Here is a 57,671-nt window from a genome sequence, read left to right on the forward strand (position 1 = left end):
ATAAAACACCAAATATGGTATATTTAAAAACAGCGTAAATCAATTTTTAACCTGTAGCCATATTTCAGGACTAGACATTTAAATCAAACATTAGTCAATGGCAAAAATCTTTAGAAAAATAAGACAGAATATGATTAAGGATAAAAAGGTCATTAATTATCTTCTTTATGCTATTGGAGAAATTATACTCGTCGTTATTGGAATTTTAATTGCGTTAAGTATCAATAATTCAAATGAATTAAGAAAAACACAAGAGGCAGAGAAAGTCTATCTAAAAGAAATAAAGAGTGATCTAATTCAAGATACCTTATTGTTGTCTCAAGTCATTCAAGATCACAAATGGCGAATTGCTCAATTAATGTCTCAAGACTCTACTATTGACTTCATTTTTGAAGAAATTATTGGTGAGCTTCCTAAAGTAGCAGGAGTATCTGAATTAGAATATATTTTTTTTACAGATAGAAAATTTCGACCAAAAATTGGAACTTATAATTCAATGATATCTGAAGGAAAATCAAACATTATAAGCAATCGGGAGCTATTTAATACTATTCAAAATATCTATGAATTAGAAGCCCAAAATATCATCAATATCGGAGAGGATGTATTGGATCGTTCTAATGAATTACGAAATAAATATGCGTATGAAATAAAATATGGTGATTTTGGCTCACCAATTACAATTACTGACAAACGGATATTAGCCGATATTTATATTTCATCGAGACAACTTAATTATTATACAAGGCAATCAGTTTTATTAAAAAAGAGCATAACAGAATTAATCGAGCTAATAGATATTGAATACCAATCTTTAGAAAAGAATAACCAAAGTTAACTTAAGACATATATATTTCTGTGCTTGTCATCACTTTTAGTAATTGTAACAAATTTGAAACTTCCACGTCCTATTGTTCTAAACAATATAAATGAAAAATCAAATTCTACTATTACTTGCATTAGTATTATTTAGTGCCTGTAACAACTCAACTAAATCGAACACAACTAATCAGCCAACTCTAAATGATTATCAGCTTGGCGAGAAATGGGTCTGGAAATATAAAGGAGTGACTACTGAAGGAGAAGTACGCTCTGATGGTAAAGATACAAGAGAAATAGTAAGTTTTGACGGAGTCCTAGGTATGACTATTGGAAAAGATACTATTCCCGTTACCGAAATCGTTAAACCAGATGTAAGCGAAACACCCAAGTACTACTGGCCTCTTGAAGTAGGCAAAAAATGGAAATATGAAAACAGTTGGACAAGTCAAGACGGAACTACTGGGAACCAAAGTCAGAATGCCGAAGTACTATCATACCAAGAAGAAACTGTAGAAGCAGGAACCTTTATGGCCTACACAATTAAATACACTGGAAAAACGACTAATTCCAGAGGATATAACGCAAATGAAACAGAAGTTTGGTTATATGCACCTGCTGTAAAAAACTTCATTAAACTTACTCAAAATCAAGGTGATTTTCACTACGTGGAGGAATTAATCGAATATTCAAAGCCACAATAAATAAACGAAAGCACAACAACGTGTATAGCTCATTGCGGCTGAATTCCTAATCGGAATTCATTGCAATTTGCTATCTTTCGGTTTCGGCGGAAAATCATAGCTGATTTTCCACAACGAGCCATACACAAAACCGTTGGCAACAATATTACGAAAAACTTGCATTTGATTCATATTTGGTGTAATTTTACATCAAATGTAATATTATGGTGAGACAAAGCATATCATTCACAAAACCCAATGATGAATGGCTGAAAAATCAAGTTGATAACAAAGAATATTCGAGTAAAAGTGAATTAGTCAACGATTTAATAAGACAAGCAAGACATCAACAAATTCAAATTGATTGGATTAGAACAAAACTTGAAAGAGCTGAAAAAAGCGGATTTACTTCTGATAACAAAGCTCAAATTCTAAAACAATCAAAGGATTTACTAAATGGCTAATTTTAGAATAAGTAATACTGCTAAAGAAGATTTAATAAGAATTCATCATTACGGAGTTAAAAAATTCGGAATTACTCAAGCGGATAAATATTTTGAATCTTTTTTTGAATATTTTGAGATCATTGCACAAAGACCATATTCATTTGAATCTGTTGATTTTATTAAAAAAGGATATCGACGTTGTGTTTGTGGATCTGATAGCATTTTCTTTAAAGTAAATGAAGACATTATAGATATTATGGCTATCGTCGGAAAACAAGACTTGAATAATATTCTTTAAAAAATACAGTTGCCAACAACGTGTATAATGCATTGCTTCTTCCCTAACCTTTCGGAATAATTTAGACAAACACTAAAGTTCACTTTTCTTTTACTAACTTTATCCTAACCAACGCAACGAAACCATAGCCAAACCCGTTGTAGCCAATTAGAAAACCAAGGTTTATATAATATGCTCTACATTTGTAGAAATAAAATAAAAACTCTAAATTTATGGAGATTATTATATTTTTATGAAAAAAATCTTACCTCTATTAATTATTCTAATTGGATTAACTTCTTGTAAAGAAAATACAGAAAAACAAACCACATCAGATGAAACATCAAATTCTATTGATTATTCTGTAGAAATGACAGAAGAGCAAAAGGATTTGAAAAAGAATGCGATACCCATTGAAAGCTTATCAAAATTGAGCAACAAGATATACGATGAAATTGCAAATTTTGAAATATTAATGATTGGCGAAATGCACGGAACAAGTGAACCTGCTGAATTTGCTTATGGACTATGTGAACTGATTGCTAAACACGAAGGCAGTGTCATAATGGCTATGGAAATTCGTGCTTCACTTATGAATAACTTGTCAAACGAGATGTCAATTTCCGAGTTAAAAGAATTGGATTTCTTTCGTAATAAAAATTTTGACGGTAGAAATGGCGTAGCATGGCTTGATTTAGTATACAAAAGCATTAAAAATGATGGAATTATTTTAAAATTCATTGATAATCCTTACCAATCTTCAACCAGAGACTCATCCATGTACAGGGAAATACGCAACATCCATAATAAACATCCAAACACTAAAATAGTTACTCTAACTGGCAATGCACATAATTCTTTTATACCGCTTTTCAACAAAGAGAGAATCGGAGGATACTTGTTAAAGGATACTGTTAATTTTGATTCTAAAAAAATCATATCCATTAATCATGCATTTAGTGAGGGAAATATGTTAAATAACGACCTTACCGGATTAAAAATGAGAACTATTGAAAGAAAGGAAAATATTTATAATACTACCTTATCTCATGAAATGTTTTTATATAGAAAATTGCCTCAAGAACTAAATCGATGTACACATATCTTATATACTGATAAAGTAACTGCTTCAGGAATAATTAAAAAAGATGATAGGTAATGATAGTATATATCTCTTTTACGGAAAAATCGACTTGGCAAAACGAACTCAAAAACATAGAACAACAAATAGAAAATCGAATAAAATAACTGGCTACAACAACGTGTATAATTAATTGCTAAGCTGTTTAAGTAAAGTAAAAATTCTTACTTTTATTACTAATCAAAAAATCTTGATTTAGATTGCAATAGCCTCGCTCCTGCCAACGCTGTTTTTGCCTACCTCCTTAAAGTCGGCTGATTCGGCAAAAGCTAAACCAAAGCAAGACTCTAAGATCGCAACTAAATCATACACAAACACGTTGGCAATAATTAAAAATCACAATATGAAGATAGTAAGTTTCAAATTATTAATGATTACTATCATTTTACCAATGTTCTTATTTTCTCAAAAGAACAGTTCAATGACTACAGAAGGCACTTTGCTTATCATGGGAGGCGACTGCACCAATGACTTCTTCATTTCGGAATTTGCAGGTTTGATTGGCAATATTGAAAGTAATATAGTTATAATTCCTACAGCTATAGAAGATAAATATATAGACTCTGACAATGACATTAACATGTTAAAAAAACCATTTACTGATATTGGTTTTAAAAACATTAGCATCGTTCACACTAGAGAAACCAAGGTTGCTAATAGTGATTCCTTAAATGATATATTGTTATCTGCAAATGGCGTTTGGATAACTGGTGGCAGACAATGGCGTTTGGCCAAAGCTTATAATGGCACAAAAATTCAAGGTTCACTTAAAACTCTATTAAATCAAGGAAAAGTAATTGCAGGCACTTCAGCTGGAGCTTCTATAATGGGAGATGTTCTTGTTCGTGGCGATTCTAAAACCCATACAATTATGCTTGGTGATTATCAAAATGGATTTGGTTTTATTAGCAATTTCGCAATAGATCAACATCACATTGCTAGAAATAGACAATTTGATATGTTTGAATTAAAAAATAAAAAACCAGATGTTCTAGGTATTGGAATTGATGAAAATACGGGAATTATTGTAAACAAAAATAAATTCCGAGTTATAGGAAAAAGTTATGTTACAATTTATGACAACACAAGATGGTCAGAAGAAAGAGACACCATCTATCAATTAGAAAAAAATGACAAGCAATTTTATACTCTCTCAAATGGTTATGAATACGACTTAACCAAAAGAAAAATAATTACTAAAAATGACAGGGAGATTTCGCCATATAACGAAGAGGTAATAAAAAAAATCACTGGCACGTATCAACAAATAGAAAGTTTAAAATATGGTCAGAATTTAAAAATAAAAGTAACTTTTGAAAACAATGATCTCTATTTTGAACAATCTTGGAATAATGCTAAATATAAGATTGAATATCACTATTTAACCACTTTTTTTAGACCTAATAGTATTTCAGCTTATCATTTTAATAGAGATAAATCAGGTGCTATCAATTCATTTGATTTTTTTCAATTTGGTACAACTACTTGGATTCGGCAATAAAAAAACTAACTACTCATTATGAAACAATCGCTTTATCTCATAATTTTCTTATTTATTTATACAAGTTGTAAATCTGATAAACTTGATTTAAAAAATTACGAATCTGAAATTTTAAAAATCGAAAAATTAAGTGATAATGTTTTCAAGCATATTTCATATTTAGATACCGAGGATTACGGAAAAGTACCTTGTAACGGAATGATATTTGTCAACAATAATGAAGCTGTCATTTTTGATACACCAACCAATAATAAAGCATCAGAAACATTAATTAATTGGCTTGGTAAAACAAATATAGAGGCAGTTGTTATTTCGCATTTTCATGTAGATTGTTTAGGAGGCTTGCAAGCATTCCATGCAAATAGTATCAAATCATATTCTAATAAACTTACTATTGAATTAGCAAAACAAGACAATCAAATTTTACCAAAAAATGGATTTGACAACAAAATTGAAATCAATGTTGGAGGTGTAAAAGTTTTTGCGGAATTTTTTGGAGAGGGACACACTAAAGATAACATTGTTGGTTATATTCCAACCGCTAAAACATTGTTTGGAGGTTGCTTAATAAAAGCATTTGATTCTAGCAAAGGAAATCTTAATGATGCTAATACTTTGGAATGGAGTAAAACAGTAAGTCGAATAAAAAAAGAAATGTCTGAACTAGAAACAGTAATACCAGGACATGGCAAAAGTGGCGGAATAGAACTTTTAGAATATACAATAGAACTGTTTAATGAAAAATAACTATTGCCAACAACGTGTATAGTTAATTATTGGTACAGCTTGCACTCGGAAAATCCTACGGATTTTCCTCTGGTTTGTTTTCTTTTGCTAACTTAGTTCTTGCCAACGCAACTAATCATACACAAACACGTTCTGTTTTATTATGACAAACCGCTAACCAATGATAAAATTATTTAGAAAAATCAGGCAAAATTTGCTTTCAGAAGGGAAAACTGGAAAGTATTTCAAATATGCAATTGGAGAAATTGTACTTGTTGTTATTGGAATTTTGATTGCACTACAGATCAATAATTGGAATCAAGATCTCCATGAACAAAAAATTGTAACTACATATTTGAAAGGAATCTATGAAGACCTCTCAACCCAAGCTTTATCCCTAGAAGAAACCATCCCTTTAAATGAGAATGTGATTTTTACCATCAATGCTATTATCGATGATTACCAAAGACATGATGGCTTTAAGGCAAATGATAGTTTACTGTCACAAATCAATCAAGTTTTGAACACACCTGGCCCAATTGAGATTAAAACATCTTTTACAGAACTCTTGAATAGTGGAGATTTGGGATTAATGAATAACAATGAATTAAGAAAGAATATTGTATTATTCTATCAAGATTTAGAGGATAGATTTCAAAGAAGCAAAATTAATATTATAAATATTTATCAGGCTCACTTGCTACCAGATTTAGCTGCAAGAACAATAATAAGAAGTCCTGGCCAATATGCTCATATCAAGGGCAGTCTTAATGAGTATTTTAAAAAAAGGGAATATTCAGAACGTTTAAAAAATATTGCGTTCAGAAGAATAGAAAAACGAAGATACAGAGCTCGATTTATTGAACTCCTTGAATTTAAGGCTAGTTATAGAATCACTTGAATTAAAACGTTCTCAAGACATCTTAGAAGAGTTATATGTGCTAAAGACAGAGATTGAAAAAGAAATTGAAAAGAATTAACGAAAGCACAACAACGTATATAGCTCATTTCGGCTGAATTCCTATTCGGAATTCATTGTAATTTTGCTATCTTTCGATTACGGTGGAAAATCATAGCTGATTTTCCGCAACAAGCCATACACAAACATGTTGCGTGTCATACTAAAAACAAAACTCAATATAAAATGGGATAGTCTAAACCCGACCAAGTAGTTACTAAACAAATAAAATTATGAAAAAAACAACCGACCGACTGACTTTTCTCACTGCGCTTTTTGTATTAACTTTTACTTTCCAAAGTTGTGAACAAAAACAAAAGAAAGAAACAAAAGAAGTTGAAAAAGAAGTAATAGTTAAATCCGAGAAACCTGAATATTTTCTCTTACGCCCAGAAGTGGAAAAAGCTTACGGATATTCTCATGCTGTAAAAATTGGAAATAATATTAAAATTTCTGGAGCAGTAAGTATGGATGACGCAGGAAATCCAACTGCCATTGGAGATATAGAACAACAAATGAAAAACTGTTATGCAGATTTGGAAAAAATATTAAATCACTTTGATTGTACATTTGATGATGTAGTAAAAGAGGACATTTTTACAACTGACATGGCGCAAATGCTCGAAAAATCAGCCTACCGAGCTGAAATTTATAAAAACGGATTCCCAACTGGTTCTTGGCTTGAAGTAAAAGGATTGGCATTACCTGAATTTATGGTTGAAATAGAACTTGAAGTACATAAATCCGAATAAAAACACAAACTCAAAATAGTAGTCATATGTAAATGTTGGTACTCACCTACTTCTGAGAACTTTCATGACTTTCTCTTTGGTAAGTACTTGCAAAAATTAGATACTAACCCTCATAACCAACCATCTACAAATACATTATACAGAGTAAAATCAAAAATCTAGTAGACCTTGGGTTGAGATATCTACTTGTGAAAAAAATAGAAGTAAAAAATATGATTAAGTTCTTTAGACACATTCGAAAGCAATTACTTTCAGAAGGAAAAACTGGAAAGTATCTAAAATATGCTATTGGTGAAATTATTCTTGTTGTAATCGGGATTTTGATTGCACTTCAAATTAATAATTGGAATGAAAATCGAAAGAACAAGAATACCGAAGCAGATTACTACTGTAGAATTTTAGACGACTTTGAATTCAATGAAAAGTTAATAGATGAAACTACTAAAATCACTACTAACAAAATAAAACTATGCAAAGAGCTAATATTAGATTTAAATAACTCTCCAAATGACAGGAGTAAAATACTGAATAAATTTGTAGTTGCTGTAAGACAAGATGTTTTTGTACCCAGTACTATTACTTTTGAAGATATAACATCTTCGGGACAGTTAAAGCTGTTAAATGATTTAGAACTAAAAAACAGACTTATTCAGCATAGTACATTTTTAAACAATATTTTAAATCTACTTAAAGAAAATCGGAATGTCATTATTAACAGAATGAGTGATTTTGAATTAATAAGTGAATTTGGATATCAAGATATTGATTATCTAAAGCAAGAGCTTAATAAAGAACATATTGCCCTTTTGCCAAAAAACAACTGGACAAATGACCCTACTCATCCAATATTCTTAAAGTTTCAGGACAATCTTTTGGTATACATAGCTATGCTGATTAGACAGAAACAGCATTTATCAAATTTAAAGCAAGAAATGCAAGAACCCTTAAAGCTATTAAAAGACAAAAAGTGTGAATAAACAAAGCTCAATGAGGTTTATAGCTCATTAAAACTGAATTGCTAATCGGAACTTAAAATTTGCTATTTTTTGTTAAAACGAAAAAAATACTTTGAACATAACCATATTAATCGTAATATTGCAATAAACAAATAAAGAATAGAAATGGGATTAGCTAAAACCGAAATGTTTACAGATGAGCAAAATGAAATTTCGCTTTTTGCAAAAGTATTTGGACATCCTGCGCGAATAGCAATTTTACAACATTTATTTAAGATTAACTCATGTGTTTGCGGAGATTTGGTAGACGAAATTGGATTGGCTCAACCAACAATCTCACAACATTTGAAAGAACTGAAACATTTAGGATTGATCAAAGGAAATGTAGAAGGAACAAGCGTTTGCTACTGTATTCATAAGGAAAATTGGACAGCAATGAAAACTGTAATGAACGAATTTCTTAACCAAGACTTAACAGAAAAACAAGATTGCTGTTAAAAAATTTGAATTATTTAATCGTATTATCGCAATAAACAAATAAAGTTATGCAATTATCACAAGTAAAATCAGTATTAAAAGAATTGGAAACTATTAATTTTCAATTACCAAACGGAGAATTAGTGCCAAGTCACTTTCACGTAACAGAAGTTGGTAAAATCACAAAACATTTCATCGATTGTGGCGGAACTGTGAGACATGAAGAAGTAGTAAACTTTCAACTTTGGAATGCAAATGATTATGACCACAGGTTACATCCGGAAAAGTTATTAAACATCATCGAACTTTCTGAAAAAGTTTTAAAAATAGAAGATTTAGAAATTGAAGTAGAATATCAAGCAGACACTATTGGAAAATTCGGTTTAGATTTCGACGGAAAAAACTTCTTGTTAACCAGCAAACAAACCGACTGTTTAGCAAAAGACAAATGTGGCATTCCAGTAGAAAAAAGTAAAGTAAACTTATTAGTCTTAAATGATGAACCTTGTTGTTCACCAGATGGCAACTGTTGCTAAAATCTAAATAAATTTCATAACAATGACATCAACAAAACCAACGCTCTTTTCAGAAATAGAAGATGTAATTAAGCAATTAAACCCTCAAACTATTTCAAGTGAACGCAAAGCCGTTTTACAACCGCTAATTGATTTTATTCAGTCAAAGGTTTCGAAGCATAAAGAAATTCGTATCAACTTCATCTGTACTCATAATTCAAGAAGAAGTCATTTATCACAAGTTTGGGCTCAAACAATAGCAAATTACTTCAATATTAAAAATGTGTCTTGCTATTCGGGCGGAACAGAACGCACCGCACTTTTTCCAATGGTTGCAGAAACTTTACAAAATTCAGGGTTTCAAATACATACCATTTCAAACAACGACAATCCTGTTTACAGTATAAAATACGCTGACAATGAGCATCCTATAATTGGTTTTTCAAAAACATTAGATGATAATTTTAATCCGAAATCTGAATTTGCAGCAATCATGACTTGTTCTCAAGCTGATGGTGGTTGTCCTTTTATTGCAGGTGCAGAAAAACGTATTCCTATAACTTTTGAAGACCCAAAAGTATTTGACAACACACCACAACAAGCAGAAAAATATCAAGAAAGAAGTCAGCAAATCGCAACTGAACTATTTTACGTTTTCTCTGAAATAAATTCATAAAACATGGCCGCAAAAAAATTAAGTTTTCTTGACAGAAATCTAACACTTTGGATTTTTGTTGCAATGGCTTTTGGAGTTGGTCTTGGTTATTTTATACCAACATTCCCCAATATTATAAACTCTTTTAGTAGTGGAACAACAAATATTCCTATTGCAATCGGTTTGATTTTAATGATGTATCCTCCTTTAGCAAAGGTCAATTATTCGTTATTACCAAAAGTTTTTAGAAACACAAAAATTCTTTCTATTTCACTCATTTTAAATTGGATCATTGGTCCTGTTTTAATGTTTGTTTTAGCCATTACATTTTTACGTGATTATCCAGAATATATGGTCGGACTGATTTTAATTGGTTTGGCACGTTGTATTGCAATGGTTTTGGTTTGGAACGACCTTGCAGAAGGCAGTAGCGAATACGGAGCTGGCTTGGTGGCCTTAAATAGTATATTTCAAGTGTTTGCATACAGTTTCTATGCTTGGATTTTTATAACTGTGCTTCCACCCTATTTTGGATTTGAAGGCGCAATTGTAGATATATCAATTGGTACCATTGCAGAAAGCGTTGCTATTTATTTAGGTATTCCTTTTGTAATGGGGATTTTAAGCAGATTGATATTAGTCAAACTAAAAGGCGAAGATTGGTACACAACCAAATTTATTCCTGCAATTTCGCCAATAACTTTAATTGCGCTTTTATTTACAATTGTGATAATGTTCTCTCTAAAAGGAGAATTAATTGTAGAGATACCAATGGACGTTGTAATGATTGCAATTCCATTGCTGATCTATTTTACACTAATGTTCATCATTGGATTTTTCTTTACTAAAGCAACAGGAGCTGAATATGATAAAACAGCTTCAGTTGCCTTTACAGCAGCAGGAAATAATTTTGAATTAGCGATTGCAGTTGCTATTGCCGTTTTCGGACTCAATTCTGGACAGGCATTTGCAGGAGTAATTGGTCCTTTAGTTGAAGTACCAGCATTGATTTTATTAGTTCGAGTTTCCTTTTGGTTACGAAATAAGTATTACAGAAAAGCCAAGCTGAATTAAAAAAGCGAGTTGATAACAATGTTTATAGTTTAGTGCAAGTGACTTTACTCTGGAAAGTCCTAGCACTTTTACTATATTTGATTAAAGCGTAAAATCTTCACCGATTTTACCACACCAAACTATACACAAACACGTTACCAGACACTTGAATTAAACACTGTAATGATATGAAAATAAAGTATTTAAACATCGTATTGATTCTCCTTTTTTTTAGTTGTAACGAAAAAAAAGAAATTAGTTCTATAAACCCAGAAAATTGGTCAAAACGAGCAATAAACTTATCGACAAAAGATTCACTAGAGTTTGGAAAATCGTATCTATCAGTTTACTCTCAAATCTATAGTAATACTGAACATAGAACTCATAACTTAACTGCAATGGTTAGCATGAGAAACACAAGTGAACTAGACTCAATTTATCTTTTGAAAGCAGAGTATTATGATACTCATGGAAAATCGGTTAGAAAATATTTTGATTCTCCAATCTTTTTGGCTCCTATGGAAACTACTGAGATTATAATTGACGAAATTGACATTTCGGGAGGAACTGGTTCAAATTTTATTATCGAGTGGGAAATTCCTAAAAACTGTCCAGAACCGATATTTGAGGGAATAATGACTTCAACAATGGGTCAGCAAGGATTATCTTTTACAACTCAGGCGAAACGAATAGAATAAATGGTTGAGATCTTAACAACAATATTTTTTGTTTTGCAGTTATTCATCCAAACGGAACGATACCTGTTATCTCGAGGCAACAAAAGAATTTGATTAACGTCATATAAAGAAAATTGCATAAAGAGCATCAATAATAGCGTTTCTGATCCTTTACTTTTTATTATAATTGGACAACTTATTTTAGTCGGTCTCACATGCCTTATCCTTCTGTTGGCTGTACGCAAAATCTTTTCTTGCAATTCACTATATTGTATTACGGAAAAACAATCGCTTACCTGTACGCAAATAACCGTACACGAGCACGTTAAGCAATATTTGAAAAACACCGATTAAATAAAAAATGTCATTTGATAATTTAGAATATATAACAATAGAAAACCAAACAACTAGTTTTCCAAAACATTTTCACGAGACGTTTTGTATATCACTGATTCATAAAGGAGTTGAACAAATTGATTTTGAGAACCAAAGTCTATTTACTGAAGCTGGGAGCATATCAATTACCAATCCATATGAAGTACATTCAAATCCGCTTATTGATCATGACTCATTTCTGAAATTTGATACCATTTACATTCCAAATGATATAATGAAATTTGCATTACATGGAAAAAACATCAAGTTTATTAACCGACAAATAAACAGTAAGAAAGTTAACAAGCTATTCTTAGAGCTAAAAGCAGCTATAAACACTAAAGATGATAGCAAAATTGAACAAAGCTTATCCAATTTCGGTAACGCTTTATATAAATATTCACAAGAAAACGAAAGCGAATATTCAGGATTAAACTTCAACAACTATCATCAGATTAAAAGTTATATTGAAAACCACATTTACGATAAATTTTCTCTTGAGGAATTATCAAAACTTGCTAACATCAACAAATTTGGGTTTTCTAAAAAATTTAAGCTTTTAACTGGCATGACACCAATGAACTATGTTTTAATGAGGAAAATATTTTCTAGTAAGGCATTAATCAAATCAAATTTAGAGCTTACAGAAGTAGCCTATCAATACAACTTTACAGATATTGCTCATTTTTCAAAAACCTTTAAGCGTTTTATTGGGATTTCACCAAAAAGATATCAAGAAAGCCTCCAATTAGAATGAAATAGTCAATATTTTACAAGTCATTACCATCTTACACAATTACATTTGACTAAAATAATAGTCATATGAACAAAGTAACTTATCTATCAATTTTCCTTTTAATAATATCTCAAATGATGTTTTCTCAATCAATTGATGATAATTTATCACGTGAAAAGATGCTGAAGGATTTAAAAATATTTAAAAATATCCGTTTAAAAGCTAATTCCGGACTTTATAAATACAGAACAAAACAACAAATAGACAGTATTTATAATTGGGCAGAAAAAGAAATTAATAAATCGTCAAGTTATCGCGATTTTTATAATATTATATCTCAATTGACTGATTTTGAAGGGAGTTTACACAATGACACCTATTTTCCCAAAAAACTAACCCAATCGTTTAAACATGAACAAGAAGGTTATTTTCCTTTACCATTGAAATGGGTAGATAAAAAATGGGTAATCAATTTTGAAGAGGGAGAAATCCCTTTGGGAGCTGAAATCGTTAGTATCAATAACCAAAAAATTGATGATGTTGTAAAAAACCTATATAAATATTATACTACAGATGGAGTAAACCTAACAGGAAAACGAATTGGCATAGAGCGAAGTTTCAGTAGATATTATCGCATTAATTATGGACGTATTGATCAATTTACTGTTACATATAAACTAAGAGATTCTAATGAAATTAAAAAGATAATACTAAATAGCATTTCTTATATAGATATCTACAAAAGGGTATTTAAGAGATATTCAAAACCTTTTGATGAAGTTAATTATAAAGATTGGAAAGAAAGTGACATCTATGATTATAAGGCTCTTGGCCACCATACTGGAATTTTAACCCTAAATGATTTTGGTTTAGGAAATGAAAAAGACCCAAGGCATTTAAGATATGTGTCTTTTTTGGATAGTGTTTTCACTAGTATTAAACAAAGCAATATCAAAAACTTAATTGTTGATGTTCGCTACAATGGTGGTGGAACTGATCCGAACGATTTAGTGACTTACTCATACTTGACACAGAGAAACTTTCAAGAGAACACTCAGGCTTGGATTAGCTTCAAAAAAATACCATACTTAAAATATGTTTATTCTAAAATCCCAAGATTTCTACGTCCTCTTGGTGTTGGAAAGTATAACAGAGAATTTCAAAAGGAATTTCCAGAAGAAAAAAATGGAAGGTTTTATCAAAACTCAACCAGCGCAGATCAAAACATATGGAAACCAAATGAAAATGCTTTTAACGGAACTGTGTATTTACTTGTTAGTCCAAGAGTTGCTTCTGCTGGTAGTTTATTTGCTGCAATGGTAGCAGGAAATGAAAACACCGTAGTTATTGGTGAAGAAACAATGGGTGGTTACTATGGACATAACGGACATACGCCTTTGGGTTATATATTACCCAAATCTAAAATTGAAATATTCTTTTCTGTTGTAAATTTAGAACAAGATGTTCCTGAAAAGTCAAATCAAGTCTATAATAGAGGTGTAATTCCTGATTATAATGTAACACAGACCTATGAGGATTATTTGAATCATAAAGACACACAAATGAATTTTGTGCTTGATTTGATAAAAAAGAATATGACGGAATAAAAAACGTTGCCTGACATCGTATGTAATTCATTGCTACTACTCACCTACTTACTAAAACCCTTCAGATTTACCTCTGGTTCGTTTTCATTAAGCAACTTAACGTCCAACAAGCGTAACTAACAGAATACAAACACTTTGTGTGTCATTATTATACGAATAACAAATCAGTAAAATATTCGTTAGATTAAAAACCTTTCTAATGAAACAACTAACAGTTTTACTTCTTTTCGTATCATTGAATCTAACTTTTGGACAAATTCCAAATACATTATCAAACGAAGAGAAGGTCTTTGGACTTTCTAAATTCTGGCAAGAAGTTAATTATAGCTTTATCTATTTCAATAAAATTAATCAAACTGAATGGAATGAATTATATAAAGAGTACATTGGTAAAGTTCAGAAAACAAAGAATGATTACGACTATTATCGTTTATTACAAAAATTTTGCGCCTATTTAAAAGATGGACATACAAATGTTTACTTTCCTAAAGAAATTCAAGATAGTATTTTCAATACGAATTTTGGAGTATACAGGTTATTCTTAAAGAATATTGATAGTAAGGCAATAATTATAAGAGTTAATGACAGTAAGAAAAAAGAAATTCCAATTGGAACAGAAATAGTTAGCGTTAATGGGACTGAAACCAAAAAGTATATTAACGAGTATGTGATGCCTTACATATCTTCATCAACTGATTATATACGTCAAGATTTAGCAGTTGCATATATGCTTGAAGGCTACGTTGGCACCAGATATGAGCTGGAGTTAAAACTTCCAAACGGAACCTTTAAATCGTTAACTGTTACACATTCAAAAACAATAGAAAAAAAAGTCTATCCCTCATTTGAAACGAATCAATTATTAGATCTAAAATGGCACGACGATATTGCGTATCTTTCCCTTAACTCATTTTCTGATTGGGAAATTTCTTCAATATTTAATGAGAAGTTACCAGAATTAAAAAAAGCTAAAGCCTTAATAGTTGATTTAAGAAAAAATGGTGGAGGAAATTCCAGAATTGGTAAAGTTATACTTCATCACTTAACAAATGACACAATATTTTATGGTCCAAAAACACAAAGTCGTTTATACATCCCAACTTTAAAAGCATGGAATCAAGATAAGTATTACCACGATTTTCAATATAAACCAGATACCTTAGGATTAGGAGACAGAAATTTGCTTAAAACAAGTAGAATTGTTGTTCCAACAGCTATATTAATTGGACACGGAACTGCTTCTGCAGCTGAGGATTTTTTAATCTATGCTGACAATCAAAAACACATGACCACAATTGGCGAATCCACTTATGGAAGTACTGGACAACCACTAATGTTTAATTTACCAAATGGTGGAATTGCAAGAGTTTGTACCAAAAAAGACACCTATCCTGATGGCAGAGAATTTGTTGGCATTGGAATTCAACCTGATATTAAGATTACAAAAAAACTTTCAGATTATATTGAAAATAAAGACCCTGTCTTAGAAAAAGCAATTAAATATTTGAATACTAAAAAGTAACTGCATACCACACCTTGTATGCAATCACGTTAAACACATAAAGAAATCTTTAACGACGCAAATTTTAGTTGCAATTTTGAACGAAGAAAAAGTCTTACTTTTATTACTAATTAAAATTCTTGATTTAGATGGTGATAGCCTTGCTCCTTTTGTAGTTTGATATGGTAAAAGACAAACTCAAACTATGCTCTAAGATTGCAACTACATCATACAAGAACACGCTGTACCTAATACAAAACGAAATATGAATAGAATATTATTAATAACCATCATCCTAATAAGTAGTCTAAGTCACAGTCAAAATGAATTTATAGAAATTGAAGTCAGAGATTCTATAAGACTCCAAACTCTTGAGTTTGAATATCATGTTGAAGTAACTGAATCTGTAGAAATCTTTGATATGGGATCTGACGGAATGACTTATGATCCATACATTAAAAAAGAAAATAGAAAAAGAAAACTATCACAACTAAAAGATTTTTTAAGTCGTAATAACTATGATTTTAAAGCTCTTAATGAAGAAAGTTATAGCATAAACAATAGTCCTTATGCTTATTCAAGCGGCTATGGGGTAACTTTAAAAAACATAAGTGAGGTTGAAACACTAGTCAATCAACTTAAAGAATTGGATTATGTAGATGGTAGAATTGGAGATATTAAATATGATGATAATCCAGATTATGAAAAAAGACTATTTGAAAAATTAATACTCAAAGCTAAACAAAAAGCTAAAATGATTGCAGAACTATCCGGACAGAAGCTTGGAAAGATTATTGAATTTACCGAAGTTAAAGAAGTTGATGACTTTACTTTTAACCTAATGGACATTTACTTTACATCTAAAAAATCTCAAAGTTGGAGTATGTTTGACAATCAATTTTTCGGAGAGAAATTTAAAACGATAATTGTCAAATTTAGAACAGAGTAAGCTGTTTAAGCGAAAAAAATTATTACTAATTTGAAAACTTGATTTAACTGTCAACTGCCTAGCTCTATTTATCGCTTGATCTGGTAAAAGTTGAACCTAAGAATTATATTTAAATCATTCACGAACACACAATAGAACATATCAAATAATTGATGAATCATCGGAATTTAAAAATTGTAAAACTTTATACAATTAGTCTACTGTGCACTGTCTTATATTTCTTATTGGATAATTCTACTATAATACCTGAACTCGTTCGGAAATCAGATACAGGTCGTTATGGTGACTTCCCTGTATTCATTATAACTGGATTATTCAAATATGGACTAATAGTAGTTGGAATAGGACTTTTTATAATTCTTACTTTCCTATTAATCCAAGAAAAATTTGTCCGATACTCAGATACAAAATCAACTAAAAAGACACTTGATCGTGGAAAAAAACAAACCGAAAATCGAGATTTTATATTGGTTGTCTTTCGTAATTTCGGTCAAGATGAACATATAATATCAAACAAAACAACACCTGAAATAATAAAGAGTACAATGAGATCAATCAATTGGAATGAATTTCATATTGTACAACTTGTAGATAAAAATGATAATGCATTAGATGTAAGCGGAAGTCTGAACGATGACGGTTTAGCTTCCGGATTTATGAAAAACGACAGCCTTATCCTGATGGTAAAACCAATTAAAACAGTCGAACAAATGACACAAATACTGCTTGATTTTTTAAAAGGTGAAGATTTTTGGAACAACAAATACAAGTATGAATAACTTAATAATTTTCAACAACTTATATAATACATTATTACTTCACTAACCTTTCAGAAAACATGGAGGCACACTTAAGTTCTGGTTTGTTTTACTAAATTTAGCAAAATACTAGATAAGCATATACAAACATCTTGGTATTAATTAAAAAACATCAAAACCAATACAATGATGACTATTCCTCAAAAATTAGAAAAGATAAGTGAATGGACTTTCAATAATTATATATTTCCAAGCGAGAAATTAAGCAAAACACTTAATAAGGAGCTGCTCTCTTCAATAGAAAACCTACTTGAAGAAGAAATTCCAGAAGAATTTATCGAGTTGTATTCACACTTTAATGGTGATGAAGAAGGAGAAGGTACTGGAAGTCTACTAGGACTCCAATTCATGGATTTAAAAAGAGTTATTTCAGACTTGGAGTTTTCAAGAACATTGATAAAACCGAAAGGCAAAAAACTCGAAGAGAGTCAAACAACTAAACATCTAATTTCTAAGATAGTTGAATACTTTTTATCTACAATACCTAAAGATAAAAATTGGATAAGGTTAGAATTAGAGTGTTCTCCACATTCTCTAGGTGGACCTTATTTATATTTAGAAGACAATGAGGAGAGAATTATATTAAAATTTTTAGAGGATAGTGACATCGTTTTCGAGCTCTGTAATAAACTTCATCAGTTGGAAAAGGATTTCATAAATTGGGATAAACTAGAATTTGTAATATATCCTTCAGGTCTTTACGATATGAAAAGAATAGAGACAAATTGGGATGAAATAATGGATTTAAAATCATTTCCTGATAAATCTGTCAAATTAAAATACTTTCACTATAAATGGTTGCCAATTTTCACTGATGGTGGTGGTAATTTTATTGGTATGGACTTAGACCCAGATGAAAATGGAAAAAAAGGACAAATCATAATATTTGGTAGAGATGAAAGGACACTCGCTGTAATTTCAAATGACTTAAATTCATTTCTTGATTTTGTGTTGCATACTATTGACAAAAAGCCTGAAATATTTTTAACTGAAAATCACATTCACGAAATTTTCAAACATCTAGTTGGAGCACCACATGAATTGCTTGAAGAAAACTAACGTCTACAACACGCATAATTAATTAGCATAATAGGTTAAACAAAGATAAAATACTTACTTTTATTACGAATTGAAACATTTAATTTAGATGGTAATTGTCTGGTTCCTGTCTTAGCAGTCTTTACCATTAGTACTAATCAAAACCAAATAAAAAAGAAAATGAAAGTTACAGCCGAAAAAAATGAAAAGGTTGCTAATATGATATTTGCAACCATTTATCCACTTTACCTGAATAGGCTAGAGAAAAATGGTAGAACAAAAGAAGAGCTCAACCAAGTAATCGAATGGTTTACTGGTTTTGATCATGATACGTTACAAGCACTTATTGATGAAAAAGTAACTTTTAGAACATTTTTTGAAAAAGCCAAAATAAATCCAAACGAACATTTGATTAAAGGAGTTGTTTGTGGATATCGAATTGAAGAAATAGAGGATGAATTTGAACTATATAAACAATGCAGGCAAATGGAGAAACTGATAGATGAATTGGCAAAAGGTCGTAAAATGGAGAAAATTTTACGTGAAGAAAAAAATAAAAACTGAAGCTAACAAGATGAATATTTAATTGCTGCTTCCCTAGCCTTTCAGAATAAATTAGAGACATAATACAATTCTGGTTTCTTTTGCTAACTTAAACCTAATTTGCACAACTAACCTATACAACTCGTTAGCAACTATATCTTTAAATAATCTAAATTACTGATTTACAATACAGTACTAAAACCAACTACAATATTAATTTCCTGAAAACTGTGGAATCAAATTATAAAATAAGAAACGTTGAAAAAGAAGATCTCACCCAAATTTTTCAACTTGAAGAGGAAGCTTTTAAACCATCCCATTATCCATTATTTGTTCTTAGACAATTCTATGACATCTTATCTGATCTCTTTTTCGTTGCGGTAAACGAACACAACCAAATAAAAGGCTATTGCTTTGGAGGAATTGATCATAATAGTAAAACGGGTTGGGTCTTCGCTTTAGCAGTTACAAAACCTGAACAAAAGAGAAAAATTGGTCAACGTATAACCATTAAGTTATTAGAGGCGTTAAAAAACAGAGATATCAATACAATCCAGTTAACGACAACTCCCGATAATAGTTCGGCAATCAATTTGTATGAAAAATTGGGATTTGAAAAAGTAACAGAAACTGCTGATTACTATTTTGACAATGTTCCGAGAATAATTATGAGGTTAAAAATCAAATAAAACCTTGCATCAACAACAGGGATAGCTAATTGCTGGTTCAATGTGGACTTAGAAACTCTACAGATGTCCCTCTATTTAGTTTTCTATTTACTAACTTAGTTCTAGACAATTCAACAAAATCAAACACATATACCTTACTACACCTTTAATATGAATATTTGTAAGCATACTTTAATTCTAGTCCTGATATTTAGTTTATCATCTTGCAGGAATGAGAAGAATGATATTAAAACTGATACTATTGCATCTGATTTACAAGTTGATCATTTTAATATTTGGGTAAAAAATCCAAAAAAAGTAAAAGAACGACTAACCGATATTGGTTTTACTGCAGTCCCAGATTCATTATCTAAAATTCATCACGGACAAGGAACTACAGGAAGATATTTTTATTTTTTAAATAGCTACCTCGAACTGATTTTTGTTTACGACAACAACGAATTTGATACAAACAATCAATTAAATAATACTTTGGATTTTGCAGAGAGAGCCAACTTTGAAAAAAATGGAGCTTCACCTTTTAGTATTGCCTTAAAACTAGAAGACTATGATATTAAAAAAATTCCTTTTGAGAAGATCAAATATCACCAAGATTGGATGGAAGAAAAATCAAGTATTTATTCTGCCAAAAACTCAAAAACACATCTTAAAGAGCCTTCTGTTTTTGTCGTTTATCCAGAAATTGAATCTAATACTTTTGAAACCCTTTCTGACCTAAATGATATAGAAGAAAAATATGCATTTGTAAGAGAATGGTATAAGCACAAAAACGGAGCAAAAAGAATCACAAATATCGTTATCACATCAACAAGTTTAGACTTAAAAACAAAAACAATTAAAGTATTAAACGGAATTGAAAACCTAACTATTAAAGGAGGAAAAGAACATTTAATGGAACTCTATTTTGATCATAATGTACAAGGAGAAGTATTTGATTTAAGACCTGAATTGCCACTAATTGTGTATTTGTAACGAAAAAATGTGTGGCAAAACACGTATGATAATGGTAAAAGCTAACTCCTGTTCTTTTAATGCATTCCGTTCTAGCCTATATAACAAAATCGCTACTAAATATTAAAGATAACGCTATGAAAAGATGGAACTTCAAAGTAGATGACAATCCTAATGAAATCAGTAAGAAATTAGAATCAGCTCTTGGAACAATTCAAGGAACTGTTTTTAATTTAAGTCGTGATAAAAATAGTGTAGTAACATTTAAAGTGCGTAAACGAGTTCTTTATGCTTGGTATATGGTATTCCAGAATTGGACAATTGTTAATGGTAAATTATTAAAAACAGATAATGATAACAAGACCAATGTGGAAATTAATTTCACCCAGCACTTTTTAATAGTATTGATAATTTTCACTCATATACTTTTAGGTTTAAGTTTTCTAATTGCAATTATATCAGGAAAAAGTAACGGAACTTCCACCTATGTAATAGGAGGAATATTATTAGTTATTGGTATTATATTATGGATTGCCATCCAGAAAAAATTTGAGAAGGATATTAAAAATTATAAGACATTAATTTCTGAAATATTAGAGACTTAGAAAAGATTAATATTGACTAATAAAGGGTAACCACATCATTCATAAAGCCATTACCTAAAATATGAAAAACACATTCCGAATAAAAAAGATTGAAATTCTAATACTAATTATTGGATTAGTGTTAAATGCATGTGATTCAAACAAAAAGAAAAACGAAAAGCAAACCCTTGCAAATGAAACAGAAAATAGTAAATTATTTCAACTTGAAATCAGACTGCCTTTTGAATCCTCAATTGATAACTACCGACTAAAATCTAATTTCAAATTACTCAGTAATCAAGATAAAATTATCAAATCTCAATTTGATACCGTAACTAAAACTGGTGGCTTTATAAAGTATTTGCTTAAAAAGGGTACTTATAAGTATTCAATTACTACACCATTTAACGAAACCATTACTAAAGACATAGTATTTGAAAAAGATACCTCTTATCATTTTTATGACTCTTGCTATGAAAAAGTTGAGGCGTTTTCAAAAGAAGATTTAAATAATGCTCAAAAAATTAATGTATCAGTTACTTATGAATTTAGCGAACCCAAAAACGATGAAATTCAAATTGTGAAAAAAAATGGTGTTTATGCAGTTAGATTTAAGAAGGATTATAATTGGTTAGATGAAGTGATTACTAATAATCCACAAATCATTGGCATGATAAACAAATTTGAAAATAATATCATTCGCTTAAGAAAAAATAAAATGATAGGAACCGAAGAATTTAGCTATCTAACAGCTTCACAGGTTTTTTTGAAATACGACAATAAACTAATTGAAATTCACAACCTAAAAAACGATTCACTTTATAAAATAACAAATGAATTAAAACAAAACTTAAATAAAATACTTTAGGCAATACATTTGTATAGTGCATTGCTGCTTCCCTAACCATTCGGAATAAATTAGAGATACACTAGAATTCTATTTTTTTACTTACAAATATCATAAAGCTACACTGAAAATACCCTCTATCAGGTATTTTGAAAAATACTGAGCATATTACATTTGAAATAGTTATTAACTAAATTCAAAAATCATGGAAAAATTAACTTTCAAATTAATCGTGCTAAATATTTTGTTAATGACTTCTTGTGCCGAAAACAGTAAAAAAGAAGTCATATCATCGTCTCTTGGAGAATATACAACATCTAAGAATTCTGAAGAAAACAATAGCATTACTTATGATGCCTCAGAAGACATGCAAAATTATACTTTGAACACACCTAAGGAAATTGTAGGTGATGACTTTGAAAACTCATTTACTTATAAAGATGAAATTGATGACGACATTGAAGATATTCAAAATGAATTATACTTGTTCAACACCAATGAATTAGAAGCAGATAAAAGTTCAAATGTTAAATTCAATATTCCTGAGAATTGTAATAGAATAAGTGGCAAATCTTGGAGGTGCTGCGGTAAAGTTATTGTTAATTGGGATGGTTCTATGTCATCACAAATTCACACTTCTTCAAACAGATGGCAAGGCTTTACTGGTGCAATTAGAATAATATTTTATGATTCTAATCAAAACGCAATTTATGAAGTCCATACACCATCCTATGGTGTAAACGGAGAAAGTAGCAGATGGGCTAGTTGGAATGCCCAAGTGGATGATTGGGTTATTCAAACAAGTCAATATGCATCTGCTGAAGGAATTCATAAGAGTTCAAATCGTACAGGATATTTTATTTATGATCTGGGAAAAAAGTACTTAGAGCAATATATTAGCAGTCAATAATAACTGGTTACAGCAGTTTACAACCAATAGTGTTAAAAAAGGGCTCAAGAATTTCTACCGAATTTCTGAGTCCTTTGTTCTTTTTACTAAATTGCTACGCTAACAATGCTGTCACGTTCAAATGTGTTAGTTTAATCTTTAACAATTACTATGCTTGGGTATTTAATGCGAGAAATATTTTTTAAAGAGCTGTCTAATAAGATAACTGATATTGAGCTGACTAAAAGTGGTTTTATCATAAACAAACCTTTTGGAGCGAAACCTCAAAATATTGAATGGAAACAACTAAGATCAATTCGGTTTTCAGATAATGACAAAGTTATAATCATAAAAACAGTTGAAAAAGATATTATTTTAAATGATAACCAGATTGGTTGGTATGAATTTATTCAAAGTATACCTAAAATATTTAAGCAATTTGACTTCAAAAAAGCTAATTCTATTATGGACTCTCTAAAATCCTGCGACGTATGTGGAATTATAGCAGTTAGAGATAATATTTGTAAAATTTGTGAATCAGAGCCTTGGCACCAAAAGTCAAAAAAGGATAAATCGGAATATCTAAAAGACAAACAGCTTGAACACTTTGAATATGAGTTAAAAAACAAAATAAAAATTAAAGCATTCGCTGAACCACAACATGGATTTAAAGCTGATGAAAATTGGAAATTACACCTCTGAAAATAAAACGACTTACTTTACCTAAGCAATAAAGTATTTAAAACTCTAATGTTTTGGTCGCTTTTACTAACTTAGTCAAAACCTTGATTATTTATTTAAAAATGAATAGACTTCAAATAAAAATACAAGAAGTTCAAGTAAATGAATTAAATCAATTTGTAACAAAGATTCTCATAGATGGAACTGACTTAATTGTATTACTATCTGAATTTGAAAAGCCATTTGCAAAAAAAGAAGGATGCCCTGATATTGCCGGACAATACGGAGGACTTAATCCAAGAACCTTATATAAAAATCTATTAAACCTAACTGATAACTCAAACTCTAATAACAATAAATCTGATATACTCGATTGCGATTGTGGAGTTTGGGGATGTTGGGCTTTTATGACTAAAATCGAAAACGTTAATAATAAAATTATTTGGACTGATTTTGAGCAACTTCATAGAGGAAAAGACAGTCATAATCATTGGAACTATTCCAAATTTGGTCCATTTGAATTCAACAAATCAGAATACAATTCTGAATTAGAAAAACTAAGAAACCAACTTTAAATGTTAAGATACTTCGATTGTTGTTACTAATTTTCTCTGGTTCTACTTCTATTTACTAACTTAGTCCTATGCAATTCAATAAACCAAAACTAACGTCTAGATAAATGTTTACGTTTTCATTCAATCATATAGCTCTTGCGGTAAAAGATGTCAACAAATCTATTGAGTTTTACAAAAAGACACTACAACTTGAAGACATTGAGAATACTGCCTCAAACTCAAAAACAAGATGGCTATCGCTAGGGCAAGGAAAACAACTTCATCTTATCCCTCGTCCCAATTCTGAAATAAAAATTAATAAGGCTGTCCATTTTGCATTAGCAACATCTGATTTGAATTCATTTGTAAAACATCTTGAAGAATTAAAAGTGGAATACTCAGATTGGAAGGATACACCTAATAAAAATTACATACGAAAAGACGGAATCAAACAGATTTACTTTCAAGATCCAAATGGCTATTGGATTGAAATAAATGATGATATTTAAAAACATTAGTAACAACTCATATAATCAACATTTTTGATTTATAACACAATTAAAAAAATGAAACTAACAACATTTCTAACCTTTGTAGGTGATCAGTGCGGAAAGGCTGAAGAGGCTATCAATTTCTATACGTCTATCTTTCCAAATTCAGAAATTAAAAGCTTAGTAAAATACGCAAAAGGAGAACCTGGTGGAACACCAGAACTTATCAAATATGGTGAATTTACACTAAATGGTGAAGCATATATGGTATCTGAAAGTAATTATAATCACGCATGGTCATTTACACCAGGTGTTTCATTGTTTGTTACTTGTAACTCTGAAAATGAAATAGACACTTTATTTGAAAAACTTTCTTCTGATGGAGGTCAGATAATGGTTCCTCTGGACAACTACGACTCTGGAGATTATGGCTTTGGTAAAAAATTTGGATGGTGTGCCGATAAATATGGCATTTCTTGGCAATTCAATCTTTCAGAATAACACCATTTTAATCTATACTATCCATCGTAAGGTACACACATAATTAGTCGAACAATAACTATGGGATTCTTCAAAAACATATTTGGGAATAAGAAAAAAGTAAACGGTACTCCTCAACATAATACAGAAAGAGGATTCGATGATATTGAAGACGAACCTTATGGGATTGATAAAGATTACGCTCACGAAAGAGCAATTGAATTAGTACCTGAAGAATTCTTCTGGTCGTGCATAGATGAATTAGGGCCATTTGGGTCAGATGAAGGCGATATGGCGTTATCAGAATTCAGAGATTGGAAAAAAGATAATCCAAACACGGAAAGTTATGAATGCCTAAAATGGACAATTGAAGGAGTGTCAGAGCAAAGTTTGGCTAATTACAACGAAAGTATACTCGACAAAACATTAGTTCAAACACAAATAGACGATGACAATTTTGACGATCATCAATATATTTTCACAGTAGATATTTCAGTAATTGCAACAGGATTTGGCCAATTAGTCGATGAAGGGAAAATTGACAAAAAAAATAAACCTTTGATACAATTGGCAATTGACCGTCAAAAAATCTGGGCAGAACTGGCAACACATTGGGAACATAGCTCAGAATATATTAGAAACTTGAACGTACTGGACAGAGTATTAAAATCAGCATAGAAAAGTACACTCCGTAATATAATGGTTATAGCATACAATACATTACTACTTCCCTAACCCTTAAGATTAATTTAGAGATACGCTTATATTCTAGTTTGTTTTACTAACTTTAACCTAAACAGCCTGTTTTCTGGTAGAATAATTTAATACGCTAGCTAAGCAAACAAACTCAGGCTAATCACAAACACCCAATACATAATTATAAAAAACATTTATGAAATTAATTGTAAGCTTATTTATTTTGATCTCAAGTATAGGATTTTCACAGTCTGATACCACAGAACTCCAATTTGAAACCAAATACTTTAATGCTGTTGACAAGTGGGTGGCTTTTCCTAAAAAAGAAGTGGATACATCTTATACTTTCGGATTTATTTATATTGACGAACAAGCTGGGTTTACTTTTGATTATCATTCTAACTTTATCAACACTGAAAACGGTCTTAAAATCATACCTAGAACCTTTGAAGCTGGACTTAAATCAAGACTCTCTCCTAATACCATGGATGTTGCTGTACTAACTGATAAGCAAGTTTCAGAACTTGAACTTGAAACTGAACCAGATTGGCTAGCTATTTACAAAAGAAACTCAGAAGAAACCGAATACTTAAAAAATATTGGCTTTCATTATAACGCAGTTGGAGCGAGTAATTTAGCACTCGAACCCTTAAAAAAAGCGTATAGTCAGGATCCGCATTTTATCGGACTCGAATTTGAACTTGCTTATGCTTATAATGCTCTGGGTAAATACAACGAAGCGATTGAAGTTTTAGATAAGGCTATTGAGAATGATCCGGAAATTTTCTGGTTTTACAGAGAATTAGGGTTTTCTTATAAAAATATTGGGCAAATCGAAAAAGCTGAAACCATATACAAGCAAGGAATAAAACTGACAGACGACAATGCTCAAAAAGCTGAAATGGCAATTAATATGGCTCAGGCTTACTACCTACAAAAAAACAAGGAAAAATTTGATGAATGGGCAAAATTAACAAGGAAATTTACTGATGAAAGCTCAATATTCAACCAGTATATAGACACCTGGGAAGAAAAACTCAACAATGAATAGCAATTATAAAGTTGGCGATTTAGTATATGATGCAGATATTTATGATGGTATGAATACCAATATGAATGATTTGCAATTTTACAAACGATGGCTACCTAAAAACAAAGATTCACATATACTCGAACTATGCTGTGGCACTGGGAGACTTACCCTTCCAATAGCTAAAGACGGCTATAACATAACTGGTGTTGATTACACGTCTTCAATGCTCAATCAAGCAAAAACAAGAGCTTCCGAAGAAGGCTTAGATATTGAATTTATTGAAGCCGATATGAGAACTTTAGATGTGTCAGAAAAATTTGATCTCATTTTTATTCCGTTTAATTCAATCCACCATCTATACAAAAATGAAGATTTATTTAGCACATTTAATGTTGTTAAAAATCATCTCAAAAAGGAAGGTATATTTATCTTAGATTGCTTTAATCCAAATATGCAATTTATTGTTAAAGGCGAAAAAGAACAAAAAGAAATAGCTAATTACACTACCAACGATGGAAGACATATACTGATTAAGGAAATCATGCGATATGAGGCTAAAACTCAAATAAACCGTGTAGAATGGCATTATTATATAAATGGTAAGTTTAATTCGATTCAAAATTTAGACATGAGACTGTTTTTCCCTCAAGAGTTAGATTCGTACCTAAAATGGAATGGTTTTAAAATCATTCATAAGTTTGGGAATTTTGAAGAAGATGCCTTTGATAACCAATCAGATAAGCAGATTTTTATTTGTCAATAAGACGTTTGTATTGGCTGAGGCATTGCATTAAATTACAGATTTTGAAGATATAATATTTCCGTATAAAACATAGCTATTGCAATAGTATGCTAAATGCATTGGTTGGTGCTCTCCTACTCTGAAAATTCGATAGATTTTTATAATGGTCCATTTTCTTTCACTATTTTTAACATAACTAACACAACTACCTATATGAAAAGCCACTTATTGATCTTTGCCTTAATTTTCACGATGTCATCCTGCAAAAAAAAAGAAAACAACACCAATACAGTACCTAGTAAAGATTCTGCTGAAAAAAGATTTGAAGGCGAGTTTTTTAGTTTTAATTATCCTGAAGATTGGGAAATCACTGATAACGAGGAAATAGAAAAAGGAGTGTATTATCTTTCTGTTGAAAAGACTGGTTTTGATTCTAGCGGATTAATGACTATAGTGTCATTTAATGAAATGATAGACTTAGATGATTTAGTATTGATGAATATTGAAGAACTTCAGAATAACCCAGTTATAATGAATCTTAAGTTTGAATCGATAAGCAATAATGTATTTAATAATATCGAATCCAGAGCTTCAAATTTTAAATTCAGCACACTCGGACTCAAGCATGAGGGTTTGATTTCTGCATTTCAAGGAACTAAAAATTCTTATGTGATTTTAAAACAAGAAGCCTTAGAGGATACAATTAAAAACGCTAATGGTTTTTCTACAATTGAGCGTAGTTTCGAAACAAAATAACACTACTTAGCAACTTAATACAACCTTAAACAAAACCGCTCCCCTCAATTATGAAAAAACTTCTTATACCCATATTCTGTGTAGTACTCACAGCATGTGCCCAGCAGAATAATACCATAGATTTGAAATGGAACATATCAGACACCTTAACTTATAAAACGGTTATGAAAGATATGATAGTTTCTAAAGAAGAAATTGAAAAAGATACTGATACGACCTTTGGTAGAAAAGCCAGTGATTTTTTAAAAAAAATGCAAGAGCAGACAGCCAATTTAGAGTATATCACAAAACTTTTTCCAGATAAGAAAAGCAATATTGATATAGCGATGATGGTCAAAGAAAACAAATCAGATACAACTGAAACTCTTTTCTCTGGAATGGCGAGAATGAACGGAAACGTTGTTTTAAGAGGTAAGCTAAGCCCTGAAGGAGAAATACTAAGCTTTTATTATAAAAGCGCTCAAACCAATCTGATTTCAATTTTATTTGAGCTTCCAAAAGCACCAGTTAAAGTTGGAGACCAATGGAGTATAAAAATGGATTTTATTGCAATGGACCAAAATTTTATAGCCGATACTTTGAATAAGAAAAACAACGTGCGATTAGAAGAAATAAAAGATCTAGGCAATGACAAAGTCGCAGTAATTAAGTACGACATTAAAGAATATGTTTCTGGTTATTTTGGAAACGGACTCCTGACGATGTTCAATGCAGACAGTGATGAAAGAACCTTTATGAAAATGACCTATGAGGCAACTGGTCTTTTCTCAATAAAAAAGGGAATATGGATTGACTATGAAGGATTTATGGAAGTTGATTCAAACTTTTCAATGTTTGGAATGGGTGGAACAAAAAGAACCCAGTTTAAACTTACACCTGAAGACAACTAAAGTTACCAATACCAAAACTTTATAACTGCTATCAACATTGGTAATGAATCATTCTCAAAACTGATGAAGCCAAAGAAAAATTCCTATCTTTATTAACTAACAAACTGCTAATACATTCAATCGTATCAATTATAGGCTAAACACTTATATTTCATTATGATAAATGATCAACCAATGATGTAATTCTGTTAAAAATCAACAAAATATGAAATATCTTATCATAGCAATGGCCTTTACAGGGTTATTGATGTCTTGTAATTCTACAGACAAAACGAAAAATGAAACACAGGAATCTTCCAAAACCGAAACTAAGGCAGATAGTTCGTCAATGTATGAAAAGAAAGAAATGAAAGCCATTGACTCCAATGAAGCTCTAATTGCAACTGCATTAATGGCTGCTCCTGAAAAAAGTAGAGCTAATTGTAAAGTTATTGGATACAATATGGCTGGTGAATTCGTAACGCTTAGAGAAGGTAATAATGAATTTATTGTGCTGGCAGACAATCCTAATCAAGATGGATTTAACGCGGCATGCTATCACAAAGATCTTGAACCTTTTATGGCCAGAGGAAGAGCTCTGAGAGCTGAAGGAAAAACTGGACAAGAAATTTTTGCCATTCGTGAAGCAGAAATGAAATCGGGTCAGATTAAAATAGCTCCAGGGTCAACCTTGCATATTTATTATGGTTCTAAAACAATGTACGACCCAGAAACCTCAAAAGTAGAAGGAGCTCAACTGCGTTATGTTGTCTACCTGCCATGGGCTACATCTGAATCTACTGGTTTGCCAGAAATTCCAATGGCTACAAATCATCCATGGATTATGAATCCTGGAACACATAGAGCACACATCATGATTTCACCCTTACCAGAAGGTACAGAGTAAAAGAAATGTGATATTAAATAACCATTTCAAATAAAAACTAAGGAATACAAAGAGACTATAAACAAGCCTGAAGCAGATGTTTAATCCAACTATCAGAACAATTTTAATCTTTATAAGTCTAATTGCTGGTATATTCTACTTTATGAAAGAGGACTATCTGAATATGACATTTATGCTTGCTGCCGCTGGACTATTCATTTATGGACATTATAAATATGGAACTGTTTACATTGCTTTTCAGGAATTGAAAAAAGGAAAGTATAAAAAAGCAGAAAAGTTAATTTCAAAAGTTAAAAATCCAGAAAAGCTGAGTAAAGGACAAAAAGGCTATTATCATTTTATACAAGGTGCAATAGCCTCTGATAACGAAGATTGGGAAAAAAGTTATTCCGAATGGAATGAAGCTTTAAAGATTGGACTAAGGACCGAAAACGATACCTCAATAGCATTTCTAAATTTAGCTAATATAGAACTCGAACGTAAGAACTTTGAAAAAGCTAATGAGTATATTAAAAAGACCAAAGCGCTTAATTTAAAGCCATTAATTGCATCGGAAGCTGATCGAATTCAAAATGAAATAAATACTGCTCAACAACTCAGTTAATACACAGTTTATCAATCACTTATATTAAATATCATAAGACCTACAAAAATCTGAAAACACAATTTAAAGACCATGAAACACATCCTGATACTAGCAACAATTATATTATGTACTTCGGTATCATCTCCGCTTTGTGCACAAGAGGATAATTTTATTAAAGACTATTTAGAGCGATTAGAAAATTCTCGTAAGTATTTAATCTTGGTTGCAGAAATGATGCCTGAAGACAAATATAATTTTAAAGCATCTCCAGAATCATTGAGTTTTGCCGAAAATTTAATGCACATAGGATATGCAATAGACTGGCATAGTCAGTCATTATTAGGTGATCGAGAGTCCAGAAATTGGAACACCGATACTATTTTTAAGGTGGCCAATAAATCTAAGGAAGACATGATTTCTACAATAAACAAGACATTTGATGAAACAGTAAAATCAATTGAGAAATTTGATACTAATACATTTAATGATAAACTAGACTATTTTGGATTGGTTAGAACCAAACGACAAATTTTCATGCTACTTGCTGATCACATAACACATCATAGAGGACAAATGCTTGTTTATATGAGACTCAACGGACTTATACCTCCTCGATATGTTTTGTTTCAATAAATTAAACACCTAACTGAAGTCGCAATACATGGAAGATAAATCTATCATTAAAAAAACAGCTGACACTATAACCAAAAGTACCAATCAAGAATGGAAAGGATCGTTTACATATCTGGAAGGATACGAAACTATTCAACAGTATATAGACGTAGAATTTACGTTGGAGATTGACATTACCAATAACTCGTTTATTGGAATATCATCAGACTCAGAATCAAAGGATTTATTTGATAAGCCTGCAACCGTTAAGGGTTTTATTGATGAGAATAAGATAAGTTTTGTCATGAATTATCCTTGCCTGTATTATAAAGATGAGACTGGAACTATGAGACTGGATCAATCATCAGAGCATCCAGATATACATTACCTTGGTTTCTTTAATGATGACAAAACACAGGTTAATGGCAATTGGGAAATGACACTACGTGAAGAAAAATATATGGATGGTTATCTTGAAAATATTGCGAATGGAGAATTTGAAATGAGAAGAATAAACTAAACATAATTGTTCATCCATTTTTATAACTTAGAGTATTCTTAAAATATGACATCAACTATAAAGTTTTTACCAATATTTTCGATTTTATTGCTAGTGTTAAGCTGCAATAAAGATGTAACAACAGATGCAGCACTGCTTGAAAAAGACAAAAAAGCCTTAGTTGAAAGCTTAGATTCCTATAAAGTGTCAAGCTATAAATTTGGTAAAATTCTCATCAGAGCATCTGTTGAAAAAGATACTATCTCTCCTGAATTTAAGGCGTTTAGAACTGATCTCAATAGAATTTTTAATACAGTCATGAAATATGACCTTAATACACCTGAAGAACTATCAGTGCTTGACTATATTTCCATATATCGTGATTATAAAAAAATGGAAGATTTCATCATGGAAACCGACGAAGACATCTTTCCAACACTTACTGATGCGATCAATATCCACTATGCAGATTCTTTACAAACCAATTACACATATTTAACTGGCGAAGATAAATTATACACTCAAAACATAGAACATGCTATCTTAAGTGCTATTGTTGTTCTCAGTAAAGATTTGGGAAAAGAAGTATCTCTGTACGAATGCTCCAAAACCAAACCAGAGTTACTTCCTGACTCTGAAATTAAAACATTATTACAGTTCTTTAGAGGGTTTTTATTTTTTGAGAAGCAGTTGTTCTATTTATCTGAAAATGAACTCTCAAGAAATATTATATGGCTAGAGAACAATAGAGATATTGACCTGCCTTACACTAGAGCAATGTTTCAATGGGGCGATTTAAACAATCAAAGTACTCATACCGCATTTCATGGTTTAAACCACTTATTTAGAGGTTTTGACAGGTTAATGATGGAAAGAGATATCGACCAGAAAAGAGCCTTAGAAGATTTTGAGCAATTCTTAAAAGATGCTGAAGATATAGGTATTGAAAATGAGATCATATGGTCTGTTGAAACATTTTTGTATTTAAAAAACGAAGAAAACAACAAAGCAATTGCGTCGCTAAAAAAACTAAAAACCAGCAACTTACTGTCATCAAAAGATAAAAAAAGCATTGACGAATCAATTGTTTACTTAAAGGATAGAAAAGCTGGAGAAGCACTAAACAGTTATTATGACAAGTACTTTTTGAGCAAAATAGCTACAAAATATATTTTCCGTTTATTGTCTGAAATAGACTGGAAAACAATACTTGAAGAACAAAATGTGCCTCACACTAATGAAATTTTTAAAACCATCGAAAAGTTTAAAGCGTTAATGGATAACTTAGAGACATATACAAACAGTGATGTATTAGAAGATGCTGGAGAGAATATCAAGAACAAAAGTAAAGAGTTTTGGAATAAAACAAAGGGTATATTAGAAGATGATGAAAATTGAATCCTCTTTGATCTCGTAACAATACAACCTCTGTCTCGTCCTAAGTGTAGGTAATGAATATATGCAAAAATTAGTTCTATTATTAATAAGCCTACTCCTCTTCTCTTCGTCTAAAAGCACATTGAGAGAAGAGCAAGAATCAATAATTTCTATCTTAAGCGGAAATACACCTCTACCTAATGGTGAAATCATAACAAATAGAAGCTCAAAACACAATAGAGAACTAACGAGAACCTACTTGTCAGACTTGATTAGTGATCTTAATTTAACTCCAGAAATTCAAAATTACAAAATGCCTAATCTCAATCCATTGATAGATTTATTATTTAATCCGTTTAGTGGTGCTAATGTATATACCATCTTACCTTCAACTACCAAAAGTGACGAATACATCATATTAGGTGCTCATTTTGATACTGAGCGTAATTGTCCTGGAGCCATTGACAATGCCACAGGTGTCGCGTTGATCTACAGCGTTTTACATCAATTGACTACATTAGAGAAACGTGATAAAAATGTGATTGTGATCTTTTTTGATCAAGAAGAAGAAGATTTAATAGGAAGTCAGGCTTTTGCTAAATACTGCAAAAAAGAAGCATTAAACATCCACTCTGTTCATACTTTTGATACCATGGGTTGGGATCGTGATAATGATAAAGCAGTCGAATTGGAGCTTCCCTCAGAATCTTTAGAATCATTATATTCCAGTCATGCTAACGCACTAGATATTCCTTTTCATATCACTAAAGTTAATTCAACAGATCATCAGTCGTTCAGAGCTCTAGGATATAATGCCATAGGACTAACAGATGAATATGCTAATGGTGATTATGCGCCTTATAAAGATACTGAAAATGATACTTATGACACCGTCAATTTTGAGTATCTGGAGTCTTGTACCAATTTAGTATACTCTGCTATTAAAGACCTTGTAACGCAATGATGACGAAACAACTTCTCATTACTAATAAACACTTTTTTATCGCACTCGCTTTGAGTTTGAGTTTATTTGTATTCAAAGGAATTCAATATGCAATTATTGGAAGTTTTGTGCCTATGATTTTTATCTTAAGTATTCTACTGTTGTTCTTTTTTACTTTTAAAAGATCAATTAAAAGTGCTTTAAAAGCTATCAAATTCTGGGCAATACTTTTGATATTTTGGGCAATTGCAAGACTAACAATTCAAATTCTTTTCTACGTTACTCCTAATATAACTGAAACGCATATCAGAGATCAATTTACCTTGATTCAAAATATCATTTCAATTTTTGTCATTTTACTTGGAATTTATTTGATCAAAAACCGTTCAAATTTAGTTAATAACTCTGCATAAATCCCTTTTAATAAACAACAACATTTTCCTATTTTGCAGTGCTAATTAGAACTCAAATTCCTATTAAAAAGTGAAAGTTTGTATTGCTGAAAAACCTAGTGTGGCTCGTGAAATCGCGCAAGTTCTTGGTGCCAACTCCAAGCGTGATGGTTACTACGAAGGTAATGGCTATGCAGTAACCTATACCTTTGGTCATCTATGCACACTTATGGAACCAAACGACTACAAACCGTATTGGAAAAGTTGGGACCTCAATAATTTACCAATGCTTCCCGAAAAGTTTAAAACCAAAGTGGTTAGTAATTCAGGAATCGAAAAACAATTCAATATTGTAAAATCGTTGTTCGATAAAGCCGAAGTAGTCATCAATTGTGGTGATGCTGGACAGGAAGGAGAACTCATCCAACGTTGGGTTTTAGACCAGGCAAATTACAAAGGAAAAGTACAACGTTTGTGGATATCATCTTTAACTACAGAAGCCATCAAAGAAGGTTTTGAAAATCTCAAAAACTCTGAGGCCTATGACAACCTTTACTATGCAGGATTTTCACGTGCTATTGGAGATTGGTTATTGGGTATGAATGCCACACGACTATATACTGTGAAACATGGTGGATATAAACAAGTGCTTTCTGTAGGCCGTGTACAAACACCAACATTAGCAATGGTTGTTAATCGTTTTGAAGAGATTGAGAATTTCAAGCCTCAGCCCTATTGGGAATTGCAAACACAGTATCGTAAGACACTCTTTGCTTATGAGGAAGGCCGTTTTCTAAATATGAAAGATGGAGAACTATTGGCAAAAAAAGTAAAAGAACATGAGTTTGAGATTGTATCTGTAGCAAAAAAGAAAGGTAAAGAATATGCTCCGAAATTGTTTGACCTTACTGGATTACAAGTGTATTGCAATACAAAATTTGGATTCTCTGCTGACGATACCCTAAAGATTGTTCAAAAATTATATGAGCAAAAAGTAGTGACCTATCCCAGAGTAGATACTACATTTTTACCTACAGATATATATCCCAAAGTTCACGGTATACTTCAAAAGTTGACTAATTATTCTAAATTGACACAACCGCTTTTAGATAAAAAGATCAAGAAATCAACAAAAGTATTCAACGATAAAAAAGTTACCGATCACCATGCTATAATTCCAACGGGAATTCAGATCAATTTACAGTACAACCAGCAACAGGTGTATGATATCATAGTTAAACGCTTTATAGCTGTGTTCTATCCAGATTGTGAGGTTTCAAATACTACTGTGATTGGAAAAGCCGCTGATGTAAATTTTAAAACCACAGGTAAAGAAATTCTTAAAGATGGATGGAAAATTGTATTTAAATTCGGAAAAGAGCCAACTTCAAGCGCTTCAGAAAAAGAAACTTTACCAACATTTATCGAAGGTGAGAAAGGACCTCACGAGCCTTCGTTTCTAGAAAAGCAAACCAAACCACCAAATCAATTCACCGAAGCCTCTCTCCTACGCGCTATGGAGACTGCAGGAAAACAAGTTGACGATGATGAACTTCGGGATTTAATGAAAGAAAATGGTATTGGAAGACCATCAACACGAGCTAATATCATTGAAACGCTATTCAAAAGACAATATATTAAACGAAATAAAAAGCAAATACTACCAACTGTTACTGGTATAGCTTTGATCAATATTATTCAGAATGAACTATTGAAATCTGCTGAACTCACTGGCCTTTGGGAAAAACAGCTTAAAGACATAGAAAAGGGTCAATACAGTGCAAGTCTCTTCATAAAGAACATGAAGCACATGGTTGATGAGTTGGTATATGAAGTAAGAAGTGAAACCAAACGTGCTAATATTTCGCAAGCAACAGTTATAGATCAAAGGCAAGCTAAAGCCAAACAGAAAAAAACAGCTGGAATCTCTTCAATTACTTGTCCGAAATGTAAAAAGGGTAACTTACTCAAAGGCAAATCTGCCTATGGCTGTAGTCAATTTAAATCTGGCTGTGATTTGGTACTTCCGTTTAAAGTCTTCGGTAAGAAGGTTTCAGAAAAACAATTCATTCGTTTATTGACAAAAGGCTCAACGGTCAACCTTAAAGGCTTTACATCTTCAGCTGGAAAAACAGAAGGTTTACTGCGGTTCGATGAGGGTTTCAAAATGGTTTTAGAGGCAAAAAAAGGAGATGCTAAAATATCGAAAGAAAAAAAATCTAACGATGTCAATTGTCCTAAATGTCAAACAGGCACTATCATTAAAGGCAAAACTGCTTATGGTTGTAGTAATTATAAGTCAGGTTGCGACTTTAGAATGTCCTTTGATGCCATTCGCACAAAAGCTAAAGATAAGGAACTCACAAAAGACCTTGTTTATTCAATATTAAAAGGAGATATTTAAAATGGAACATCACCACTTTAAACTCTTTAAGCCCTATGGTTATTTAAGTCAATTCCAAACCAATGCTAAACACGAACGCAACAAAAAATTCTTAGGTGAATTATTTGATTTTCCTGAAGGGACAATGGCTATTGGAAGACTTGATAAAGACTCAGAAGGCCTACTACTACTAACTACAGATGGAAAAGTAAGTTTTGAGATTACGAGCTCTAAAATCGATAAAGAATACTATGTGCAAGTAGATGGAGAGATTACCAATAAGGCCTTAGAGCAATTACAACAAGGTGTAGAAATTACACATAAAAATGAAACATACACAACCAAACCATGCAAAGCCTACCAATTAGAACTTATCCCAAATTTTCCTCAACGAGCTAAAAAAATTCGTGATGAAAGACATGGAAAAACATCATGGATATCACTTACTATAAACGAAGGCAAATTTAGACAAGTACGCAAAATGACAGCACAGGTCGGATTTCCCACACTGAGGTTGGTTAGAGTTCGTGTGGGACTTATTAATTTGGATGGTTTAAAAATGGGAGAAGCTAAAGAAGTATTTAGTCTTTTATCTTAATCATCTCTTGACGTTGGGTAAGTTGGCCGTTTACAACTTTCTGACAAACAATAGTATCACCTTTGATTTCAACGATTTTAATAGTGTATTTGGTTCCTAATAATGATTCATATTTTGGGTCATTGAACTTGTAATACTCAAATTCGTATGAACAATCAGATAACCATTTCACACGACTTGTTCCCTGAAAGTTCATAGGAGCTGGATAAGAATCTATTTGTGTAGAATCTGTTCTAATGGTCATTAAATCTTTATAATCCTTGTCAAGATACCTAAATTGTCCTGTTCTAAATTTAGAACAGTCTGTGTCTTGAGCATAACACCATACAGAACACAATAAGATGGTTATGATAATACTGTTTTTCAAAAATTTAAACTAGCTTTACACGAACCGCATTCATACCACGATTTCCTTTTTCTAATTCAAACTGCACTTTGTCATTTTCTTGAATTTCATCAATTAAACCACTCACGTGACAGAAATATTTCTCTTGGTCTTCGGTATCGATAATAAATCCAAAACCTTTAGAATGATCAAAGAAAGATACTTTTCCCTTTCTAATTGGATCGTATTCTTCTTCTTCCATATCCTCTTTTTTAGGCACACCTAATACGATGTTTTTTGCCTTTACTTTAATTTTATCAGCTGGATTAGGTGGTGTATCGGTAAGATTCCCAAACTGATCTACGTAAGCAAATGGAATACTCTCTGCTCCTCCATTTTCTTCTTTCTCAAGCTTACGCGCTTCCATTTTTTTGCGCTTTTCTTCGCGCTTTTTTAAACGTTTTTTTTCTTTTTCACTTTTGTTAAATGTCTGTTGCGACTTTGCCATTCTTTATTTTAAGATGTTTTAATTACTCCAATGCATATTGCATCAGTTATTGTAAATATAGCTGTAATATTTGAATTTACTCAGTAATATCACAATAAGTTAATCAAAAGTTAAAAATATTACATTTAATAGTATTACTATTATATTTGCGTGCAAATAAATTTAACATGAAATCATTACTTTCAAATTTAAGAATTGATATCAACGAAAAGATCTATTTAAAAGATCCGCAATCGTCAGATCTAGGTAAGCGTATTATTGAGCATAGTATCAAACTTATTGATGAAATTGGTTTCGATAGCTTTACCTTCAAAAAACTAGGAGCTATTATAGGATCTAATGAAAGTTCCATTTACAGATATTTTGATAGTAAACATAAACTCCTACTCTATTTAACTTCGTGGTATTGGGCTTGGTTGGAGTATCAACTGGTATTCTCAACAACTAATATATCTGACGCTAATGAAAAATTAGAAAAAGCAATTAATATTATGACTAGGACTATAGAGGCCGATTCTACTTTTGCTCATATAGACGAAATAGCATTAAGCCGAGTGGTGATCAACGAATATTCAAAATCATACTTGACCAAAGAAGTTGACGAAGAAAATAAAGAGGGTTATTTTGCCATATACAAACGCTTAATAACCAGATTACATAACATGATCACTGAAGTTAATAGTGATTATAAATATCCACATAGTTTAGCTAGTACTGTAATAGAAGGTGCATTATATCAGCATTTTCTAAAAGATCACTTTCAATCACTTACAGACTGCGATAACAAAATACAACCTTCCGATTATTTTACTCATTTAGTTTTTAATGCATTAAACATAACTAAAAATGACTAAAACCATTTTATCCTCTTGGCAACGCTTGATTGGCCTTCTAAAATTAGACAGGAAAGATATTAAGCAGATTTTTTACTATGCCATATTCGCAGGTATTGTTAACCTCTCACTTCCCTTGGGAATACAAGCCATCATTAACTTAATTCAAGGTGCTCAAATAAGCAGCTCATGGATTGTACTTGTTGTGTTGGTTACTATTGGCGTTGCATTTGTTGGAATTCTTCAACTTATGCAAATGCGAATCATTGAGAATGTACAACAAAAAATATTTACCAGATCATCTTTTGAATTTGCTTACCGCTTTCCGAAGATGAAAATGAGTGAATTACGTAATTTTTACCCGCCAGAATTAGCCAATCGTTTTTTTGATACATTAACTGTACAAAAAGGTTTATCTAAGATATTAATTGATTTTCCTGCTGCGATTCTCCAAATTATTTTTGGCTTGATGCTACTCTCATTCTATCATCCATTTTTTATCATCTATGGTATCCTACTCATACTGCTTGTTTATGTAGTTTTTAAATTTTCTGCCCAACGTGGTTTAGATACTAGTTTGAGTGAATCTAAATCAAAATATAAAGTAGCACATTGGTTACAAGAAATTGCACGTTCTGTATTGAGCTTTAAGTTATCAGGGAAAACAAGTCTTGCCTTAAATAAAAATGACCAACTTACTTCAGATTATTTAGAGGATAGAGAAAGTCACTTTAAAGTATTAGTACAACAGTTTATTAAACTTATTGGATTTAAAGTGCTTGTAACTGCTGGTTTATTAATCATTGGCGGATTTCTCGTATTGAATCAACAAATGAATATAGGTCAGTTTGTAGCCGCAGAGATCATTATTCTTTTAGTAATTAGTTCTGTTGAAAAATTAATACTCGGATTGGAGTCTTTCTACGATGTGTTAACATCTATAGAAAAATTAGCACAGGTTGTAGATCGCGATCTTGAAGCACAAGAGGGTGATGCTATAACAAGTGATGACTCGGAGTTTAAGGTTGAATTAGAGCATGTATGTTATTCAGTTCCTGATAGAATGGATCCATTACTATCGGATATCTCAATGATTATTCAGCCAAAAGATCGAATTATGATTTATGGGTCTAACGGTTCTGGAAAAACAACACTTCTCAAATTGATTGCAGGAATTATAGAACCGTCTAAGGGTTCTATATATATCAATGATATTGACCTCAAAGGAATGAAACTCAACGACTATAGAGCTCGTATAGGTCAAATGCTTCCTGAAGAGTCTCCTTTTGAAGGTACTATAAGAGAAAACTTAACCTTTGGTGATGAGTCCATAACTCAAGATGAAATCAATTGGGTTCTCGAAAAGACAGGTTTAGTCAATTTTGTAAAATCTCAGCCACAAGGTTTGAGAACCATGTTATATCCTGAAGGAAAAAAATTATCACTAACAGCCTCTAAAAAGATTGTATTGGCTAGAAGTATTCTTAAAAAGCCTAAAATATTGATGCTAAAAGATCCTTTGGAGCAATTTGAAAAAACAGAAGCAAAACGTATTATGGAGTTCTTAACCGATCCTGTAAATCCTTGGGCACTTATTGTGGTAAGTTACGATATGGATTGGAAGACCAAATGCACAAGAACTATTAAACTTGAAAACGGTAAAATTGAATTAAATCAGTAAAAAATGCTAAATATTTCACATAATCAGCTTAATAAAAAGGTAGATCTTACACAGTATGAGTCTGGTAAAAAAGTGTTTCATAAAAGGCATTTTAAACACTTCAATCGCTTTTTATTTGCCTTTGCCATTGTTGGAATCATCATTATGTTTTTGCCATGGACGCAAAATATTAATAGTCGTGGTAGTGTCACTACGTTAACACCAGATCAAAGACCACAAACCATTCAATCACCAATTCCAGGACGTATCGAAAAGTGGTATGTTAGAGAGGGCGACTTTGTACAGAAAGGAGATACGATTTTGTTTATTTCAGAAGTAAAAAATGAATATTTTGATCCTAATCTTGTGAATAGAACTGGCAAGCAAATCAAAGCTAAGGAAGCATCTGTGGTGTCTTATGGCTCAAAAGTTTCAGCATTGAACAATCAAATTGGAGCGTTATCAAAAGAGCGAACATTAAAATTGGAGCAAGCCCAAAATAAACTACTTCAGGCAAAACTTAAAGTACAAAATGACAGTATAGATCTTGAAGCTGTAAAAATTAATTTAGGAATTGCCGAAAGACAAATTGGAGCCTTAGAAAAACTATACGAAGAAGGGCTTAAATCGCTGACACAACTGGAAGAAAAGCGTTCAAAATTTCAGGAAGCTCAGGCGAAATTGATTTCACAGGAAAACAAATTAATTGCAGCCAAAAATGAAGTGATCAATGCAAAAATTGATATTAATCGTGTTCAGGCTGAATATGCCGAAAAAATCTCTAAAGCACAAAGTGATAAATTCACAGCTGAGTCAAATCAGTTTGATGCTGAAGCTCAGGTTACAAAGCTAGAAAGTGATTTTACAAGCTATGAAATTAGAAATGATCTTTATTACATCAAAGCACCTCAAGATGGATTTATCAACAAAGCCATTAAAGGTGGTATTGGTGAAACTTTTAAAGAAGGTGAGCAACTTGTAGGTATCATGCCTGCAAATTACGATCTGGCTGTAGAGACCTTTGTAGACCCTATAGATCTGCCGCTAATTCATATTGGAGAGGAAGTTCGTGTGCAATTTGATGGATGGCCAGCTATTATATTTAGTGGATGGCCAAATATTTCCTACGGAACTTATGGTGCCAAAGTAGTGGCTATAGAAAATTTCATTAGCGATAATGGAAAATTTAGAATTCTACTTGCTCCTGATGAGTCAGATCATCAATGGCCTGATGCTATTAGAGTAGGTTCTGGAGCAATGACCATAGCACTTTTAGAAGATGTCCCAATTTGGTTTGAATTATGGCGAAAGCTAAATGGCTTCCCTCCTAATTACTATCAACCAGAAGGTGCTACAAAAACCAAAACCGACAAAAAATAAAGGCAATCATGAATAAGTATCTAAGTATATTATTCGTTCTCATAAGTTATTCATCAACAGCACAAGTACAAGATTCTATTGTATTGAGTTTTAGTGAATACTTAGGCTATGTAAAGAAGTTTCATCCTATAGCGAAACAAGCCGAATTGACTTTGCAAATAGGTCAGGCAAATTTAATGAAAGCCAGAGGTGGTTTTGACCCAAAAGTTGAAGTTGATAATGATCGGAAAAAATTCAAAAATATTGAGTATTTCGACCAATTGAATGCGACTTTTAAAATACCAACCTGGTATGGAATAGAACTGAAAGGAAATTTTGAACAAAATACTGGTGATTTTCTAAATCCTCAATCTTTCGTCCCAGACGATGGCTTGTACAGCGCAGGTATTTCAGCGTCACTAGGTCAGGGTTTATTTATTAATGAAAGAATGGCAGACCTGAAAAAAGCTAAGTTCTTTAGAGAACAAACCACTGCAGATCGAGAGATACTCATCAACCAAATATTGTTTGATGCATCATTAGCTTACTTCAATTGGTTGCAAGCCTACAACGAAACGCAAATTTATAAGCAGTTTTTAGAAAATGCCAGAATACGGTTTAATGGTGTAAAACGCAGTGCTGAAAATGGAGATAAAGCACCTATAGACTCCGTAGAAGCTGGAATTACAGTAAAAAACAGAACTTTAGGATTAGAGCAAGCTAAAGTAAAGTTAATGAAAGCATCTCTAAAACTTTCTACGTTTTTATGGCTTAATGACAACATACCTGTGGAACTACAACCTAATGTAATTCCAGATGAATTTATTGAAGATAACATTGATGATGTTCTAGAAATTTCTGGATTACCTCTTACCGATTTTGTATTAGAGAATCATCCAAAATTACGCTCTTTAGGTTTTAAATACGATGGTTTAGAAGTAGACAAACGTCTAAAAGCTAACAAACTATTACCTAAAATTGATGTACAATATAATTTTTTAACTGAAACAGCTGATATTGCAAGATCGTTCAATACCAATCAGTATAAAGGAGGTTTTAGTATTGCCTTCCCGCTATTTCTACGAAAGGAACGTGGAGACCTGAGATTAGCTAAATTTAAGCTTCAAGACTTACAGTTTGAAATTGATAATGCTAAGATTAGTATTCAAAATAAAGTATTAGCTATTTATAGAGAGTTAGAATCTTTTGAGACGCAAAATCAACTTATAGATGACATAGTAACAGATTACACAACAATGTTAAGTGCTGAAGAACGTAAGTTTAGTTTTGGTGAAAGTTCTTTATTTCTGATCAATTCGCGAGAAAAAAGTTTGATTGATTCACAGTTGAAAGCCATTGAACTTCAGAATAAGTATTTAAAGGCAAAAGCTAAGTTATTCAATAGCTTATCTCGTGATCTGGAAAACCTGTAATTAGTTTTCTTTTCTTGTAATAGGATTTTTTTGTTTGATAACATTTACTGTGGCTTTAACACCTGTGAGTAAATTCCATTTTTTAGAAGACACCAAATTACCTTGATCGTCATACACGATAAATTCAGCTGTATTTGGTCCAGAATCGCCTTGGTTAAGGGCAAGAAAATCAATTTTATTAACACCTGGGTTCAAGGTCACATTAAACCCTTTATATCCTGAGGTTAGCACCATACTTGGTACGATGATATCATCATTGACGAGTACACGAATTAAATCTCCATCAGGAAATTCATGATCCCGACATACAATCTTAACAAAGGCACCATTGCTCTTAATATCACCAAGAAAGACGTCGGCCATAGTTTCAATTTTTAAGCCTTGTTCAACAGCAACCTTATTAAAACGCTGTTCAAATAACTCACCAGGATTTCTAAGTCCGTTGTCGTCTATCATTGAAAATTCCTTCTTATTCTTTTCAATTTTTTTTCTTGTTTCAATGGGAATGCCACCAATATTCTTTTTAGTTTTAGTGAGACCAATGTTAGATTTTGGTTTAATCACCAACTTATCAGGTGTAGAATCTTTCTTTTTAGTTTCTATTGCAGGTATTCTAATAGAATTCTTCTTCTCTGTATCTGGCTGAGCAAATAGAGACGATATGCACATAGAAAAAAGAAAAAAAATAAGGTGTTTCTTCATCACAATTTATTTAGTATAGTCGTTTCAAAAACCATACCTAACATTAAAAGTAACGACTTTAGAGCATAAAGATTTTAATTTTACGTTAAAACTTTCCGTTAAAGCTTAATCGCAATTTACGAGTATATTCTTCTAATAACCAGTCTTTATAATTTTTTGTACTATTCATAATACAATAGCAGTACTGCTTGATACGATAGCAAATATCGTCATGAAGTAATTTGGCCAATTCTCTAGCCTCAAACACATCTTCACTATTAGCAATAACTAAGGCTGAGTGTTGTGCAATACTATTTTCAATAGCCTTCATCGATTTGTGTCCTGCTCTGGTCACCTTTTTATACTCTTCTTTAATATCAAAATCATCCTTTGGATTTTTCTTAAATCGTTTTCTCAAAGATTCTGGCATTTTGTAAACAAACTCACGCTCTATATCTTCATCGTTACGAAGGTTCTCTAAATAAAAATCTGGGTTTTTAAAGATGTGTTGCCAATCTACAGGTTGACTCCATGGACCAAAACGCACCGCATTATTCCCAAGATCTATAACTGTAAAATTAGTCTTATTACCATGAATTCTAGATCCTCTACCAATCATTTGAAAATAGAGTGTTAACGAACGTGTTGCTCTATTTAGAATTATAGATTCTACTGAAGGTTCATCAAAACCAGTTGTAAGAATACTTACCGAGGTTAAAATTCCATTAGGTGTATTTTTAAACCATTTTAATATATCCTTTCTGTCCTGCTTACTAGATGTATTATCCAAATGTCTAATGTCGTAACCAGCTCGTTTAAAGGTGTAATAGACTTCTTTTGAAGTGTTGATACCATTATTGAATATAAGTGTCTTCTTTCCTTTAGATAATTCTTCGTAAGCAAATAATAATTTACCTTGCATTGCTGCGTTGGTATATAGTGCTTCAGAAGATTTTACCGTATAATCCCCATTGATTCCTATTTTCAGAGAATTAAGAGAAACATCATAATTATAGATTTCAGCTGAGGCTAAAAACCCATTTTTAATTAATGTTGAAATGTTATCACCAACGATTAACTCTTTGTAGTTATCCTTCATAGGCAACTTAATATTACTACTCAAAGGCGTTGCTGTAACACCAAGGATAAAACAATTATCAAAGAACTTGAATAATTTTCTAAAGGAATTATAGTGAGCCTCATCAATAATAACCAATCCGATATCTTCAAGATTCAGCTTTCCGTCGTTAAGTCGGTTATTAAGCGTTTCAACCATGGCTACAAAGCATTCGTACTGATCCTGATCTGGTAACTCTTTTACTTTACTGTTAATGATCTTATTGTTTACACCAAAACCGTGAAGTACCTTAGACGTTTGTTTACATAGCTCGATACGATGCGTAAGGATAACAACTTTCTTTTTATGTTTCTTAATGTATTGTCTTACAATTTCTGAGAAAATAACAGTCTTCCCTCCTCCAGTTGGCAATTGGTACAATAAATTGTAATTGTCTGGTGCAGATTCAAAGACTTCAAATATGCGTTTTAGATCAGCAATTTGATAATCGTAGAGTCTTTTCTTAGTTTCTTTAGTATCTGTTATTTGAAGGGTGTCGGACATATAATTAATAGCAATTGAAAAAAAAATTCTTACAAAATTAACCTTTTATAAGGTTATTGTGGCATTTTGTTAAAAAGAATTGAAAAGTAATTCCTACCCTTTTACGTTAAAAACTGTTAAAATACTACTATGTTATGCAAAGTACTGTAACATTTTTGATTGGGTGTCGTCTCTTTAGTATAACATCAATCATTTAAAACAATTATTATGAGAACTTTAAACAACAATCAATTATCAAGTACAACAACAGAAACAAAAATGTTTACTTGGAATCAAAAAAGACTTTATAGATAAATAGATCTATTGCAATTAATCAATAAAAAAAATCAATTATCATGAGAACTTTAAACAATAATCAATTATCGAGTACGAGTATAGAAACAAAAATCTACACTTGGAATCAAAAAAGACGTTATAGATAAGTATATCTATTTCAATTCATCAATCACATCCGTCTTCGCTAAGGCAATGATGGATACAAAAATCAATCTACCATGAAAGCTTTAACTAAAATTATCAACACATCGCACACAACAAACGACGATCTTGAAACGTTACGTTAGTAGTGATGATTAAAACATTTATTCATCAATCAAAATACTATTGAAGTAATATTTCAATAGCAAATCCAGAAAGACCAGCATACTTTTAGTGTGTTGGTTTTTTTGTTTTCATGGAAGTGGTATCGTTTTTGAGGCTAATTATAACATCTAAAACTATTATATTATGAGAACATCAAGACGACAATTCCCTCAAGTTAATGCAGGATCTATGGCAGATATTGCATTTTTACTGCTTATTTTCTTTTTAGTTACCGCAGTGATACCTAAAGAAGATCAAGGATTTAACAGAAAACTTCCTCCACCATGTCCACCAAATTCAGATTGCCTTGGGGAAATACCTCAAAGGAATACCCTCGAAATTCGAGTCAATTCTAAAGATGAATTATTTGTTGAGAATGACATTGTTAATATTGATGAATTAAAACAGCTAACCAAAGCTTTCGTGGATAATAACGGAGATACTTCATGTAATTACTGTAACGGATTGCAAACAACCAATGCTTCAGACAATCCCAAAAAAGCAGTCATTTCACTCACTAATGATAATATGACCTCTTACAATTTTTATATTAAGGTACAGGATGAAATCACAAAAGCTTATTATGAACTCCGAAGTGATTATGCACAAACGGTTTTAAAAAAATCACCTGATGAGCTGACAAAAGAAGAACTTCATAAGGTTAGAGATGCTTACCCATTTATTCTATCAGAAGCTCATATAAAAAATTAATCAGAGTCTAAAGTATCTTTTAAAACCTCAACTCTATAGCTGATGTTAATGTTGCGCCTTCCCCATTGTCGTGCAGCCTTAACATCAGTTCCCATATATACATCTATTCGATTTCGCCATCGTCGATTCATTTTATCTTTCACTAAATACGTACCCTCAAGGCCTTCAATTTTCACCAAAGTGTTGTGAGATAAGCCCTTTTTTAGTAAATCTCGGGATACAGCAATGTATCGCAACCCTGGTTTTAGGCTATCGCCAAAAGCAGTAATATGGGGATTTGAACTGGTTTGATAAGCTAAAGAATTATAGGCTGTGGCAGTTACCTCCATAGTTTTCCACTCATAAGGCGTATGCACTTCTTCCTTGCATGACAAACCAGACAAGACACTAATTGTGATTACAAAATAGATGTAGACCGTTTTAAAACGCATAATTAAATATAAGATTTTGTAACTTCACAATCGAAACGAAATCTAAATTTTATGAAATTCTTGTATATTTCCATATGCCTTTTATTTATTGTGTCTTCATGTAAAAATGATACGAAATCTACCAAAACAGAATCAAATAAAAATGACTCAATAACTTTAATAGAAAAAGCCAAAGGTATTCACAGTCGTGTGATTACACTTGATACACACTGTGATATTAACGTTAAGAATTTTACAGACTCTATCAATTACACGCAAGATCTTGACACACAGATCACGCTTCCAAAAATGAAGCAAGGAGGCTTAGACGTAGCTTGGTTTATTGTTTACACTGGACAAGATACACTAACAGATGAAGGTTACAATAAAGCCTATGATAATGCAATGTCAAAATTTCATGCCATACATAAACTAACTAAGGAAATTGCTCCAGACCAAATTGAACTGGCATTAAATTCTGCAGATGTTAAGCGTATTTCTAAATCTGGTAAAAAAGTAGCAATGATAGGTATAGAGAACGGATATCCTATTGGTACAGATATTTCAAATGTTGAAAAATTCTATAACCTTGGCGCCAGATACATGTCTTTATCACACAACGGTCATAGTCAGCTATGCGATAGTAATACAGGAGAAAAGAACGATGTTTGGCTTCATAATGGCTTAAGCAATTTAGGAAAAGAAGTTATTACAGAAATGAATCGTTTAGGTATGATGATAGATGTATCGCATCCTTCTAAAGAATCTATGCGTCAAATGATTGAACTTAGTAAAGCGCCAATAATAGCCTCTCATTCTTCAGCCAGAGCATTATGTGATCACAGCAGAAACCTTGATGATGAACAACTCGAATGGTTAAAACAAAATGGTGGAGTTGTGCAAACAGTTGCATTTCAGGCTTATACTAATACTGAAAAAAATGATGCTAGAAATGAAGCTGTAAAAGAGCTTCGCCAAAACATTGCAGACTCTCTAGGCACAAAATGGTATTCTCGGAGCGAAGTTAGAGCCATGGACGATACCGAAAAAGAAGGTTATTATCAACTGAGAAGACATATTATAAAACTTGCAGATGAAAAAGCCAGTGATATTAAAGACTTTCCTCCTAAGGTTAATGTCTCCGATTTTGTGGACCACATTGATTATCTGGTTGAAAAAATTGGTCTGGAGCATGTAGGTATTAGTAGCGACTTTGATGGTGGTGGCGGTGTTGAAGGTTGGAGTGACGCTTCAGAAACCTTTAACGTCACACTTGAACTCGTAAAAAGAGGATATTCCGAAGAACAAATTGAAATGCTGTGGAGTGGTAATTTGTTACGTGTTTTAGATGAAGTTGAAGCTGTGGCGAAATCAATAAATTCGTAAGGTTAACACAACAAACCTAAACACAATGTAATGACTTAAGAGAATGAATTCGAGAAATCAATAGCATTTACAATCGTTGTAATAACAAATAACACTATAAGTATTGCATTTACAACTATACCTATTGTCTTTTTCATTGAGTTTGGATCCTTAAGACCTCTAATAGAAAAGAAAAAACCTATTAACGAGGCTATTACAACTAAAATCATTAGAAAACCTCCTCCATAAGTATAAGTGTCTATTGAAATTATTTCACGTGCGGCCAAAACTTTAAACAATAAAAACAACATAAAGCATACAACAGCAATAATTGCATATTTGAATCCTTTTTCAGAGTGTGATGGTGTATTCATAATAAATTTAGTATGCTATTAACTTCAATAATGCCTCTTCAAATCGTCCTTTAGCCATATACTGATCTTCAAGTTGATTAATAAATGGTATCGGTGTTTCTATACTTGCAACACGCTTTACAGGAGCATCTAAATCTTCGAAACAATGCTCCATAATCAATGCTGAGATATCACTTGCTATTCCTCCAAATAAAGAGTCTTCTTGTAAAATTATAGCTTTCCCTGTTTTCTTTACTGAAGCATAAATACTTTCTGTATCCAGAGGCTGTAAACATCTTAAATCAATAACATCTGCATTGATAGTTTCATTGTTATCCAATGTTTCTAGAGCCCAATGTACTCCTGCGCCATAGGTTATAATTGTAACATCATTCCCTTCTCGTAAAACAGATGCTTTTCCTAACGGAAGCGTGTAATAATCTGTTGGAACCTCCTGACGAATACTTCTATACAATGCTTTATGCTCAAAGAACAATACAGGATTTGGGTCCTCAATTGCAGTTGCTAATAACCCCTTAGCATCATATGGAAATGCTGGATATACAACTTTTAAGCCTGGTGTTTTTGTAAACCATGCTTCATTGGTTTGAGAGTGAAACGGACCAGCAGCAACACCTCCACCACATGGCATTCTTAGTACAACATCAGCTTGTTGATTCCATCGGTAATGCGACTTGGCTAAATAATTTACAACTGGATTAAATCCGGATGAGACAAAATCGGCAAACTGCATTTCTACAACAGCTTTCATTCCTGCAATAGATAATCCCATGGCAACTTCAACAATAGCCGATTCACAGATAGGAGTATTTCTTACGCGCTCTTTTCCAAAGGCTTCAACAAAACCTTCAGTAATTTTGAACACACCACCATACTCTGCAATATCCTGTCCCATAATCACCAAATCATTATGCTTTTGCATAGATTGTTTCAATCCTTCGGAAATAGCATCAATAAGTCTTATCTCCTCTGTTTTAGATTTTGGCTTGATCTCTTTATAATTAAATGATTTGTAGACATCATTTAATTCTGTGGTCATGTCTGGAACAATGGGTGCTTCATTAAAAGCCATTTCAAGATGATCATGAATCTCATGCATAATAGCTTCTTTAATAGCAACCTCTTGCTTTTCAGTTAATATCTTTTGATCTTTCAAATAGGCTTGAAAATTTTCTAAAGGATCCTTCTTAGCCCATTGCTCCATGAGAGCTTTGGGTACATATTTCGTTCCGCTAGCCTCCTCATGACCACGCATTCTAAAAGTTTTAAATTCTATCAATATTGGTCTTGGACGCTTTCGGATACTCGCTGCCAATTTCTGCATTTTAGAATAGACTTCAATAACATTATTACCATCAAGCACAAAGGATTCCATGCCATAACCTTTACCTCTATCTGCTATATCCTTACATCTGTATTGCTCATTAGTAGGTGTTGATAATCCATAACCATTATTTTCAACACAAAACAAAACAGGCAATTGCCAAACCGAAGCCACATTTAAAGCCTCATGGAAATCACCTTCACTCGTACCTCCTTCTCCTGTAAAAACAGCTGTAATCTGATTATTTTTTTTCAATAAGTTTGCAAGAGCAATACCATCGGCAACACCTAACTGAGGTCCCAAATGCGAAATCATTCCAACAATATTGAACTCTTGTGTTCCGAAGTGAAACGATCTATCTCGCCCTTTAGTGAATCCATTAGCTTTTCCTTGCCACTGACTAAAGAGCCTATGTAATGGAATCTCACGAGTAGTAAACACACCTAAATTACGATGCATTGGCAGGATATATTCCTCTTTTTGCAATGCCATTGTTACACCTACAGAAATGGCTTCCTGTCCAATACCTGAAAACCATTTAGAGATCTTCCCTTGTCGCAATAGAATAAGCATTTTCTCTTCTATCATGCGAGGTTTAAGCATGTTTTTATAGAGTCTTAAGAGTGTTTTATCATCCAGATTTTTTTTATCATAGGTAATTACACTCTTGGTTGAGGTCAACATTTTTTGATATATTACGTTAGTAAATCAAATGTAAATAAAAATTGATTGACAAGCTTAACTTCATTTAGTTATTTTTCAAGCTAAAGTTTGACCTGTGATTATATCAATGTTTTCTTTATTTTTGTAGTATTGTAGACGAATTAAATACTTTATCAAAATGAATATCATACCTAGCGTTAATCTTCAGGATTTTATTTCTGGAGATCCTGATAGAAAACAAAAATTTATTGATGAGATTGGAAAAGCATACCAGGAAATTGGTTTTGTTGCACTAAAAGGACATTTTCTAGATGATCAACTCGTAGATAACCTTTATAAAGAGGTGAAAAACTTTTTTGATTTGCCATTAGAAACCAAAAGAAGTTACGAAATAGAGGGTATTGCTGGGCAACGTGGTTATATCTCATTTGGTAAAGAAAGTGCGAAAGGAAAAAAAGAAGGAGACCTAAAAGAATTCTGGCATTTTGGTCAATATGTTGAGGATGATCCAGAACGCGCTAAAGAATATCCAGCAAACGTTGAAGTAAAAGAGCTTCCTGAGTTTAATAACATAGGGAAAGAAACTTACAGAATGCTGGAAAAAACGGCTAAGTATGTATTGCGTGCATTAGCATTATTTTTAGAATTAGAAGAAACATATTTTGATAAATATATTCACAACGGAAATTCAATTTTAAGACCTATCCACTATCCGCCTATTCTTGAAGAACCAGAAAATGCTGTTCGTGCGGCTGCTCATGGAGACATCAATTTGATTACGCTGCTCATGGGAGCTCAAGGTCGTGGATTACAAGTTCAAAATCATAAAGGTGAATGGATTGATGCCATAGCTGATCCGGATGAGTTAATGATCAACGTTGGTGATATGCTATCCAGACACACTAATAACAAATTGAAATCTACCATACATAGAGTTGTAAATCCGCCAAGAGAGTTATGGGGAACCTCAAGATACTCTATCCCATTTTTTATGCATCCAATTAGTGAAATGAAATTAGATGTCCTGGATAGTTGTATTGACGAAAACAATCCTAAACAATTTGACGACATTACTGCTGGGGAATTTTTAAACGAACGCTTAATTGAACTTGGACTTAAAAAATAATAGTTTAGTGATTGTAAATTTTACAATACACTAGATATTAAATACCCTATCTATGGATTTACAAGACCAATTAAAGAATTTGTTTCCAGATCATGTGTCTGAGAACGTTTCCGAAGAGAACAACCTGAAAGACAGAGGCATCTGGTTACAAGACGATCCAATTATCTGTAAATACGAAAAGCGTAAAGGCAAGCCCATAACTATTCTTGAGGGTTACACTGGAGCCACTGAAGATTTTAAAAAATTAGCCAAAGAACTTAAGCAAAAACTTAGTGTTGGTGGAAGTTTTAAAGATGACACGATTATTATTCAGGGAGATTACAGAGATAAAATTATGCAGATTTTGAAGGATAAGGGGTTTAATGTAAAACGTGTTGGTGGTTAAATGAAATCAAATGCCTTACATATTACCAATGGTACAAGTTTGACTAACTATTTAATTAAGTTAGATCTTGCCACTGAAGAAAACATAGTCACTTGGCAAGAAGCTTTATGTGTTGGTCCAACGATAGAAGATCTCACGTCTGATGAATTTATAAAAATCCGAAAAGCATTTTTTAAATCGTTTTATGACATTACTTTAAGTACAAAGGAAATGACCAGTGAATTAAAAAAACTGGATACTATCATAAATTTTACTGAAGTTATCTTATGGTTTGAATATGATTTATTTTGCCACATCAATATGGTTGCTGTAATTAGCCTGTTAGAGCAAAAAGGCATCTTTCTTCCTATATACTTAGTATGTAGTGGTCGTGTTGAAGGTGAGAAAGGTCTCAAAGCACTACCAGAATTAAATCCGAATCAACTTCAATCACATTACGATAATCGCGTCAAACTCAATGTCGATGATATTGCCCTTACCAGAAAGATATGGAGAATTTACTGCGGAAAAGATCACAATCAACTTTTACCATTAGTTCTAAGAACATCTTCTTTTGAATACATGAGTAATTGTTTGAAAGCACATATCAAACGGTTTCCAGATACACGAAGTGGGATAAGTACTTTAGAGTATAATATTTTAAAACTCGTCAAAGAAAATACCATTACATCAAAACACCATTTAGTGGGCTACACCTTACATTATCAGGGCTACTATGGCTATGGCGATTTACAAATAGCTCGTGTTGTAGAATTACTATCTATTTTCTTTATTGAAGAAGAAGGGTCATTAAAACTCAACAGAAAAGGACATCTAGCGCTCGAGCACCAACATAATTATCAAAAAGAAGTCAATAACACAATTTACTTTGGTGGAGTTAGTAGTCTTGATTATAAATTCGACAAGAAGCAAAATAAATTAATAAAAACAATAGTTCATGCCAATTAAAGCATCAGAATTAATTTTAAATCCTGATGGTAGCGTTTACCACCTGAATTTAAAACCTGAAGACATCTCAGACACCATCATTTTTGTTGGTGATCAAGATCGTGTAGAAAAAATAACTAAGCATTTTGACAGTATTGAATTCAGTACTCAGAAACGAGAATTCAAAACTCAAACCGGATATTATAAAGACAAGCGAATCACTGTAATATCAACTGGGATTGGACCAGATAATATAGACATTGTCTTAAATGAATTAGATGCCTTAGTCAATATTGATCTGGAGACAAGGAAGCCAAAATCTGATCTGGTAAGTCTAAACATCATAAGAATAGGAACTTCTGGTTCGCTTCAAAAAGACATCCCTGTAGACTCCTTTGTAATCAGCACACACGGATTAGACATTAATGGCATGCTCCATTTTTATCAAATCGATGGTATCAGTAATCCAGATATTGAAAATGCGTTTATAGCTCACACCAATTGGGATAAAAATAAAGCCAGACCTATTGTGATAAATAATAGTCAATATTTGGAAAACTATTTTGATAGCGATAAAGTCTTCAAAGGTATTACTGGTACTGCTGGTGGTTTCTATGGCCCACAAGGTCGCGTATTAAGATTACCTTTACAGGATGCAACATTAAATTCTAAACTTGATTCATTTTCATACAAAGACTACAGAATTTCTAATTTCGAGATGGAAACTTCTGTAATTTATGGACTATCTAAATTATTAGGTCATGAGGCGCTATCTTTAAATGCTATTATTGCCAATCGGCCAAATGGTAGCTTTAGTAAAGACCCAAAACAAACAGTTGAAAATTTAATTCTTTACGCTCTTGAGCGCATTGTAAATGTCTAAGATTTCTAGACTTCATCTACGGAAAAGCAACTATGAAAAAAATAAATATTGGAGGTGTTCCTGAGCATTTTAATCTGGCTTGGTACTTAACATTAAAAAACGGTGAGTATAAAGCAAAAGACATCAATCTACGATGGAAAGATTTTTTTGGAGGAACTGGAGCAATGAATAAAGCGCTCAGAGATGGTGAAATTGATATGGCTGTCATACTTACAGAAGGTGTGATTAAAGATATCATTGATGGAAATCCGAGTAAAATTGTACAAACATTTGTTCAATCACCACTAATTTGGGGAATTCATGTAGCACATGATTCAAATTTTAAAACCATTGAAGACATCAAAGGAACTCGCGCTGCTATTAGCAGATATGGCTCAGGCTCTCACTTAATGGCATATATTAACGCCGAAAATAACAATTGGAACCTTGATAAAGATCTTGATTTTAAAGTGATAAGAAATCTTGATGGTGCTGTTGAAGGTCTTACCAAAGGTGATGCAGATTATTTTATGTGGGAAAAATTTACCACTAAACCTATTGTTGATAGCGGTGTATTTAGACGTATTGGAAACTGTCCAACACCATGGCCATGCTTTGTTATTGCTGTTAGAGAAGACTTTCTAAAAACAAACTTAGAGGATGTTAAAACGATATTAGATATTATAAATAATACTACACAAGAGTTTAAATTAATTCCAAGCATAGATAAAACTATAGCTAACAGGTACGACCAAAAACTCGAAGACGTTCAAGAATGGTTATCACTTACCGAATGGTCGCAGGATGTTATTAATGAAAAGACTGTAGAGACAATTCAACAAAAATTATTTGAATTAGATATCATTCCAAATAAAGTCCCTTACGAAAATCTTGTAAGACCATTATAAACCCAATTTTTATAGTTAGGAAAAATACTATTGAGGTTGTTATATAAAAAAGACGTTTAACCAAAAAACAGGTCTTTCTACGTGTTTTTTGGTGTTAACTTTCTATTTATCAAAATTTTAATTACTTTTATCAAACCAAATCTATGTGCTTACTTGACTAAATCTTTAAAATATGATTATAACAATTACTCTTGTACTATCTTCTTTAGTTGTAATAAACTTTTTGTTATTAATATTTAGTTGTAATAAAACAACCAAAAAAGTTGCTTCTGAAAAACCTGGCTTTATCAAACCATTATCATCAGAAAATACAACAAAACAACTTCAAACAAATCAATTAGCTGCTACTGGAAGCTAAATTTATTCCCAGTTAATCCTTACATTCTTTTTTAATCTTAAGACTTCATTAGTTTTACTGAAATGCTTATTTCCAAACCAATAGCCTCTGTTTGCACTCAATGGTGAAGGGTGACCTGAAGTTAAAATGGTGTGCTTATCATGGTTGATTAATTTGGCTTTCTTCTTTGCAAAACCTCCCCAAAGTAAAAAAATCACATCTTTTTTTTCTCGACTCACAAGATCAATAACTTTATCTGTAAACTCCTCCCAGCCTTTATTTTGGTGACTTCCAGCCTGATGAGCTCTAACGGTTAAAGTCGCATTTAAAAGTAATATTCCCTGTTTAGCCCAACGCTCCAGATTACCAGATGCTGGATAAGGAATTTCAAGATCTGTTTCAATCTCTTTAAAAATATTGATTAATGATGGTGGATGAGTAATACCATCTGCTACCGAAAAACATAATCCGTTAGCCTGACCGTCACCATGGTAAGGATCTTGTCCTATAATTACAACCTTAAGCTGATCAAATGGACACAAATCAAAAGCAGAAAAGATTTGAGCACCTGGAGGAAAGCATTTATGCGTCTTGTATTCATCTTTTACAAAACTGACTAAATTTTTAAAATATGGCTTATCAAATTCGTCTAATAACTTATCTTTCCAGCTGTTGTGAATGTTTACGTTCATTTTATCTAAAAAACTATCCTATTGTCTAAAACATGAGCATTGTCATGTGTTGATTATAGCAAATATAGTATATTCGTTCGTGTAAAATTTATACGTCATGGAAAAAGCCATATTAGAAAGAGTACAGAATATACTCAATACTGACCTCAAAGAAATCAACACTATTGAGACTATTTCACATGATGATTTCTATAAAAAACACATAAAGACCAACACACCAGTTAAAATGACACAAATGATGTCTCATTGGAAAGCTATGGAGTTATGGTCTCTAGATTACTTTGAAAAAATAGGTAAAGACAAAGAAACCTATATGTACAAAGGTAATATTAGACAAAATGATACTAACTGGCAGTTTGGAGCATTTCAGGAGTATTTAAATGAGATAAGGGGTGAGAATACAGAAACCTATTTGGGCAATATGCCTATAGCTAAAATGTTCCCTGAACTTCTTGAACATGTTGATTTTTCTTTAATATCCAATAATACCATACGTAATTCAACTTCATTATGGATTGGCCCTCCTGGAACTATAACAGGCTGGCATACAGATAGACTAGCTAATAATATTCTCGCACTTATTGAAGGAAGAAAACTAGTCTTTTTAGTGAGTCCTAAAGAAGTTGACAAAATGTATCCAAGTGATAAATACGAACCAGGATCTCGCTTAAGCGATGTCAACATGGAGGATTTTGATGAAAAGAGTCATCCAAAATTTAAAGATGCTAATGTGCAATACACCATCATCCATCCAGGAGAAATGCTTTTTATACCTCAAACTTGGTGGCACGTTGTTTACGGTTTAGATGTATCTATAAGTTCA

At 32.1% G+C, this 57,671-nt stretch carries 66 protein-coding genes (1 of these 66 running past the window's edge); 58 read left to right on the plus strand and 8 right to left on the minus strand.

Features of this window, described 5'->3' with window-relative positions; translation table 11 throughout:
- The first annotated feature begins 97 nt into the window (after positions 1-97).
- The 45 genes from Q0951_RS04850 (at position 98) to Q0951_RS05070 (ending at position 37,762) form a co-directional block, all read left to right on the plus strand.
- Positions 98-838, plus strand: a complete 741-nt coding sequence (locus tag Q0951_RS04850) for a DUF6090 family protein (RefSeq protein ID WP_299334963.1) — start codon at positions 98-100, stop codon at positions 836-838.
- 91 nt (positions 839-929) lie between these two features.
- Positions 930-1,523, plus strand: a complete 594-nt coding sequence (locus Q0951_RS04855) for a hypothetical protein (protein WP_299334965.1) — start codon at positions 930-932, stop codon at positions 1,521-1,523.
- A gap of 203 nt (positions 1,524-1,726) precedes the next feature.
- Positions 1,727-1,966: a CopG family transcriptional regulator gene (locus Q0951_RS04860; protein WP_299334968.1), complete on the plus strand. Its 240-nt coding sequence runs from the start codon at positions 1,727-1,729 to the stop codon at positions 1,964-1,966.
- Positions 1,959-2,246, plus strand: a complete 288-nt coding sequence (locus Q0951_RS04865) for a type II toxin-antitoxin system RelE/ParE family toxin (protein ID WP_299334970.1) — start codon at positions 1,959-1,961, stop codon at positions 2,244-2,246. The genes Q0951_RS04860 and Q0951_RS04865 overlap by 8 nt, the downstream gene beginning before the upstream one ends.
- Before the next feature lie 232 nt (positions 2,247-2,478).
- The gene (locus Q0951_RS04870; RefSeq protein WP_299334973.1) at positions 2,479-3,384 is read left to right on the plus strand and encodes a hypothetical protein; all 906 of its coding nucleotides are present in this window, start codon (positions 2,479-2,481) and stop codon (positions 3,382-3,384) included.
- 352 nt (positions 3,385-3,736) lie between these two features.
- Entirely contained in the window at positions 3,737-4,867 is a 1,131-nt protein-coding gene (locus Q0951_RS04875) for a cyanophycinase (RefSeq protein ID WP_299334975.1), read from the plus strand.
- Positions 4,868-4,885: 18 nt separating this feature from the next.
- The gene (bla, locus tag Q0951_RS04880) at positions 4,886-5,614 is read left to right on the plus strand and encodes a subclass B1 metallo-beta-lactamase (RefSeq protein WP_299334977.1); all 729 of its coding nucleotides are present in this window, start codon (positions 4,886-4,888) and stop codon (positions 5,612-5,614) included.
- Between the two features lie 160 nt (positions 5,615-5,774).
- On the plus strand, positions 5,775-6,494 hold the full coding sequence (locus Q0951_RS04885) for a DUF6090 family protein (protein ID WP_299334979.1): 720 nt from the start codon (positions 5,775-5,777) through the stop codon (positions 6,492-6,494).
- A 290-nt stretch (positions 6,495-6,784) separates the two neighbouring features.
- Positions 6,785-7,303 carry a RidA family protein gene (locus Q0951_RS04890; protein WP_299334982.1) on the plus strand — a complete coding sequence of 173 codons (519 nt, stop codon included), beginning with the start codon at positions 6,785-6,787 and terminating at the stop codon, positions 7,301-7,303.
- A gap of 212 nt (positions 7,304-7,515) precedes the next feature.
- Entirely contained in the window at positions 7,516-8,280 is a 765-nt protein-coding gene (locus Q0951_RS04895) for a DUF6090 family protein (protein WP_299334985.1), read from the plus strand.
- 144 nt (positions 8,281-8,424) lie between these two features.
- Positions 8,425-8,757 (plus strand): helix-turn-helix transcriptional regulator, encoded by a 333-nt coding sequence (locus Q0951_RS04900; protein ID WP_299334988.1) that lies wholly within the window; start codon positions 8,425-8,427, stop codon positions 8,755-8,757.
- Between the two features lie 47 nt (positions 8,758-8,804).
- Positions 8,805-9,272: a DUF6428 family protein gene (locus Q0951_RS04905; RefSeq protein WP_299334991.1), complete on the plus strand. Its 468-nt coding sequence runs from the start codon at positions 8,805-8,807 to the stop codon at positions 9,270-9,272.
- 22 nt (positions 9,273-9,294) lie between these two features.
- Positions 9,295-9,927, plus strand: coding sequence for a protein-tyrosine-phosphatase (locus Q0951_RS04910; protein WP_299334994.1), 633 nt, complete (start codon positions 9,295-9,297; stop codon positions 9,925-9,927).
- A gap of 3 nt (positions 9,928-9,930) precedes the next feature.
- Positions 9,931-10,980: an ACR3 family arsenite efflux transporter gene (gene arsB / locus Q0951_RS04915; RefSeq protein ID WP_299334996.1), complete on the plus strand. Its 1,050-nt coding sequence runs from the start codon at positions 9,931-9,933 to the stop codon at positions 10,978-10,980.
- Between the two features lie 167 nt (positions 10,981-11,147).
- On the plus strand, positions 11,148-11,657 hold the full coding sequence (locus tag Q0951_RS04920) for a DUF3124 domain-containing protein (RefSeq protein WP_299334998.1): 510 nt from the start codon (positions 11,148-11,150) through the stop codon (positions 11,655-11,657).
- 340 nt (positions 11,658-11,997) lie between these two features.
- Complete coding sequence (locus tag Q0951_RS04925) at positions 11,998-12,768, plus strand: AraC family transcriptional regulator (protein WP_299335001.1); 771 nt, start codon at positions 11,998-12,000, stop codon at positions 12,766-12,768.
- Positions 12,769-12,833: 65 nt separating this feature from the next.
- The gene (locus tag Q0951_RS04930) at positions 12,834-14,354 is read left to right on the plus strand and encodes a S41 family peptidase (RefSeq protein WP_299335004.1); all 1,521 of its coding nucleotides are present in this window, start codon (positions 12,834-12,836) and stop codon (positions 14,352-14,354) included.
- Positions 14,355-14,553: 199 nt separating this feature from the next.
- On the plus strand, positions 14,554-15,876 hold the full coding sequence (locus tag Q0951_RS04935) for a S41 family peptidase (RefSeq protein ID WP_299335007.1): 1,323 nt from the start codon (positions 14,554-14,556) through the stop codon (positions 15,874-15,876).
- 244 nt (positions 15,877-16,120) lie between these two features.
- A complete protein-coding gene (locus Q0951_RS04940; RefSeq protein ID WP_299335009.1) occupies positions 16,121-16,804 on the plus strand; it encodes an SIMPL domain-containing protein in 684 nt (227 codons plus the stop codon).
- Between the two features lie 224 nt (positions 16,805-17,028).
- Positions 17,029-17,583 carry a hypothetical protein gene (locus Q0951_RS04945; protein WP_299335012.1) on the plus strand — a complete coding sequence of 185 codons (555 nt, stop codon included), beginning with the start codon at positions 17,029-17,031 and terminating at the stop codon, positions 17,581-17,583.
- Between the two features lie 165 nt (positions 17,584-17,748).
- The gene (locus Q0951_RS04950; RefSeq protein ID WP_299335015.1) at positions 17,749-18,681 is read left to right on the plus strand and encodes an SMI1/KNR4 family protein; all 933 of its coding nucleotides are present in this window, start codon (positions 17,749-17,751) and stop codon (positions 18,679-18,681) included.
- A gap of 159 nt (positions 18,682-18,840) precedes the next feature.
- On the plus strand, positions 18,841-19,224 hold the full coding sequence (locus Q0951_RS04955; RefSeq protein ID WP_299335018.1) for a DUF2200 domain-containing protein: 384 nt from the start codon (positions 18,841-18,843) through the stop codon (positions 19,222-19,224).
- Between the two features lie 209 nt (positions 19,225-19,433).
- Positions 19,434-19,892 carry an N-acetyltransferase gene (locus Q0951_RS04960; protein ID WP_299335020.1) on the plus strand — a complete coding sequence of 153 codons (459 nt, stop codon included), beginning with the start codon at positions 19,434-19,436 and terminating at the stop codon, positions 19,890-19,892.
- 150 nt (positions 19,893-20,042) lie between these two features.
- Complete coding sequence (locus Q0951_RS04965; protein ID WP_299335022.1) at positions 20,043-20,864, plus strand: hypothetical protein; 822 nt, start codon at positions 20,043-20,045, stop codon at positions 20,862-20,864.
- A 116-nt stretch (positions 20,865-20,980) separates the two neighbouring features.
- Complete coding sequence (locus Q0951_RS04970) at positions 20,981-21,448, plus strand: DUF423 domain-containing protein (protein WP_299335025.1); 468 nt, start codon at positions 20,981-20,983, stop codon at positions 21,446-21,448.
- Positions 21,449-21,509: 61 nt separating this feature from the next.
- Complete coding sequence (locus Q0951_RS04975) at positions 21,510-22,295, plus strand: hypothetical protein (protein WP_299335027.1); 786 nt, start codon at positions 21,510-21,512, stop codon at positions 22,293-22,295.
- A gap of 184 nt (positions 22,296-22,479) precedes the next feature.
- Complete coding sequence (locus tag Q0951_RS04980; RefSeq protein ID WP_299335029.1) at positions 22,480-23,184, plus strand: hypothetical protein; 705 nt, start codon at positions 22,480-22,482, stop codon at positions 23,182-23,184.
- A 150-nt stretch (positions 23,185-23,334) separates the two neighbouring features.
- Positions 23,335-23,865: a hypothetical protein gene (locus Q0951_RS04985; RefSeq protein ID WP_299335031.1), complete on the plus strand. Its 531-nt coding sequence runs from the start codon at positions 23,335-23,337 to the stop codon at positions 23,863-23,865.
- Between the two features lie 101 nt (positions 23,866-23,966).
- Entirely contained in the window at positions 23,967-24,419 is a 453-nt protein-coding gene (locus tag Q0951_RS04990) for a hypothetical protein (RefSeq protein ID WP_299335033.1), read from the plus strand.
- A 104-nt stretch (positions 24,420-24,523) separates the two neighbouring features.
- Positions 24,524-24,907, plus strand: a complete 384-nt coding sequence (locus Q0951_RS04995) for a VOC family protein (RefSeq protein ID WP_299335035.1) — start codon at positions 24,524-24,526, stop codon at positions 24,905-24,907.
- 57 nt (positions 24,908-24,964) lie between these two features.
- The gene (locus tag Q0951_RS05000) at positions 24,965-25,390 is read left to right on the plus strand and encodes a VOC family protein (protein WP_299335038.1); all 426 of its coding nucleotides are present in this window, start codon (positions 24,965-24,967) and stop codon (positions 25,388-25,390) included.
- Between the two features lie 60 nt (positions 25,391-25,450).
- A complete protein-coding gene (locus Q0951_RS05005; RefSeq protein ID WP_299335039.1) occupies positions 25,451-26,047 on the plus strand; it encodes a hypothetical protein in 597 nt (198 codons plus the stop codon).
- A 214-nt stretch (positions 26,048-26,261) separates the two neighbouring features.
- Positions 26,262-27,116, plus strand: a complete 855-nt coding sequence (locus Q0951_RS05010) for a tetratricopeptide repeat protein (protein WP_299335041.1) — start codon at positions 26,262-26,264, stop codon at positions 27,114-27,116.
- Positions 27,109-27,861 (plus strand): class I SAM-dependent methyltransferase, encoded by a 753-nt coding sequence (locus tag Q0951_RS05015; RefSeq protein ID WP_299335043.1) that lies wholly within the window; start codon positions 27,109-27,111, stop codon positions 27,859-27,861. The genes Q0951_RS05010 and Q0951_RS05015 overlap by 8 nt, the downstream gene beginning before the upstream one ends.
- 231 nt (positions 27,862-28,092) lie before the next feature.
- On the plus strand, positions 28,093-28,596 hold the full coding sequence (locus Q0951_RS05020) for a hypothetical protein (RefSeq protein ID WP_299335045.1): 504 nt from the start codon (positions 28,093-28,095) through the stop codon (positions 28,594-28,596).
- Between the two features lie 50 nt (positions 28,597-28,646).
- Entirely contained in the window at positions 28,647-29,486 is an 840-nt protein-coding gene (locus Q0951_RS05025) for a hypothetical protein (RefSeq protein ID WP_299335047.1), read from the plus strand.
- 205 nt (positions 29,487-29,691) lie between these two features.
- Positions 29,692-30,372, plus strand: a complete 681-nt coding sequence (locus Q0951_RS05030) for a hypothetical protein (protein WP_299335050.1) — start codon at positions 29,692-29,694, stop codon at positions 30,370-30,372.
- 76 nt (positions 30,373-30,448) lie between these two features.
- Entirely contained in the window at positions 30,449-30,976 is a 528-nt protein-coding gene (locus Q0951_RS05035) for a hypothetical protein (RefSeq protein WP_299335052.1), read from the plus strand.
- 72 nt (positions 30,977-31,048) lie between these two features.
- Positions 31,049-31,591, plus strand: coding sequence for a DinB family protein (locus Q0951_RS05040; RefSeq protein WP_299335055.1), 543 nt, complete (start codon positions 31,049-31,051; stop codon positions 31,589-31,591).
- Positions 31,592-31,619: 28 nt separating this feature from the next.
- Positions 31,620-32,090 carry a hypothetical protein gene (locus Q0951_RS05045; RefSeq protein WP_299335058.1) on the plus strand — a complete coding sequence of 157 codons (471 nt, stop codon included), beginning with the start codon at positions 31,620-31,622 and terminating at the stop codon, positions 32,088-32,090.
- 45 nt (positions 32,091-32,135) lie between these two features.
- Positions 32,136-33,467 (plus strand): short-chain dehydrogenase, encoded by a 1,332-nt coding sequence (locus Q0951_RS05050; protein ID WP_299335060.1) that lies wholly within the window; start codon positions 32,136-32,138, stop codon positions 33,465-33,467.
- A 61-nt stretch (positions 33,468-33,528) separates the two neighbouring features.
- Positions 33,529-34,410 carry a M28 family peptidase gene (locus Q0951_RS05055; RefSeq protein WP_299335061.1) on the plus strand — a complete coding sequence of 294 codons (882 nt, stop codon included), beginning with the start codon at positions 33,529-33,531 and terminating at the stop codon, positions 34,408-34,410.
- Positions 34,407-34,802: a hypothetical protein gene (locus tag Q0951_RS05060; RefSeq protein ID WP_299335063.1), complete on the plus strand. Its 396-nt coding sequence runs from the start codon at positions 34,407-34,409 to the stop codon at positions 34,800-34,802. The genes Q0951_RS05055 and Q0951_RS05060 overlap by 4 nt, the downstream gene beginning before the upstream one ends.
- A gap of 70 nt (positions 34,803-34,872) precedes the next feature.
- Complete coding sequence (locus tag Q0951_RS05065; protein WP_299335065.1) at positions 34,873-37,185, plus strand: type IA DNA topoisomerase; 2,313 nt, start codon at positions 34,873-34,875, stop codon at positions 37,183-37,185.
- A 1-nt stretch (position 37,186) separates the two neighbouring features.
- Positions 37,187-37,762, plus strand: a complete 576-nt coding sequence (locus Q0951_RS05070) for a pseudouridine synthase (protein WP_299335067.1) — start codon at positions 37,187-37,189, stop codon at positions 37,760-37,762.
- Here Q0951_RS05070 and Q0951_RS05075 read toward each other — a convergent pair.
- Both Q0951_RS05075 and Q0951_RS05080 read right to left on the minus strand, forming a co-directional pair.
- The gene (locus tag Q0951_RS05075; RefSeq protein ID WP_299335069.1) at positions 37,746-38,129 is read right to left on the minus strand and encodes a hypothetical protein; all 384 of its coding nucleotides are present in this window, start codon (positions 38,127-38,129) and stop codon (positions 37,746-37,748) included. The two genes, Q0951_RS05070 and Q0951_RS05075, sit on opposite strands and share 17 nt — an antisense overlap.
- Before the next feature lie 4 nt (positions 38,130-38,133).
- Positions 38,134-38,595 (minus strand): cold-shock protein, encoded by a 462-nt coding sequence (locus Q0951_RS05080; protein ID WP_299335071.1) that lies wholly within the window; start codon positions 38,593-38,595, stop codon positions 38,134-38,136.
- A gap of 167 nt (positions 38,596-38,762) precedes the next feature.
- On the opposite strand from Q0951_RS05080, the gene Q0951_RS05085 reads away from it, so the two are divergent.
- From Q0951_RS05085 to Q0951_RS05100, 4 genes are read left to right on the plus strand one after another with little or no spacing between them, the layout of a single operon-like run.
- Positions 38,763-39,449: a TetR/AcrR family transcriptional regulator gene (locus Q0951_RS05085; protein ID WP_299335074.1), complete on the plus strand. Its 687-nt coding sequence runs from the start codon at positions 38,763-38,765 to the stop codon at positions 39,447-39,449.
- Positions 39,442-41,109, plus strand: coding sequence for a peptidase domain-containing ABC transporter (locus tag Q0951_RS05090; protein WP_299335076.1), 1,668 nt, complete (start codon positions 39,442-39,444; stop codon positions 41,107-41,109). The genes Q0951_RS05085 and Q0951_RS05090 overlap by 8 nt, the downstream gene beginning before the upstream one ends.
- A 3-nt stretch (positions 41,110-41,112) precedes the next feature.
- Positions 41,113-42,468, plus strand: coding sequence for an HlyD family secretion protein (locus Q0951_RS05095; protein WP_299335079.1), 1,356 nt, complete (start codon positions 41,113-41,115; stop codon positions 42,466-42,468).
- Between the two features lie 8 nt (positions 42,469-42,476).
- The gene (locus Q0951_RS05100) at positions 42,477-43,880 is read left to right on the plus strand and encodes a TolC family protein (protein WP_299335082.1); all 1,404 of its coding nucleotides are present in this window, start codon (positions 42,477-42,479) and stop codon (positions 43,878-43,880) included.
- Here Q0951_RS05100 and Q0951_RS05105 read toward each other — a convergent pair whose 3' ends face one another.
- Complete coding sequence (locus Q0951_RS05105) at positions 43,881-44,582, minus strand: hypothetical protein (protein WP_299335084.1); 702 nt, start codon at positions 44,580-44,582, stop codon at positions 43,881-43,883.
- 85 nt (positions 44,583-44,667) lie between these two features.
- Entirely contained in the window at positions 44,668-46,182 is a 1,515-nt protein-coding gene (locus tag Q0951_RS05110) for a DEAD/DEAH box helicase family protein (protein WP_299335085.1), read from the minus strand.
- Positions 46,183-46,908: 726 nt separating this feature from the next.
- Here Q0951_RS05110 and Q0951_RS05115 point away from each other — a divergent pair.
- A complete protein-coding gene (locus Q0951_RS05115; protein WP_299335087.1) occupies positions 46,909-47,475 on the plus strand; it encodes a biopolymer transporter ExbD in 567 nt (188 codons plus the stop codon).
- On the opposite strand, the gene Q0951_RS05120 is transcribed toward Q0951_RS05115, so the two are convergent.
- Positions 47,472-47,804: a hypothetical protein gene (locus tag Q0951_RS05120; RefSeq protein WP_299335682.1), complete on the minus strand. Its 333-nt coding sequence runs from the start codon at positions 47,802-47,804 to the stop codon at positions 47,472-47,474. The two genes, Q0951_RS05115 and Q0951_RS05120, sit on opposite strands and share 4 nt — an antisense overlap.
- Positions 47,805-47,957: 153 nt before the next feature.
- On the opposite strand from Q0951_RS05120, the gene Q0951_RS05125 reads away from it, so the two are divergent.
- Positions 47,958-49,271, plus strand: a complete 1,314-nt coding sequence (locus Q0951_RS05125) for a dipeptidase (protein ID WP_299335088.1) — start codon at positions 47,958-47,960, stop codon at positions 49,269-49,271.
- 35 nt (positions 49,272-49,306) lie between these two features.
- Here the strand turns inward: Q0951_RS05125 and Q0951_RS05130 are convergent, their stop codons facing one another.
- On the minus strand, positions 49,307-49,624 hold the full coding sequence (locus tag Q0951_RS05130) for a hypothetical protein (RefSeq protein ID WP_299335091.1): 318 nt from the start codon (positions 49,622-49,624) through the stop codon (positions 49,307-49,309).
- A gap of 7 nt (positions 49,625-49,631) precedes the next feature.
- The gene (locus Q0951_RS05135) at positions 49,632-51,632 is read right to left on the minus strand and encodes a dehydrogenase E1 component subunit alpha/beta (protein ID WP_299335094.1); all 2,001 of its coding nucleotides are present in this window, start codon (positions 51,630-51,632) and stop codon (positions 49,632-49,634) included.
- A 157-nt stretch (positions 51,633-51,789) separates the two neighbouring features.
- Between Q0951_RS05135 and Q0951_RS05140 the strand changes: the two genes are divergently transcribed.
- From Q0951_RS05140 to Q0951_RS05165, 6 genes are all read left to right on the plus strand, one after another.
- A complete protein-coding gene (locus Q0951_RS05140; RefSeq protein WP_299335097.1) occupies positions 51,790-52,737 on the plus strand; it encodes a 2-oxoglutarate and iron-dependent oxygenase domain-containing protein in 948 nt (315 codons plus the stop codon).
- 52 nt (positions 52,738-52,789) lie between these two features.
- On the plus strand, positions 52,790-53,122 hold the full coding sequence (locus Q0951_RS05145; protein ID WP_299335100.1) for a translation initiation factor: 333 nt from the start codon (positions 52,790-52,792) through the stop codon (positions 53,120-53,122).
- Positions 53,123-54,070: a DUF1835 domain-containing protein gene (locus tag Q0951_RS05150; RefSeq protein ID WP_299335103.1), complete on the plus strand. Its 948-nt coding sequence runs from the start codon at positions 53,123-53,125 to the stop codon at positions 54,068-54,070.
- Complete coding sequence (locus tag Q0951_RS05155) at positions 54,060-54,932, plus strand: nucleoside phosphorylase (RefSeq protein ID WP_299335104.1); 873 nt, start codon at positions 54,060-54,062, stop codon at positions 54,930-54,932. The genes Q0951_RS05150 and Q0951_RS05155 overlap by 11 nt, the downstream gene beginning before the upstream one ends.
- 32 nt (positions 54,933-54,964) lie before the next feature.
- Complete coding sequence (locus Q0951_RS05160; protein ID WP_299335106.1) at positions 54,965-55,819, plus strand: substrate-binding domain-containing protein; 855 nt, start codon at positions 54,965-54,967, stop codon at positions 55,817-55,819.
- 172 nt (positions 55,820-55,991) lie between these two features.
- A complete protein-coding gene (locus Q0951_RS05165; protein WP_299335109.1) occupies positions 55,992-56,177 on the plus strand; it encodes a hypothetical protein in 186 nt (61 codons plus the stop codon).
- A gap of 2 nt (positions 56,178-56,179) precedes the next feature.
- Here the strand turns inward: Q0951_RS05165 and Q0951_RS05170 are convergent, their stop codons facing one another.
- A complete protein-coding gene (locus Q0951_RS05170) occupies positions 56,180-56,848 on the minus strand; it encodes a uracil-DNA glycosylase (RefSeq protein ID WP_299335111.1) in 669 nt (222 codons plus the stop codon).
- Between the two features lie 97 nt (positions 56,849-56,945).
- Between Q0951_RS05170 and Q0951_RS05175 the strand changes: the two genes are divergently transcribed.
- A protein-coding gene (locus Q0951_RS05175) for a cupin-like domain-containing protein (protein ID WP_299335113.1) crosses the window boundary here: on the plus strand, positions 56,946-57,671 show its 5' portion. 147 nt of this gene lie beyond the right edge of the window; only the first 726 of its 873 coding nucleotides appear in the window; it begins with the start codon at positions 56,946-56,948; the stop codon falls past the right edge of the window.

Origin of the sequence: uncultured Psychroserpens sp. (genome assembly GCF_947501425.1) — a bacterium.
Taxonomy (GTDB): Bacteria; Bacteroidota; Bacteroidia; order Flavobacteriales; family Flavobacteriaceae; genus Psychroserpens.

Bases quoted from the DNA above. Each gene is read 5' to 3' on its own strand.
- Q0951_RS05020 (WP_299335045.1), top strand. From the start codon at position 28,093: ATGTCATCCTGCAAAAAAAAAGAAAACAACACCAATACAGTACCTAGT.
- Q0951_RS05040 (WP_299335055.1), top strand. From the start codon at position 31,049: ATGAAACACATCCTGATACTAGCAACAATTATATTATGTACTTCGGTA.
- Q0951_RS05085 (WP_299335074.1), top strand. From the start codon at position 38,763: ATGAAATCATTACTTTCAAATTTAAGAATTGATATCAACGAAAAGATC.
- Q0951_RS04950 (WP_299335015.1), top strand. From the start codon at position 17,749: ATGATGACTATTCCTCAAAAATTAGAAAAGATAAGTGAATGGACTTTC.
- Q0951_RS05145 (WP_299335100.1), top strand. From the start codon at position 52,790: ATGGATTTACAAGACCAATTAAAGAATTTGTTTCCAGATCATGTGTCT.
- Q0951_RS04925 (WP_299335001.1), top strand. From the start codon at position 11,998: ATGTCATTTGATAATTTAGAATATATAACAATAGAAAACCAAACAACT.
- Q0951_RS04980 (WP_299335029.1), top strand. From the start codon at position 22,480: ATGGAAAAATTAACTTTCAAATTAATCGTGCTAAATATTTTGTTAATG.
- Q0951_RS05050 (WP_299335060.1), top strand. From the start codon at position 32,136: ATGACATCAACTATAAAGTTTTTACCAATATTTTCGATTTTATTGCTA.
- Q0951_RS04955 (WP_299335018.1), top strand. From the start codon at position 18,841: ATGAAAGTTACAGCCGAAAAAAATGAAAAGGTTGCTAATATGATATTT.
- Q0951_RS04970 (WP_299335025.1), top strand. From the start codon at position 20,981: ATGAAAAGATGGAACTTCAAAGTAGATGACAATCCTAATGAAATCAGT.
- Q0951_RS05090 (WP_299335076.1), top strand. From the start codon at position 39,442: ATGACTAAAACCATTTTATCCTCTTGGCAACGCTTGATTGGCCTTCTA.
- Q0951_RS04910 (WP_299334994.1), top strand. From the start codon at position 9,295: ATGACATCAACAAAACCAACGCTCTTTTCAGAAATAGAAGATGTAATT.
- Q0951_RS04905 (WP_299334991.1), top strand. From the start codon at position 8,805: ATGCAATTATCACAAGTAAAATCAGTATTAAAAGAATTGGAAACTATT.
- Q0951_RS05125 (WP_299335088.1), top strand. From the start codon at position 47,958: ATGAAATTCTTGTATATTTCCATATGCCTTTTATTTATTGTGTCTTCA.
- Q0951_RS04935 (WP_299335007.1), top strand. From the start codon at position 14,554: ATGAAACAACTAACAGTTTTACTTCTTTTCGTATCATTGAATCTAACT.
- Q0951_RS05105 (WP_299335084.1), bottom strand. From the start codon at position 44,582: ATGAAGAAACACCTTATTTTTTTTCTTTTTTCTATGTGCATATCGTCT.
- Q0951_RS05160 (WP_299335106.1), top strand. From the start codon at position 54,965: ATGAAAAAAATAAATATTGGAGGTGTTCCTGAGCATTTTAATCTGGCT.
- Q0951_RS05165 (WP_299335109.1), top strand. From the start codon at position 55,992: ATGATTATAACAATTACTCTTGTACTATCTTCTTTAGTTGTAATAAAC.
- Q0951_RS04895 (WP_299334985.1), top strand. From the start codon at position 7,516: ATGATTAAGTTCTTTAGACACATTCGAAAGCAATTACTTTCAGAAGGA.
- Q0951_RS05060 (WP_299335063.1), top strand. From the start codon at position 34,407: ATGATGACGAAACAACTTCTCATTACTAATAAACACTTTTTTATCGCA.
- Q0951_RS05035 (WP_299335052.1), top strand. From the start codon at position 30,449: ATGTTTAATCCAACTATCAGAACAATTTTAATCTTTATAAGTCTAATT.
- Q0951_RS04890 (WP_299334982.1), top strand. From the start codon at position 6,785: ATGAAAAAAACAACCGACCGACTGACTTTTCTCACTGCGCTTTTTGTA.
- Q0951_RS04930 (WP_299335004.1), top strand. From the start codon at position 12,834: ATGAACAAAGTAACTTATCTATCAATTTTCCTTTTAATAATATCTCAA.
- Q0951_RS05130 (WP_299335091.1), bottom strand. From the start codon at position 49,624: ATGAATACACCATCACACTCTGAAAAAGGATTCAAATATGCAATTATT.
- Q0951_RS04855 (WP_299334965.1), top strand. From the start codon at position 930: ATGAAAAATCAAATTCTACTATTACTTGCATTAGTATTATTTAGTGCC.
- Q0951_RS05120 (WP_299335682.1), bottom strand. From the start codon at position 47,804: ATGGAGGTAACTGCCACAGCCTATAATTCTTTAGCTTATCAAACCAGT.
- Q0951_RS05045 (WP_299335058.1), top strand. From the start codon at position 31,620: ATGGAAGATAAATCTATCATTAAAAAAACAGCTGACACTATAACCAAA.
- Q0951_RS05140 (WP_299335097.1), top strand. From the start codon at position 51,790: ATGAATATCATACCTAGCGTTAATCTTCAGGATTTTATTTCTGGAGAT.
- Q0951_RS04860 (WP_299334968.1), top strand. From the start codon at position 1,727: ATGGTGAGACAAAGCATATCATTCACAAAACCCAATGATGAATGGCTG.
- Q0951_RS05005 (WP_299335039.1), top strand. From the start codon at position 25,451: ATGGGATTCTTCAAAAACATATTTGGGAATAAGAAAAAAGTAAACGGT.
- Q0951_RS04975 (WP_299335027.1), top strand. From the start codon at position 21,510: ATGAAAAACACATTCCGAATAAAAAAGATTGAAATTCTAATACTAATT.
- Q0951_RS04865 (WP_299334970.1), top strand. From the start codon at position 1,959: ATGGCTAATTTTAGAATAAGTAATACTGCTAAAGAAGATTTAATAAGA.
- Q0951_RS04940 (WP_299335009.1), top strand. From the start codon at position 16,121: ATGAATAGAATATTATTAATAACCATCATCCTAATAAGTAGTCTAAGT.
- Q0951_RS05155 (WP_299335104.1), top strand. From the start codon at position 54,060: ATGCCAATTAAAGCATCAGAATTAATTTTAAATCCTGATGGTAGCGTT.
- Q0951_RS05150 (WP_299335103.1), top strand. From the start codon at position 53,123: ATGAAATCAAATGCCTTACATATTACCAATGGTACAAGTTTGACTAAC.
- arsB (WP_299334996.1), top strand. From the start codon at position 9,931: ATGGCCGCAAAAAAATTAAGTTTTCTTGACAGAAATCTAACACTTTGG.
- Q0951_RS04985 (WP_299335031.1), top strand. From the start codon at position 23,335: ATGCTTGGGTATTTAATGCGAGAAATATTTTTTAAAGAGCTGTCTAAT.
- Q0951_RS05000 (WP_299335038.1), top strand. From the start codon at position 24,965: ATGAAACTAACAACATTTCTAACCTTTGTAGGTGATCAGTGCGGAAAG.
- Q0951_RS05010 (WP_299335041.1), top strand. From the start codon at position 26,262: ATGAAATTAATTGTAAGCTTATTTATTTTGATCTCAAGTATAGGATTT.
- Q0951_RS05100 (WP_299335082.1), top strand. From the start codon at position 42,477: ATGAATAAGTATCTAAGTATATTATTCGTTCTCATAAGTTATTCATCA.
- Q0951_RS05170 (WP_299335111.1), bottom strand. From the start codon at position 56,848: ATGAACGTAAACATTCACAACAGCTGGAAAGATAAGTTATTAGACGAA.
- Q0951_RS04885 (WP_299334979.1), top strand. From the start codon at position 5,775: ATGATAAAATTATTTAGAAAAATCAGGCAAAATTTGCTTTCAGAAGGG.
- Q0951_RS04920 (WP_299334998.1), top strand. From the start codon at position 11,148: ATGAAAATAAAGTATTTAAACATCGTATTGATTCTCCTTTTTTTTAGT.
- Q0951_RS04875 (WP_299334975.1), top strand. From the start codon at position 3,737: ATGATTACTATCATTTTACCAATGTTCTTATTTTCTCAAAAGAACAGT.
- Q0951_RS04870 (WP_299334973.1), top strand. From the start codon at position 2,479: ATGAAAAAAATCTTACCTCTATTAATTATTCTAATTGGATTAACTTCT.
- Q0951_RS05095 (WP_299335079.1), top strand. From the start codon at position 41,113: ATGCTAAATATTTCACATAATCAGCTTAATAAAAAGGTAGATCTTACA.
- Q0951_RS05070 (WP_299335067.1), top strand. From the start codon at position 37,187: ATGGAACATCACCACTTTAAACTCTTTAAGCCCTATGGTTATTTAAGT.
- Q0951_RS05110 (WP_299335085.1), bottom strand. From the start codon at position 46,182: ATGTCCGACACCCTTCAAATAACAGATACTAAAGAAACTAAGAAAAGA.
- Q0951_RS05115 (WP_299335087.1), top strand. From the start codon at position 46,909: ATGAGAACATCAAGACGACAATTCCCTCAAGTTAATGCAGGATCTATG.
- Q0951_RS05015 (WP_299335043.1), top strand. From the start codon at position 27,109: ATGAATAGCAATTATAAAGTTGGCGATTTAGTATATGATGCAGATATT.
- Q0951_RS05080 (WP_299335071.1), bottom strand. From the start codon at position 38,595: ATGGCAAAGTCGCAACAGACATTTAACAAAAGTGAAAAAGAAAAAAAA.
- Q0951_RS04995 (WP_299335035.1), top strand. From the start codon at position 24,524: ATGTTTACGTTTTCATTCAATCATATAGCTCTTGCGGTAAAAGATGTC.
- bla (WP_299334977.1), top strand. From the start codon at position 4,886: ATGAAACAATCGCTTTATCTCATAATTTTCTTATTTATTTATACAAGT.
- Q0951_RS04850 (WP_299334963.1), top strand. From the start codon at position 98: ATGGCAAAAATCTTTAGAAAAATAAGACAGAATATGATTAAGGATAAA.
- Q0951_RS04965 (WP_299335022.1), top strand. From the start codon at position 20,043: ATGAATATTTGTAAGCATACTTTAATTCTAGTCCTGATATTTAGTTTA.
- Q0951_RS04900 (WP_299334988.1), top strand. From the start codon at position 8,425: ATGGGATTAGCTAAAACCGAAATGTTTACAGATGAGCAAAATGAAATT.
- Q0951_RS04990 (WP_299335033.1), top strand. From the start codon at position 23,967: ATGAATAGACTTCAAATAAAAATACAAGAAGTTCAAGTAAATGAATTA.
- Q0951_RS05135 (WP_299335094.1), bottom strand. From the start codon at position 51,632: ATGTTGACCTCAACCAAGAGTGTAATTACCTATGATAAAAAAAATCTG.
- Q0951_RS05055 (WP_299335061.1), top strand. From the start codon at position 33,529: ATGCAAAAATTAGTTCTATTATTAATAAGCCTACTCCTCTTCTCTTCG.
- Q0951_RS05025 (WP_299335047.1), top strand. From the start codon at position 28,647: ATGAAAAAACTTCTTATACCCATATTCTGTGTAGTACTCACAGCATGT.
- Q0951_RS05030 (WP_299335050.1), top strand. From the start codon at position 29,692: ATGAAATATCTTATCATAGCAATGGCCTTTACAGGGTTATTGATGTCT.